Genomic DNA, 57,671 nt, shown 5'->3' with positions numbered 1-57,671 from the left:
GATCGTGCCGTCGTTCTTGTAGTAGTGAAAGAATCCGCCCGCAGGGTCCATGCAGTGCGGGTGATAGAAGGTCATCGTGCGCAACGCATGATCGAGCAGAAACGCGCGCGCGCGGAAATCGGGATGTGACGGCGAAGGTGCGGACATGGCTGAGTTCGATGTTGTCTTGACGAAGCGCGCTTCAGTTACCGTTCATATGAAGCGACGCTTCATGATCCCCGATGCGGATGGCATCGGGGTCGAAGCTACGAAAGTTTAAGCGGACTCGTGCCCGACCGTGAACCAGTCTTCGGCACGCTTGTACAGATCGATGAAACGCGCGAGCCGTGCGTCGAGCGAAGCGTTCGCCCGCGGCGTCGCGACGAGCGTCGCGGCGGGTGCGAGCGATGCGAGATCGTCGATGCGCCAATGGCCCGCCGCGATGCCGCCGAGGATCGCCGCGCCGCGCGTCGCCGCGTTCGGGCAATCGACTGCGTGCAGCTCGACGCGCAATGCGTCGGCAAGCAACTGCCGCCAGCGCGCATCGACGGAGCCGCCGCCCGCGAGCAGCATCGAATCGAGCGGTGCGCCGTTCGCCCCGGAGTGTCGCCGAACGGCGTCCAGCCCGGCACGCAAGGCGAATGCCACGCCTTCGAACGCGGCGTGCATCATGGTGCCGCGCGTGTCGTCGAGGCCGAGTCCGAGCCAGCCGCCGCGCGCGTCGGGGTTCATCCACGGGGAACGTTCGCCGCTCAGATACGGCAGAAAGCTCACGGATGCGCTGGCGTTCGCAGCGAACGCGTCGTCGTAGGCTTGCGGCCACGACGCATAGCCGAGCCAGCCGCGCACCGCTTCGAGCGCGACGCCGACGTTCTGCATCGCCGCCATGCGATACCACGTCCCGGTCGCCGCACGATACGTGTGCAGGCCATGCACGGGCGCGGGCGCGTCGGCGCACATCACGACGATCTGGCCGCCGGTGCCGGTGGTGAGAAGCGCGTCGCCGTCGGACGATAGCCCGCTGCCGAGCGCGGCGCACGGCGTATCGCCCGCGCCGACGGCCATCGGGATGCCCGCGCGCAAGCCGAGCGCGGCCGCCGCTTCGCCCGACAACACGCCGCCAATGTCATGCGATGCCGCCAGCGGCGCGAACCATGTGCGCGGCAAACCGAGCGCGTCGATGAGCGCATCGTCCCATTCGCCCGATGGCGCGGCGAGCGCGGTCGCGCAGGCATCGGACGCATCGGTGACGAAACTCGCAGGCGCGGCGCCGCCGAGCTTCACGCGCAGCCAGTCCTTCGGCTGCAACGCCCAGCGCGTGCCGCCCGCGATCTCCGGTTCGTGCGACACGAGCCAGCGCAGCAGCGGCCCCGCCATGCCGGGCGCGACCGGATTGGGCTGCGGTCCGCGCCATGCATCGAGCAGATCGCGGGCGCGCGTGTCGGGCCACAGCATCGCGGCGCGCAGCGCGTGGCCATCGGCGCCGGTCGGCACGACGCCGTGCATCTGCCCGGAAAAGCCGACTGCGCTCACCGCTTCGCGCTCGTCAGCGGGCAGGCGCGACGCGGCGCCGACGAGCGCGGAGTACCACGCATCGACCGTGGTCTCGGCCCAGCCGGGCTGCGCGCTGGTCACCGCATACGCCGCGCTCGACGATGCGGTTTCGCGCCCGTTTTCGTCGACGATGGCGAGTTTCAAGGAGCCCGTGCCGAGATCGATGCCTAAAAAACGCATGGGATGTCGAGTCCGAAAAGACGTCAGGGAAAACGCGCAAAACGCGGGTATACCCCGCGATTACGCGATGAACACGAAAAACGGACTATACGCGCGGCGTGATGAACATCATAACGAGCAGTCGAGGAAAGCGACCTTTCGTCACGCGACGGATTTCCTGCGATGTGCGCCAAAGCCCCTGTGGCAAGGGCTTGCGCCTCTTCGCGCCACCGGTGGCGCGCGAAACCCATATCGACGCGCGAACGCGATGTATAGCACCGGGCGGTCTTGTTCATGCGTTGCGATGCACTTAACTTGGAGGCCATTCAAATGAAGGCGATATAGGAGAGAGACATGGCTTCAAGTTCGGTGAACCCGTCCGTGCATCCGTGCGACGAACGGCTGCCCGCCGGTCAGCTTCTGACGCTCGGCATACAGCACGTTCTCGTGATGTACGCGGGCGCGGTCGCGGTGCCCCTGATTCTCGGCGCGGCGATGGGACTGCCGAAAGACCAGGTCGCGTTTCTCATTAGCGCGGATTTGTTCTCGTGCGGCGTCGCCACGCTGATTCAGACGCTCGGGCTGTGGATCTTCGGCATTCGCCTGCCCGTCATCATGGGCTGCACGTTCGCGGCCGTCGGCCCGATGGTCGCGATCGGCACCAATCCCTCGCTCGGCATTCTCGACGTATTCGGCGCGACCATCGCGGCGGGCGTGATCGGCATATTCCTCGCGCCGATGATCGGCAAGCTGTTGCGGTTCTTCCCGCCGGTCGTGGTCGGCACCGTGATCGCGGTGATCGGTCTCTCGCTGATGGGCGTCGGCATCAACTGGGCGGCGGGCGGCGTCGGCAATCCCGAATACGGCAATCCGGTGTTTCTGCTGCTGTCGCTCGTCGTGCTTTCGCTCATCCTGCTCATCAACAAGTTCGCGCGCGGTTTCATCGCGAATATTTCGGTGCTGCTCGGGATCGTTGCGGGCTTCGTCATCGCCGCGATGCTCGGCCGCGTGAACATGGATGGCGTCGCGCACGCACCGTGGGTCGGCATCGTGCTGCCGTTCCACTTCGGCATGCCGCACTTCGATGCGCTCTCCGTCGCGACGATGGTCATCGTCATGTTCGTCACGTTCATCGAATCGACGGGCATGTTCCTCGCGGTCGGCGATCTCGTCGAGCGTCCGGTCGATCAGAAGGCGCTCGTGCGCGGCCTGCGTGTCGATGGGCTCGGCACGCTGATCGGCGGCATCTTCAATTCGTTTCCGCACACTTCGTTTTCGCAGAACGTCGGGCTGATCGGCGTGACGGGCGTGAAGAGCCGCTTCGTCTGCGCGACGGGCGGCGTGATTCTCGTCGTGCTCGGTCTGTTCCCGAAGATGGCGCAGGTGGTGGCGTCAGTGCCGCCGTTCGTGCTCGGCGGCGCGGGCATCGTCATGTTCGGCATGGTCGCGGCCAACGGCATCAAGACGCTCTCGCGCGTAGACTTCTCGAAGAACCAGCACAATCTGTTCATCGTCGCGGTGAGCGTCGGGATGGGCATGGTGCCGGTCGTCGCGCCGAAGTTCTTCACGCAACTGCCGCACGCGCTGGAGCCGATTCTCCACAGCGGCATCTTGCTGGCATCGGTGTCGGCGGTCGTGTTGAACATCGTGTTCAACGGCGTGCGCAAGGAACGCGATGCGCGGCGTGATGCGCGTGAAGCCGCGCATGAGTTCGAAGGCGCGGTGCATGCGGGGGATGCGCGTTGAAGATGGCGTAACCCTGGAAGTGATTGCTGGATGTTTGCGTTGGGCGCCGCGGTGAGAGTCGCGGCGTTTTTTTTTTTTTTTGTTGTTCGCCGGATCCCGTGTTGGTGTTGGTTTATTAGCACTGCCCCTATGCGGGGCAGCAGTCACTTTCTTTGCTGCTGCAAAGAAAGTAACCAAAGAAAGCAGCTCCACACGCCCGCGGTCACACGCAGTTTGGCCATGCTTGCCAGCCCATCGTGGGCTGCCTAAGTGTCGCCCTCATAGGTCCAACCGCGCTTGGATCGCGCACGGTCTGACAAGCTAGTTGTTCAAACGCGCTGGTTCAGCACGAAACAGCGCCGGCACAGCGCTACGCGCTGCCGCTGGGTTTGCAAGGGACAACATCGGTCTGCACTTGCAGTGAGATGGAGGCGTTAGTAAAGAAAGTTCGGGCAGACCCGATTGACCGGTCGGCCGCGAAGCGGGCTGGAGCCGTTTGGTGCTGAACCGCTCCGCCATGCGACGCGAGGTGGCGGACCGTGCGCGATCCAAGCCCGGTTTAACCTTTGAGGGCGACACTTAGGCAGCCCACGATCACCTGGCAAGCGTGGCCAAACTGCGTGTGACCGCGGGCGTCTCGAGCTGCTTTCTTTGGTTACTTTCTTTGCAGCAGCAAAGAAAGTGACTGCCGCCCCGCACAGGGGCAGCGCTAATAAACCAGCAAGAACACAGGCCATTCATGAAAGCCCAAGGCGCAGCCTCACCTTACGAGGCCCTGCCCCCCGCATCCACCGCCCGCGGCGCATCGCCCGTCCGCTCGATCCACCCGCCTCCCAGCGCCTGATACAGCGCCACGAGATTCGCCAATCGCTGCGTTCTCGCCGCGATCAACGTCTGCTGCGCCGCGTACAGGTCCTGCTGCGCGGTCAACACGCCGAGATAACTATCCACGCCCTGCCGGTACCGCAACGTCGACAGATCCAGCCGACGCTGCTGCGCGGCCGTATCGCGCTCGAGCGCCCCGATCTGCTGATCATACGTGCCGCGCGCAGCGAGCCCATCCGCCACGTCGCGGAATGCCGACTGAATCGCCTTCTCGTATTGCGCGATCTCGATCTTCTTCCCGATGTTCGCGGCATCCAGATTCGCCACATTCTGCCCGCCGTCGAAGATCGGCAACGTGATGGTCGGCGCAAAACTCCATGCCGCCGAGCCCGCCTTGAACAGGCCGCCGAGCGTCGGGCTCAACGTGCCGAAACTGCCGGTGAGCGAAATGCTCGGGAAGAACGCCGCACGCGCCGCGCCGATATTCGCATTCGCCGCCAGCAGGTTCTGCTCGGCCTCCATGATGTCCGGCCGGCGCAGCAGCAGATCCGACGGCAAGCCCGCCGGAATATCCGTGAGCAGGTTCTGTCCGTCGAGCGGCATGCCGCCGGGCAGATCGTCCGGCATCGGCTCGCCGAGCAGCAGCACGAGCGCATTCACCGCCTGCGCTCGCGCGCGCTCCTGCGCCTGAAGATTCGCCGCCGCGCTTTCCATCACCGTGCGCGACTGGCTCAGATCGAGCTCGGATGTCACGCCGTTATCGAACTGGAGCTTCACGATGCCGTAGGAATCGCTCGCGCTCTTGAGCGTCTGGCGTGTCACGGCGAGCAGGTCATCGGCTTGCAGCACTTGCAGATACTGTGTCGCCACCTGCGACACCAGCGATATTTCCGCGGCTTTGCGCGCATATGCCGTCGCGAAATACTTCGCGAGCGCCTGATCCTTCAGGCTCTGCACGCGGCCGAACAGGTCGATTTCCCACGACGCGTTCAAGCCCACGTCATACGTGTTCGAAATGGTCTGGTTGAAGAACGACAGCTCCGCCGGCGTGCGCGACTTCGTCTGGGACGCCTGCGCGCCGAGCGTCGGGAACAGCCCGGCGCGCGTGATGCGGTATTGCGCCTGCGCAGCCTGCACGTTAAGCAGCGCAACGCGCAGATCGCGATTGTTCTTCAATGCGATATCGATGAGCCGTTGCAGCCTTGCATCGACGAAAAAGTCACGCCAGCCGATATCCGCCGCGGCCACCCCGTTCGCGCTGCGCGTACCGCCGCTCGCCGCGCGCGGCTGCGTCGCGTAGACGCCGTCCGCGGGAAAGCTCGCCGATGCGGACATCGCGGGGCGCTCGTACGTCGGTGCCAGCGTGCAGCCTGTCGCCAGCGCGGCGACGGCCATTGCAATCAGGGAAAGTCTACGCATGTCAGTGTCCTTCGTTGCCCGGTTGCGCGCGCCGCTGCGCTTCGTATCGCGCGAGCGCGGCATCCGTGTCTTCCTTGTCGCCGCCGAAACGCGAGCGCACGACGACGAAGAACATCGGCACCATGAAAATGGCGAGGAAAGTCGCGGTCACCATGCCGCCGATCACACCCGTGCCGATCGCGTGCTGGCTACCCGAACCGGCGCCGTTGCTGATCGCGAGCGGCATCGTGCCGAGAATGAACGCGAGCGAGGTCATCAGAATGGGGCGCAGGCGCAGGCGCGCGGCTTCGAGTGCCGCTTCGACCGGCCCCATCTTTTGCGAGAGCTGGAGATCGCGCGCGAACTCGACGATCAGAATCGCGTTCTTCGCCGACAGACCCACCGTGGTGAGCAGGCCCACCTGGAAGAACACGTCGTTCTCCAGTCCGCGCAACGACACGGCGAGCAGCGCGCCGATCACGCCGAGCGGCACGACCATGATCACGGAGAACGGAATCGACCAGCTCTCGTACAGCGCCGCGAGACACAGGAACACGACGAGAATCGAGATGCCGTAGAGCATCGGCGCCTGCGAACCCGACTGGATCTGCTGATACGACAGTCCCGTCCATTCGAAGCCGATGCCCGCGGGGAGCTTGGCGGCGAGCGCTTCCATCGCGGCCATCGCCTGTCCGGTGGATTTGCCCGGAGCCGCGACACCCTGTATTTCGATCGACGACTGGCCGGTGTAACGCTCGAGCTTGGGCGAGCCGTAGCTCCACTCGGTCGTCGCGAACGACGAGAACGGCACCATCGAGCCGGACGCATTGCGCACGTACCAGTTGTTGATGTTCTCCGGCGACATGCGGAACGGGGCATCGCTCTGCATGTAGACCTTCTTGATGCGGCTGTCGGTATCGAGGAAGTTGTTCACGTACCGCGATGCCCACGCGATCGAGAACGTCTGGTCGATCATCGACGGGTCGACGCCCTGCGCGAGCGCCTTCTGCCGGTCGATGCTCACCTTGAACTGCGGCGCGTCGTCGAGGCCGTTCGGCCGCACCTGGGCGAGTGCCGGATCTTTCGCGGCCATGCCGAGCAACATGCCGCGCGCCTGCATGAGCTTTTCGTGCCCGAGACCGGCGCGGTCCTGAAGCTCGAAGTCGAAGCCCGACGCCGTGCCCAGTTCGGGAATGGATGGCGGGTTCACCGGAAAGACGAGCGCGTTCTTGTAACCGGCGAACGCGCCGAACGTGCGGCCCACGAGCGCCTGAATTTTTTCGTTGGCGCCCGTGCGCTGATTGAAGTCCTTCAGCCGCACGAAGACGAGGCCGGAGTTCTGGCCGTGGCCCGCGAAGCTGAAGCCGTTCACTGTAAATACCGATTCGACGGTCGAGCTTTCCTTCTTCCGCAGATAACCGGCGACATCGTCGAGCGCGCGCTGTGTCATTTCCTGCGTGGCGCCGGCGGGCGTGGCCACCAGCACGAACATCGTCCCCTGGTCTTCATCCGGCAGGAACGCCTTCGGCAGGCGAGCGAACAGCATGCCGACCGCCACGACGACCACGAGATATATGATGAGCCAGCGCCCCGAGCGCCTGATGACATGCGCCACGGCGCCGTGATACTTCGCCTGGCTCTTCGCGAACGTGCGGTTGAACCAGCCGAGAAAGCCCGTCTTTTTCTCCTCGTGTCCTTGCGGGTGCGGCTTCAGCATGGTCGCGCACAGCGCCGGGGTGAGCACCATCGCGGTGAGGACCGAGAGGCCCATCGCGGAGACGATCGTCAGCGAGAACTGGCGATAGATCGCGCCGACCGAGCCGCCCGAGAACGCGACCGGCACGAACACGGCCGCCAGCACGAGCGCCACGCCGACGAGCGCGCCGGTAATCTGGCTCATCGCCTTCTTCGTGGCTTCCTTCGGCGGCAAGCCCTCTTCCGTCATCACGCGCTCGACGTTCTCCACGACCACGATCGCGTCGTCGACGAGCAAGCCGATCGCGAGCACGAGGCCGAACATCGACAGCGTGTTGATCGAGAAGCCCGCGGCCGCCATGATCCCGAACGTGCCGAGCAGCACCACCGGTACGGCGATAGTCGGAATCAGCGTTGCGCGCAGGTTCTGCAGGAACAGGTACATCACGAGGAACACCAGCACGATGGCCTCGATGAGTGTCTTCACGACGTCGGAGATGGACTGCTTCACGAACGGCGTGGTGTCGTACGGGTACTTCACGACGAGACCATGCGGGAAGAACTTCGAGAGCTGATCGATCTTCGCGCGCACGGCGTTGGCGGTGGCGAGCGCGTTCGCGCCGGTCGCGAGCTGAATGCCGAAGCCCGCCGCCGGACGGCCGTTGTACTGCGTCTCGAAGTTGTAGCTCTCGCCGCCCAGACCGACGCGCGCCACGTCGCGGATGCGCACCTGCGAGCCGTCCCGGTTCACTTTCAGGAGCACGTTGCCGAACTGCTCGGGCGTGCGCAGGAGTGTCGCTTCGGTGATGGTCGCCTGCATCGACTGGCCCGGCACGGCGGGCACGCCGCCCAGTTGCCCGCCCGCGACCTGCACGTTCTGCGACTGCAGCGCGTTCTGCACGTCCACCGGCATGAGGCCGTATTGCGCGAGCTTGTTCGGATCGAGCCAGATCCGCATGGCGTACTGCGAGCCGAATAGCGTCACGGTGCCGACGCCGTTCAGACGGCTGATCGGATCCTGCACGTGCGAGGCCACGTAGTTCGCGAGGTCGTCGCGGTTCATGCTTCCGTCTTCGGACACGAACGCCAGCACGAGCAGGAAGCTGCTGCTCGACTTGGTGACGCTGGTGCCCAGTTGCTGCACGATGGCCGGCAGATTGGGCGTGGCCAGTTGCAGCTTGTTCTGCACCTGCACCTGCGCGATGTCGGCGTTGGTGCCCGCCGCGAAGGTCAGCGTGACGGTGGCGGTGCCGCTGTCATCCGAGGCGGAGGACAGATAGAGCAGGTGGTCGAGGCCGCTCATCTGCTGCTCGATCACCTGCGTGACCGTGTTTTCGACGGTCTGCGCCGACGCGCCCGGATACGTCGCGGCGATCTGAATGGACGGCGGCGCGATGGTCGGATACTGCGCGACCGGCAGCGTCGCCACCGACGCGATGCCCGCCAGCATCAGGATGATCGCGATCACCCACGCGAAAATGGGGCGGTCGATGAAGAACTTGGCCATGAAGCGTGTCTCCCGTCCTCAACCGCCGGCGGCGCCGGACGCGGGCGCGGCGGCCGTCGCATCGGCGGACGCTTCGGGCAGGTGCGCGGGCACCGCCTTCACTTCCGTGCCCGGACGCGCCTTGTCGATGCCCTCGACGATCACGCGGTCGCCGGGATTCAAGCCGCTGTTTACCACCCAGTTCTGGCCGTGCGTGCCGGATGTCACGAGCGGACGCATCGCGACCTTGTTGTCCTTGTCGACGACCATCGCGAGCGCGGTGCCCTTCTGGTCATGCGTGACGCCCTGCACCGGCACGACGAGCGCGTTCGGATTCACGCCTTCCTCGACGCGCGCCCGCACGAACATGCCCGGCAGCAGCACGCGGTCCTTGTTCGGGAATACCGCGCGCACGGTGACCGAGCCGGTCGTGGGGTCCACGGTCACATCGCTGAATTGCAGCCTGCCCTGCTCGGAGTAGACGCGGCCGTCTTCCAGAATCAGCGTGACCTTCGCGGCGTTCGGGCCGTTCGTCGCAAGGCGACCTTCCTGGATCTGGCGGCGCAGCTTGAGGCCGTCGAGGCTCGATTGCGTGAGATCGACGTACATCGGATCGAGCTGCTGAACCGTCACCATCAGCGTCGCCTGCGCTGCCTGGACATAGGCGCCGGGCGTGACCTGAGAAATGCCTGTTTGTCCCGAGACCGGCGACGTGACCTCGGTATGGCCGAGGTTGATCTGCGCGGTGTCGATCGCGGCCTTCGCGGCGGCGACATCGGCTTCGGCCTGCCCGAGCGCGGCCACGGCGTTGTCGTAGTCCTGCTTGCTGACCGCGTTCGACGCGACGAGCACCTTGTAGCGCTCGGCCTGCGCGGACGTCGACACGAGGTTCGCCTGGGCCTTCGCATACGACGCCTTCGCATTGTTCAGTTGTGCGATGTACGGCGCCGGATCGATCTTGTAAAGCCGCTGCCCCGCCCTCACGACGCTGCCTTCGGTGAATTCGCGGCGCAGCACGATGCCGTCGACGCGCGCGCGCACCTGGGCGTCGAGGAAAGCGCTCGTGCGGCCCGTCAGTTCCGCGACGACCGGCACCGCGGCCGGCGCGAGCGTGACGACGCCGACTTCCGGCGTGTGCGGCGCCATCGCGGGAGGCTTCTCCCCGCAACCGGCCGCAAGCAGGGCGGCCGTCGTGATACCGATGAGGCGGTATGGAATCCGTTTGAGACGCATGGGACGCAGGCCTCTTTGTTGGCTGAAGATGAAAGGCGAGCGCGTCCTCGCGTTCATGGCGGGCCGCGCACGCGACGTGTTCTCGTGCGATGCGAAAGTCGCGGATCGCGGCGTCCGGTGTGCCCGGGCGCCGGAAAAGCCGATCGCTTCCCGAACAGACGATGTTTTCAGGATGACTAAATTGTCACGTCGCTCGTTTGCGCCCGATGGCAACCGATCTTGATGTATCTCAAACGGAACCGCGGCGTCGCGACTGTGACGAGCCGCCGATTATAGTTATCGATCGCGATCGATCAGACTCAATCAAACCGCCGTTCTGTCACAAATTGATAACAGCCAGAACAAATCTGCGGAATACGCGGAGAAATTGAGACATCGCTGAAAGCGCAATGAAAAAGCCCGGCGCTTGGCCGGGCTTCGCTTGCATCGCGTCGATCACGTCAGGCGGTTCAGCCCGCCGCGGGAGCCGAGGCCGGCTGCGGCGGCGTGCCCTGCGAGCCGTAATCGACAGGCGCGTCCGCCGGGCGCGGCGCTTCGCCGGAACGCTCGATCCATCCGCCGCCCATGAACTGATACAGATCGACGAGGTTGGTCAGGCGGTTCAGCCGCGCCGTGATCAGCAACTGCTGCGCCTCGTACAGCGCCGTCTGCGCGGTCAGCACCGCGAGATAGCTGTCCACGCCGTTGCGATAACGCAGGTCCGACAACTCCAGACGCCGGCTCTGCGAAGTCACGAAGCGCTCGAGCGACTTGATCTGCTCGTCGAAGGTGCCGCGCGCGGCGAGGCCGTCCGCGACTTCGCGAAACGCGGTCTGGATCGCCTTCTCGTAGTTGGCGATCTCGATGCGCTTCTGCACGTTCGCGAGATCGAGATTGGCCTTGTTCTGGCCGCCCTCGAAGATCGGCACCGTGATCTGCGGCGCGAACGACCACGCGGCCGAGCCCGGCTTGAAGAGTCCGCCGAGCGTCGGCGACAGCGTGCCGAAGCTGCCCGTCAGCGAAACGCGCGGGAAGAACGCCGCCCGCGCCGCGCCGATGTTCGCGTTGGCCGCGAGCAGCGACTGCTCCGCCGCCGCGATATCGGGACGGCGCGTCAGGAGATCCGACGGCAGGCCCGCCGGAATGTCGGACAGCAGGTTCTGCGTGTCGAGCGGCATGCCGGCCGGCAGATCCGCAGGCAGCGGTTCGCCCACGAGCAGCACCAGCGCGTTTTCCGCCTGCGCGCGCAAACGCGATTGGGTCTGCAGGTTCGCCTGCGCCTCTTCGACGACGCCTTCCGACTGACGCAAGTCCAGCTCGGTGCCGGTGCCGTTGTCGTACTGCAGCTTCGTGATGCGGAACGACTCCTGCGCCGTCTTCAGCGTGTTCTGCGTGACGGTGAGCTGATCGTCGTAGGCGAGCATCGTCAGATACTGGTCCGCCACCGACGACACGAGCGCGATTTCCGCCGCCTTGCGCGATTCGGCCGTCGACAGATATTGCGCGAGCGCCTGATCCTTCAGGCTGCGGATTCGCCCGAAGAAGTCGATTTCCCACGACGCGTTCAGGCCGACCGAATACGTGTTCGAGATCGTCTGGTTGAAGAACGACAGATTCTTCGGCGTGCGCTGCTTGCTCTGCGACGCGGCGCCTTCGAGCGCCGGGAAGAGCCCGGCGCGCGTGATCTGATACTGCGCGCGCGCCGCATCGACGTTGAGTACCGAGACGCGCAGGTCGCGATTGTTCTTTAGCGCGAGCTCGACGATTCTCTTCAGGCGTGGATCGGCGAAGAAATCGCGCCAGCCGATCTCGGGCGCGCTCTGCCCATTCGCGGTGCGGCCATTGCTCGCCGACGACGACGCGTCCGGCTGGTGCGCGTACACGCCGCCTTCCGGAAACGTCTGCGCGACGGGCGCCGCGGGCTGTTCGTATTTCGGCTGGAGCGTGCAGCCCGCGGCAAATACCGCCACGGCGGCCGCGATCAAGGAATGTTTAAGCATTTCAATGTCCTTCCTTATCGGAGCCGTTCTGCGAGCCGCCATGCGGACCTTCGACATCACCCGATGTACCCGGCGACGGCACGTCCTTGCTCTTGCTGAATTTCGAGATCACGACGAAGAACATCGGGATCATGAAAATGGCGAGGAACGTCGCGGTCAACATGCCGCCGATCACGCCGGTGCCGATTGCATGCTGGCTTGCCGAGCCCGCGCCGTTGCTGATCGCGAGCGGCATCACGCCGAGAATGAACGCGAGCGACGTCATCAGAATCGGGCGCAACCGCAGGCGCGCCGCTTCCATCGCCGCTGCCACCGTCGACATGCCCTGCATGCGCAACTCACGCGCGAATTCCACGATCAGAATCGCGTTCTTCGCCGAAAGGCCCACCGTCGTCAAGAGGCCGACCTGGAAGAACACGTCGTTTTCCAGGCCGCGCAGCGTCGCTGCGAGCAGCGCCCCGAGCACGCCGAGCGGCACGACCATGATGACCGAGAACGGAATCGACCAGCTTTCGTACAGCGCCGCGAGACACAGGAACACGACGAGGATCGAGATGCCGTACAGGATCGGCGCCTGCGAGCCCGACTGACGCTCCTGATACGACAGACCCGTCCATTCGTAGCCGATGCCCGCCGGCAGCTTCGCCGCGATCGCTTCCATCGCCGTCATCGCCTGGCCGGTCGACTTGCCCGGCGCGGCCGCGCCCTGGATTTCCATCGCCGAAATACCGTTGTAACGCTCGAGCTTCGGCGAACCATAGGTCCAGTTGCCGGTCGCGAACGCGCCGAACGGCACCATCGTTCCGGCGCCATTGCGCACGTACCACTTGTTGATGTCGTCCGGATTCATGCGGAACGGTCCGTCGCCCTGCACGTACACCTTCTTGATCCGGTTATCGACGTCGAGGAAGTTGTTCACGTACTGCGACGCCCATGCGATCGAGAACGTCTGGTCGATGTCCGACACCGCGACGCCGAGCGCATTGGCCTTCTCGCGGTCGATGTTCACCTTGAACTGCGGCGTGTCGTTCAGGCCGTTCGGGCGCACCTGCGCGAGCGTCGGGTCCTTCGCCGCCATGCCGAGCAGCATGTTGCGCGCTTCCATCAGTTTCGCGTGGCCGACGCCCGCGCGGTCCTGCAGCTCGAAGTCGAAGCCCGCCGCCGTGCCGAGTTCAGGAATCGATGGCGGATTGACCGGGAAGATCATCGCGTCCTTGTAGGGCGCGAAGTGCATGAACATCCGCCCGACGAGCGCCTGCACCTTCTGGTCGCTATGCTGGCGGTCCGCGTAGTCCTTCATCCGCACGAACACGAGACCGGAGTTCTGGCCGCGGCCCGCGAACGAGAAGCCGTTCACCGTGAACACCGATTCGACGATCGCCTTCTCGTCCTTCAGCAGATAGTCCTGCACGTCCTTCAGCACATGCGCCGTGTATTCCTGCGTGGAACCGGCCGGCGCCTGCACGAGCACGAACATCGTGCCCTGGTCTTCATCGGGCAGGAACGACTTCGGCAGACGAAGGAACAGCATGCCCACCGCGACGATCACGACGATATAGATGATCAGCCAGCGTCCCGAGCGACGGATCACGTGCTGCACGCCGCTGTGATACTTCTCCTGGCTCTTGTTGAAGGTGCGGTTGAACCAGCCGAAAAAGCCCGTCTTCTCGGGCTGATGCCCTTCCGGATGCGGCTTCAGGATCGTCGCGCACAGCGCCGGCGTGAGAATCAGCGCGACCATCACGGACAGCACCATCGCCGCGACGATCGTCAGCGAGAACTGCCGGTAGATGGCGCCGACCGAGCCGCCCGAGAACGCCACCGGCACGAACACCGCCGACAGCACGAGCGCCACGCCGATCAGTGCGCCGGTGATCTGGCCCATCGCCTTGCGGGTCGCGTCGCGTGGGGACAAGTGCTCCTCGGACATCACCCGTTCGACGTTTTCCACGACCACGATCGCATCGTCCACGAGCAGGCCGATCGCCAGCACGAGGCCGAACATCGACAGCACGTTGATCGAGAAGCCCACCGCCGACATGATCGCGAACGTACCGAGCAGAACGACCGGCACCGCGATCGTCGGGATGATCGTCGCCCGCAGGTTCTGCAGGAACAGATACATCACGAGGAACACGAGCACGATGCCTTCGATCAGCGTCTTGACCACTTCCTCGATCGACAGGCGCACGAACGGCGTCGTGTCGTACGGATACTTCACGACGAGGCCGTGCGGAAAGTACTTCGACAGGTCGTCGATCTTCTGCCGCACGAGCTTCGCCGTCTGCAGCGCGTTCGCGCCCGTCGCGAGCTGGATACCGAAGCCGGCCGTCGGCTGTCCGTTGTACTTCGTATCGAAGTTGTAGTTTTCGCCGCCGAGGTCGATCTTCGCCACATCCTTCAGGCGCACTTGCGAGCCGTCCTGATTCACCTTCAGCAGGATGTTGCCGAACTGCTCCGGCGTGCGCAGCAGCGTCGCTTCCGTGATGGTCGCCTGGAGCATCTGCCCCGCGACCGCCGGCGTGCCGCCGAGACCGCCCGCCGCCACCTGCACGTTCTGGTTGTTGATGGCGTTCTTCACGTCCACCGGCGTGAGCGAGTAGTTCGTGAGCTTGGTCGCATCGAGCCAGACGCGCATCGCGTACTGCGAGCCGAACAGCGTCGTGGTGCCGACACCGTTGATACGCGAGAGCGGGTCCGCCACGTTCGACGCCACGTAGTTCGCGAGGTCGTACTTGCTCATGCTGCCGTCTTCGGACACGAACGCGAGCACGAGCAGGAAGCTCGAGCTGGACTTAGTGACCTTGGTGCCGAGCTGCTGCACGACCTGCGGCAGAAGCGGCGTGGCGAGCTGCAGCTTGTTCTGCACCTGCACCTGCGCGATGTCGGGGTTCGTGCCCGCCGCGAACGTCAGCGTGACCGTGGCCGTGCCGGAGTCATCGGATGTGGACGACAGGTACAGCAAGTGGTCGAGACCGGTCATCTGCTGCTCGATCACCTGCGTCACCGTGTTTTCGACGGTGCTCGCCGATGCGCCCGGATACGTCGCGCTGATCTGGATCGCAGGCGGCGCGATCGTCGGATACTGCGCGACCGGCAGCGTGAAGATCGACGCCATCCCCGCGAGCATCAGGATGATCGCGATCACCCACGCGAAGATCGGTCGATCGATAAAAAACTTTGCCATGTAACAGGCTCCCTTTTATTACGCGCCCGAAGCGGCCGATGCGGCCTGCGCACCACTGGCGCCGCTTCCGTTCGCCGGGGCGGAGGCGGCGGCGCCTTGCGCGCCGGATGCGCCCGGTGCCTGCGCTGCCTGCGCGTCGGATGCCGGATAGGGGAATTTCGCGTCGACCGGCTTCACCTGCATGCCGGGCTTCGCTTTCTCCACGCCGTTCACGATCACGCGATCGCCCGCGTTCAGGCCGCTGTCGACCACCCAGTTGTTGCCGAAAGTGGCGCTCGTGACGAGCTGACGCAGCTCGACCTTGTCGTCCTTGTTGACGACGAGCGCGGTCGGCGTGCCCTTCTGGTCATGCGTGACGCCGATCTGCGGCACGACGAGTGCGTGGTCGTTCGTGCCTTCCTGGATGCGGGCACGCACGAACATGCCCGGCAGGAGCACGCGGTCCTTGTTCTGGAAGATCGCTCGCACGGTCACCGAACCGGTGCTCTGGTCGACGCTCACGTCGGAGAACTGCAGCTTGCCCTGTTCGGTGTAAGTGCGGCCGTCTTCGAGCACGAGTGTGACCTTCGCGGCGTGGATGCCTTCGGTCTGCAGGCGGCCTTCCTGAATCTGCCTGCGCAACTGGAGGCCCTCGACGCTCGATTGCGTCAGATCGACATAGATCGGATCGAGTTGCTGCACGGTCGTGAGCAGCGTCGCGGCGCTCGCCTGCACATACGCGCCCGGCGTGACCTGCGACAAGCCGGTGCGGCCGGTGATCGGCGAAACGACGTCGGTGTAGCCGAGGTTGATTTGCGCGGTATCGACCGATGCCTTGCCCGCGGCGACATCCGCCACGGCCTGGCCTTGCGCGGCGACGGCGTTGTCGTAGTCCTGCTTCGACACCGCGTTGGCCGCGACGAGAATCTTGTAGCGCGCCACGAGCGCGTTCTGCGACGCGACGTTCGCCTGCGCCTTCGCCAGCGTCGCCTTCGCGTTGTTCAGCGCGGCGATGTACGGCGCCGGATCGATCTTGTAGAGCCGCTGGCCGGCCTTGACCTCGGAGCCTTCCGTGAATTCACGGCGCAGCACGATGCCATCCACCCGGGCGCGCACTTGCGCGACGAGGTAGGCATTGGTGCGGCCCGGCAAATCGACGACGACCGGCACGCTCGTGGGCTGCACGGTGACGATGCCCACTTCGGGCGTTTGCGGCGGAGGCGCTGATTGTTTTTGCCCGCACGCTGCCAGAAACACGGCAGCCGTCGCGGCGGTGATTAAGCGGAGTGGAACCCGTTCGACGCGCATGGAGCGACCTCTGTCTAAGACTGAGAGTGAAATAGGTGCGCGGCGGCCTTCCCCGGGCAATGCCGCGCACGAGCGTCCCTGAGGACGCTGCCAATAATCAAAACCTGTCCGACGAATGAGCGGCGCCGCGGCCAGTGGCCGGCGTTTCATGCCCGTGCGCGACGCTGTGAAGCGCCGCCTGTGGCCCAAGGACGGCCGGAACGGGGCAATGGAAACGAAGCTTAATTCGAAATCTGATCGTCGGCTGAATTTGTGAATATTGGTAAACGGGTGGTATTGTATATACATTCGTGGATGAATGTAAAAAACTGTACGTGTTTATCCCCATTGGAGTTGAGAAAAAAATCGCTCAGGGGAATCGATTACGGTCGACCAATCTTCGACAAGGGCGCGCGGGCGCGCCCCTTCAACGGCAGAAAGCAGGAGCAGACGGCCCGAAAGGCCGCACGATATGGTCAGACGAACCAAGGAAGAAGCGCAGGCAACGCGCAACCGGGTGCTCGACGCGGCCGAGCGCGTCTTTTACGAAAAAGGCGTATCACGTACGACGCTGGCGGACATCGCGCAGGCGGCGGGCGTCACGCGCGGCGCGATCTACTGGCATTTCGCCAACAAGGGCGATCTCTTCAACGCGATGTTCGACCGCAGCCTGCTGCCGCTCGACGAACTCGTGGAAACCACGCTCGACGGCAAGGAAGAGGATCCGCTCGAACGCCTTCGGGAGCTTTTCGTCTGGTGCATGCGCAACATCACGACCGACGAGCAGCGCCGGCGCGTCTTCGACATCCTCTTCATGAAATGCGAGTTCGTCGAGGAAATGGGCCCGGTGCGCGAGCGGCATCAGAACAACATGCGCGACGGCATGGAGCGCATCGAGCGTGCGCTGCGCAACGCCGTCGAAAAGAAGCAGCTTCCCGCAACGCTCGATACGAACCGCGCAACTACGATGCTTCACTGCCTCTTCACCGGCATCCTGCACGATTCGCTGATGCTGCCGGATATCGTCCATCCGGAGCGCGACGCCGAAGCGCTCATCGACGCGTGCTTCGACGCCCTGCGCTGCAGCCCGGCCCTGCTCTTACCGGCCAGCGCCTGAATTCGCGGCGCGCGCCCGCTGGTTCGACGCGTAGATGTTGTCGCGCGCGGGCGCGTCGCCGCTCTCCAATGCCCTGATCCAGTCGTCCGTGCCGAGAACGGCGGCGAAACGCGATTGCGTCACCACCGTGAACACGCGGTGGATCTCCTCCGCAGTCGCACGGCCCGCGCTGTTTTCATAGGGCACGGCGCCCGTTGCATCCGCGAGAAATTCCACGGCAAGGCCGGCATGCACCGCGTGCTTGACGGTCGAATCGTCACAGTTGTGCGTCATGTAGCCCGCGATCACGATCGTGTCGATGTCGTGAGCCGTCAGCCAGTCGGCGAGACCGGTGCCGGCGAATGCGCTCGGCAGCGATTTCTCGATGTAATGCGCGCGCGGCCGCGACGCCACCGTTTCGTGCAGCTCGGCCATTGCTGAGCCGCGCGCGAAGATCGGCGCGCCCGGCGGCGCGAAATTCTGCACGACGACGACCGGCACGCCGTGCTTCCCGGCGGCGTCCATCGCGCGCGCGATATTCGCGAGCGACACGTTCACATCGGGATATTCGATCAACAGGTTGCCGTCGATGTACTCGTTCTGCACATCGATGACGATCAGGGCGCGGCGCGGCATGGTCAGCTCCTTCGTGGATGGTCGAAGCATTGTCGCCGCGCCCGCGCGGTATCCAGAAGTGGCCCGACCGCCAACTTTCATCGGAATCGGGCCAAAATGTCGAGATTCGACGTTTCGCCGGAGCCGCGCCATGACCCGCCATTCGATCGCCGTCGTCGCGTTCGACCGCATCAGCCCGTTTCATCTTGCGGTGCCTTGCATCGTGTTCGGCGAGGAGCGCAGCGGCATCGGCGTGCCGTCGTTCGACTTTCGTGTCTGCGCCGCCGAACCGGACGCGCTCGCAACCTCCGCCGGCTTCACGATCGCGGCCCGGCATTCGCTCGACGCCCTCGCCGGCGCCGATGTGATCATCGTGCCGTCGTGGCGCGATCCGGACGAGATGCCACCCGAAGCGCTCCTCGACGCGCTTCGCGCGGCGCATGCACGCGGCGCGCAAGTCGTCGGGCTGTGCCTCGGCTCGTATGTGCTCGCGGCGGCGGGCCTGCTCGACGGCCGCGCGGCCACGACGCACTGGGCGTGGGCCGACGATTTCGCGCGCCGCTATCCCAGGGTGCGGCTCGATCCGAATGTGCTCTATATCGACGACGAAAACATCACGACTTCAGCCGGCACCGCGGCCGGACTCGATTGCTGCCTGCACGTGCTGCGCAAGCTGGCCGGCTCGCACGCGGCGAATCAGGTCGCGCGGCGGCTCGTCGTGCCGCCGCATCGGCAGGGATCGCAGGCGCAGTTCATCGACGAGCCGGTTCCCGAGCGCCCGAACGGCGAAAAGCTCGCCGGTCTGCTCGACTGGCTGCGCGCCAATCTCCAAACCGAACATTCACTCGATGCGCTCGCCGCGCGCATGGCGATGAGCCGCCGCAACTTTACGCGGCGCTTTCGCGAAACGACGGGCGCGACGGTGAGCACGTGGCTCGTCGGGCAACGCGTCGCGCTCGCGCAGCGCTTGCTCGAAGGCACGGATCTTCCGATCGATCGCATCGCGGAACAGAGCGGCTTTCGCACCGGCGCGACGCTGCGCCAGCAATTCGCGCAGACGCTGAAGACGTCGCCGTCGGCTTATCGACGGGCGTTTCGCGGCGTGTAACCGTCATTTGAGCGCGATGTGCTGCGCGAGGTAGGCGAACAGCGCGACGCACACGAGCATCGCCGCCCACGCCCAGACGGGCAAGCCGAGCGGATGCGGATCGTGGGAGTGATCGCGCTCGTGATGCACGAAACCATGCCCGTTCAGCCGATGCCGCAGCACGCCGCTCGCGTGGGCATCGGCGGACGGCCCGCGCATCGCGCCCGAGCGACGCGAAAACGCCGCCGACATCGCGCTCGGCCGCAAGAAGACGTGCCGGCGCTCGGTGCGCTCGCCCGCCGCGCGCATCGACGGCAACGCGTGCTTCGCGCGCACCACTTCGCAGAACTCGGCGAAGAAATCATCGGCGCCTTCGCGCAGCGCGTTTTCGATCTGGCGGGCAGGCAAGCCGGCGAGCGGGCCCGATACCGTCGCCCAGACGGTGTATTCGATCCACGTGGCGGCGCCGTCGTCGTCCGGGTTCAACGCGACCGCGATCTGCCCGCGCAAGGAGCCGACGCCTTCGCCGCGCGCCTTGAAGCTCAGCGTGCGGGCGTACACGGCATCGTCGGATTCGGTGGTTTCGGTGGTCTCGCCTGGCGCGCGCGCCGCCTGACGCGTGCGCCCGGCGGCATGAGCGCGGATCTCGTAGCGCGCCCGCAGCGCGCCGAGCGGCACGATCAGCGTGAGGACATACTCGCCGCCGGGCGTGCGTGTGAACGATTCGCAATTGTCGAGGCTCGCGCGCAGCAGCGCGAGATCGCCCAAGGCTTCCCGGACATGCGCCGGGTCGAGCGGAACGCACAGGGCATCGGTGACTTCCATTCGAGCCTCCGCGAAAAGGATCGCATGCGTTCGTTATGGCCGAGCCGGCCTCGGCTGTCTGTTCGGATGCGCGCCTATGACGTTTCGTCGATACGATCGACGCGCGAACCGTAAAACGCGAGATAGCCCTTGATCTTGACGGCGGCGTCGAGCGGCGCTTCGTAGCTCCACGCGGCGTTCTCGACCGGGCCGTCCTCGGTCAGCAGGTGATAGTGCGTGGCCTCGCCCTTGCTCGGGCAATGCGTGGTGTGGATGGAGCGTTCCAGGCGCGCCATGTTTACGTCGGCGCGCGGGAAGTAGTGAACTTTCTCCACACCCGGCTCGATGAGCGTGAGGGACGCGTGCGTATCGGCGTAGGTCACGCCCTGATGGATCACGCGGCAGCGCCGTCCATTCAGCGTGATCTCGATGTGATGCGCCGTCTGGTGTCCGTCGTTCAGTTCCGTGCCCATCGTGCTGCCCCTCCCGCGTGAGAACCGACATCCCAAGAAAAAAGCCACGAGTCATCGAGACACCCGTGGCTTAATTATGAGACAAACTTCCGATACTGCGTGAGCGCTTTCGATGCCCGGGCGTATCCCCTTTCGACGCTCGCGCTTACTGAATGTTCCAGTGGAACGCCGCCTTGGCCTTGCCCGGTCCAGCAACGGTCACCGCCTGCTTTTTCTCCTGGTCCTTGTACTTCGCGTAGACCGTATAGCTGCCCGGCGGAAGTTTGACGAGCATGTACGGCCCCATCGACTCGGTGGAAAGCGTCTCGCCGCCCTTGCCATCGACGATGCGAACCTGCACGCCCGAGAGATAGTCGGCGGTCGGGCCCGTGAAGCGCAGCGACAACGGCCAGTGCGCCTGTTCGCGCAACAATGCGCGCGATTCGTCGAGTCCCACGCCGCCCGATGTATAGGAGACGTCGCCTTGCTGCTGGATCTGCGGCAGACCCCCGCCGTTGGTATTGCCGGCGCTCGACGTGTCGCTCGTCGTGCCGCCGGCGGCTCCGCCCGCTTGCTGCGCCCAGGCGCCGCCCGTCATGCCGGCGCTCATCGCCGCAACAAGAATTGCGGCCGCCAGCTTGCCCGTGGTCTTGCTCGTCATGTTTCTGCTCCTTTGTCCGGTGCCGCCGCGCCCGGGAGCCGGCGGCGTCACGCCCGATGCGTCGATGTCACGCGATGGGGCACCAGGCAACCGCAGAGCATGGTTCGTGCCCGCATCGCGCAAGCCGACGGCCGCGCGTCAGCCGAGATCGACCGGCACGAAGATCTGGGCATCGTCACGCTGGATCAGAAGCGCGATGCTGTCGCCCGCGTGCTGGACCATCGACTTCAATTGCTGCACCGACGTGACCGGCTGGCCGTTCACGGCGAGAATCACATCGCCCGGCTGAATGCCCGCGTTCGCCGCCGCGCCGTTCGACTGCTGCACGAGCAGGCCGCGCGAAAGCGAATCGTTCTGCCGCTCTTCCGGCGTGAGCGGGCGCACCGCGACGCCGAGGCGCGCGTCCTGCGCCGACGCGCTGTCGGCGCCGCCGGTGTTCGCGCTCGCGGTCTTCGCATCCTTCAGCGCGCCGATTGTCACGGAAAGATCCTTCGCGCTCTTGTCGCGCCACACCGTCACTTTCGCGGACGTACCCGGAGAGAGGCCCGCGACCTGCGACGGCAGCGAAGTGGAATCCGTCACCGGCACGCCGTTGAGCGCGGTGATCACGTCGCCCGGCTGCAGCCCTCCCTTCGCGGCCGGTCCTCCCGGCTCGACCGAACTCACGAGCGCGCCTTGCGGCGACTTCATGCCGAACGAATTCGCGAGCGTCTGGTTCATGCCCTGCACCGTCACGCCGAGACGGCCGCGATCCACGTGTCCCGTCTTGATGAGCGCGTCCTTGACCTTGATTGCCTCATTGATCGGGATAGCGAACGAAAGCCCCTGGAAGCCGCCCGTTTGCGAATAGATCATCGAGTTGATGCCGATCACCTCGCCTTGCAGGTTGAAAAGCGGGCCGCCCGAATTGCCCGGATTCACCGGCACGTCGGTCTGGATGAACGGCGTGTAGTTTTCGTTGGGCAACGCGCGTGACTTCGCGCTGATGATGCCCGAGGTCACGGTGTTGTCGAATCCGTATGGCGAGCCGATCGCGACGACCCACTGGCCGACCTTGCTGCCGTTAGGATCGCCGATTTTCACCACCGGCAGGTCCTTCGCGTCGATCTTCAGCACGGCGACATCCGACTGCTTGTCCGCGCCGATGACCTTCGCGCGATATTCGCGCTTGTCCGTGAGCTTCACGGTGACGACATTCGCGTTGTCGACCACGTGTGCGTTCGTCAGGATGTAACCGTCGCTGCTCACGATGAAGCCCGAACCAAGACCTTCGCTCGGACGATCCGCACCGGGACCGCCGTCGCCGCCGCCGAAGCCGGGCATGCCGCCGAAGCGCTTGAAGAACTGATAGAAGGGATCGTCGGGGTCCATCGGCAGTTGACTCTGGCCGCGGCGATTCGACGTCTGCTTGACGACGTGCTTCGCGCTGATGTTCACCACGGCCGGACCGTATGTCTCGACGAGGCCGGAGAAATCGGGAATGCCTGTTTTTGCCGCGGCTTCGGCGGGCATCAGCGCCGCTGCGGCGGGCGAGATGACCTGCGGCGCCGGGACGTTGTTGTGCCCAGCCACGTAGCCCGCCGACAAGGCAACGGCAACGGCCGCTGCGACGGCGCTGCGGGTGAGGATCTTCGCTTTCATCGTGTGCTCCTGACGAGGGGATGTGCGCTTGAGAAGCGCGCTATGTCGATGGAGCAAGATTACGGGGTGTCGCTTAAACCTTTCTTAAAAACGTAAAGGGGCGTCTGTTTCCGCGAACAGACGCCCCTGGTAGTGCGGCTTGCTTCTACTGCACTAGGTCGAACTCATTGCATTACTTTCTGACACATTCAACGCAGTGGACTGCTGCTCGTTGTTTCAAGAACGGTCAACCAACGACCGCGGCATCAGAACGTCACAGAGACCTTGAGCCCGCCCGCTTCCGATTCCCCGAGCGACACCGCCGCGCCATGCTGAACCGCGATGCGGCGCACGATCGCGAGCCCGAGACCGCTGCCCGCGACATCCGTGCGTGCGCGATTCGCGCCCTCGCCGACGCGATAGAACCGGTCGAACACTCTTTCGCGTTCTTCTTGCGGAATGCCCGGCCCGGTGTCGGAGATTTCGACGACCGGACGTCCGTCGCGCACCTTCAGGCAGACATCCACGCGGCCGCCTTTGGGCGTGTACTTCGTCGCGTTGTCGATGAGATTGTTGAACATCACGCGCAGCGAATCGGCATCGCCCTTCACAATCGCCGGCTCGCTCACTTCGATGCCGAGATCGACGCCGCGCTCCTGCGCGACCAGCACATAACCGCGCACGCAGCCTTCCAGCAGTTCGCGCAGATCGACTTGCGTCTCGACACCCTTGCCGTCCGGCTCCGATCGCGCGAGAGCCAGCAATTGTTCCGCAAGCCGCGTGGCGCGCGCGATGCCTTCATGCAGATCCCCGAGCGCCTCGCGGCGCGTTTCGTCGTCCTGCGCACGCGCGACGAGCTGCGCCTGGATCTGCACCGCCGCGAGCGGCGTGCGCAGTTCGTGCGCGGCGTCGGCGACGAAGGCCTTTTGCGTATCGAGCGCAGCCGACAGCCGCGAAAGCAGCGCATTCAGCGCGCGCACGACCGGCCGCACTTCCTGCGGCAGACGTTGATCGGAGAGCGGATCGAGCGCTTCGGGATGACGTGTGTCGAGCGCGCGCGTCACGCGCTGCAAGGGCGCGAGGCCGAGTCCCACGATCACCCAGATCGCAAGCCCGAGCAGCGGCAGCAGCAGCACGAGCGGCCACAGCGTGCGCCACGCGACGCCCGCCGCGACACGATTGCGGATCGACAGCGGCTGGGCGAGCTGCACGACGTTGTCGCCGACGATCGCGCTATACACGCGCCATTCGCCGCGCGGCGTCATTTCGGTGGAAAAGCCGAGCTCCGCGTGGGGCGCGAGCGGCACGCGCGGATGCGAGTAGTACATCAGCACGCCGTTGCGATTCCAGATCTGGATGACGACGCCCTCGTCGCTCTCGCTGCGCGAACTCAGCACCGACGAAAACGGCTCCGAAGGCAGCGCGGCCGCGATCTGCTGCAACTGGTAGTCGAAGAGTTCGTTGGCTTCCGCGAGCGCCTGCCGATAGATGAGCCATCCTGCAAACCCCACGCCGACGATCACGAGCGCGAGCAGCCAGATCAGCAATTGCCGGCGGATCGACCGCATCAGGCGTCCTTCGCGACCATGTAACCGAGGCCACGCACGTTGCGGATGAGATCGGCGCCGAGCTTCTTTCTCAGCGAATGGATATACACCTCGACGGTATTGCTGCCGATCTCCTCGCCCCAGCCATAGATCTTTTCCTCGAGCTGGCTTTTCGACAGCACCGCGCCGGGCCGCGCCATCAGCGCTTCGAGGAGCGCGAACTCGCGCGCCGACAGCGACACGGGCGCGCCCGCGAGCGTCACCTGATGACCGACCGGATCGAGCGTCAAATCACCGTGGCGCACGAGCGATTCGCCCCGCCCCGCGTGCCGGCGGATGAGCGCACGCATGCGCGCGCCGAGCTCGTCGAGATCGAAGGGCTTGACGAGGTAATCGTCCGCGCCGGCATCGAGTCCCTTCACGCGATCCGCAATCGCGTCGCGCGCCGTGACGATCAGCACCGGCAGGGCGTTGGCCCGCGCGCGCAAAGTTTTCAGCACATCGAGGCCGTCCCGTTTGGGTAGACCGAGGTCGAGCAGCATGAGGTCATAGGACTCGCCCGCGACGGCGGTGAGCGCAGCCTCGCCGTCCTGTACCCAGTCGACTGCGAAGCCGTCCGCGCGCAGCGCCTTGCGTACGCCTTCGGCAATCATCCGGTCATCTTCGACAAGCAGGATTCGCATGGCACATGTCTGTTCGTGGTTACATGGGCAGCCTCGTAGCCGCGACCCATTGTAGCCGCGCGGGCTTGCCACAGGCTTAAACGGGACTTAACCGCGCCAATCGTCCACGTTCGGAAGACAACGGCGTGCCGCGCCCGACGCCCATCGCCCGACGAAGATTTTCAGCCCGTACGATTTCCGCAAGCCAGCTTGTCTACAATAGCCGCTTCCCGCGCGGCGCACCCCTGCCCGGCCACGCGCCGCCGCCTGCCATCCAGTCCAAGAACAACGCTCGTCCATGCCGTCTGCATTTCGCTTCCTGCCCAGCCGTCTCTCTTCGTTCGCGCTCGCCGCAACCTTCGCCTGCGCAGCGCTCGGCCATATGCCCTACGCCGAGGCGCGCGGCGGCTCGAAGTCCGAATCGCAGGCGCAATCGCCGGAGCGCGCGGCGATCGGTGGAACCCGGTCGAAGCACGCGGCGAAAAACGAAGCGAAGCGCGCGAAGGCCGAGCGCGAGCGTGCCGAGAAGGCGAGCGTGCCCGCCGGACCGCTGCCCGCATCGGTGATGACGGCGCTCGCGCACGCGCACGTACCGCTTTCGTCGATGAGCGTCGTCGTGCAGCGCGTCGGCGCGCCGTTGCCTCTCGTCTCGGTCAACGCGAGCCAGCCGATGCTGCCCGCCTCGACGATGAAGCTCGTCACCACATACGCCGGCCTCTCGATGCTCGGCCCGGACTATCGCTGGAAGACGACCGCGTATGCCGACGGCGACGTCGATGCTCAGGGCGTCCTGCACGGCAATCTGTACATCCAGGGCACCGGCGATCCAAAGCTCGTGCCGGAGGAGCTGATCGATCTCGTCGAGCAGGTGCGCAAGAACGGCATCACGGGCATCGATGGCGCGCTCGTGCTCGACAAGCGCTACTTCGACGCTTCCACGCGCGATCTGCCCGCCTTCGACAACGATGACACCGCGCCCTACAACGTCGGCCCGGACCCGCTGCTGTACGCATTCAAGTCGCTGTCCTTCACGCTGACGCCGAGCCCCGACGGACAAGTCTCCATCGACGTGCTGCCGCAACTCGCGCAATTGCAGATCGACAACGAACTGCGCGTCACGCGCGGCGCCTGCACCGGCTCGCTCCAGGCGGCGTCGCCGAGCGTCGCGCAGACACAGGGCGGCTTCGTGCAGGCATCGTTCATCGGCGACTATCCGTTGCGTTGCGGCTCGCGCACGATCAACGTTGCGGCGCTCGATCACTCGACGTTCTTCGCGGGCGGCTTTCTCGCACTGTGGAAGCAGGCGGGCGGCACGTTCCAGGGCACGACGCGCGAAGGCCCGACGCCGTCGAACGCGCGGCTCGTCGGCACGCATCGCAGTCCGGTGCTGTCGGACGTCGTGCGCGACATCAACAAGTTCAGCAACAACGTGATGGCGCGCAACCTGTTCCTCACGATCGGCGCGGCGCAATCGAAGCCGCCGGCGACGACCGCGAAATCCTCCGCGGCGATCCAGGCGTTCCTGAAGCGCAGCGCCCTGCCGATGAGCGGCCTCACGCTCGACAACGGCTCGGGCCTTTCGCGCGACGAGCACATCTCGGCGAGCTCGCTCGCCGACCTGCTGATGGCGGCCAACGCGAGTCCGGTCGCGCAGGTGTTCGTCGAATCGCTGCCCGTCGCGGGCGTCGACGGCACGATGCGCAACCGCCTCACCAACGCGGGCGCGCTCGGCAACGCGCACATCAAGACCGGCACGCTGCGCGACGTACGGGCGATCGCGGGCTATGTCGGCGCGGCGAACGGCGAGAGCTATGTCGTCGTGAGCTTCATCAATGATCCGCGCGCCGAAGCCGCGCGCGCCGCGCACGATGCGCTGCTCGAATGGGTCTACGAAGGCGTGCGCAGGCCGGGCGCGGCGGATTGAACGGCTCGGCCATCGGCTGAATACGGCGCTCGCGGGCACGGAAAGCCGGCGGGACCGAAGATTTCTTCTACGAAGTGACGTCCGGTAACGTGCGCGCGGCGTGTACGCTGTCGGGCACGCCGCTGGCCCGGTGCAGGTGTGCACCGGAGCGGGCGGGCGGCATCGCTTAAACTCGCAGGTACGCGGCACGCGGACCGCAACAAGGTCAGGCGCCGCAATCGAACTAGAAAACACCGAAGAAGGGAGACGAGGTCCATGAACAAGCAACGCTCGACGCGCGCCGCACTGGTGCGCTTTGCCCAAGTCGCGACGGCCAGCGCGGCCTTCGCTCTGCTCGCCGCGTGCGGTGGCGGCGGCGATGACAACAATTCCACGCCGGCGGGCGGCGTGAAACTGCAGGTGGTGTCGTTCGGCGACAGTCTTTCCGACGTCGGCACCTATTCGCCGGTCGCGGCGGCGAACTTCGGCGGCGGCCGGTTCACGACGAATCCGGGTCAGGTCTGGGTGCAGAATGTCGCGCAGTATTACGGCGATACGCTCACGCCGGCGATGACGGGCGGCTTCGGCACGCCGCCTGCCACGCAAGCGGGTCTCGGCTACGCGCAAGGTGGCGCGCTCGTGACGAATCCGATCGGGATCAATCACGTGTCGACCGATCCCGCGAATTACACGGGCGCGCTCACGGTGCCGATCGTTCAGCAGGTGCAGAACTATCTCAGCGCACACGGCAGCTTCAATTCGAACCAGCTCGTGATTGTGAACGGCGGCGGCAACGACATCCTCTATAACTTCCAGCGGGCCGTGGCCGGCGCGATCACGCCGGCACAGGCGAGCGCAGCGATCGGCAAGGCGGCGATCGACCTCGCCGGTCTGATCGGCAAGGTCGTGCAGAGCGGCGCGACGCACGTACTGGTGTCGAACGTGCCGGACATCGGCGCCACGCCGCAGGGCATGATGAGCTCGGCGGCCAATCGCGCGTTGCTGACACAGGCATCGCTCGGCTTCAATCAGGCGCTTGCGGCAGCGCTCACGCAGTCGGGACTGATGCCGAAGGTGATTTATCTGGACATCGTGCCGGTGCTCGCCAATGTCACGGCGAATTATCAGCAGCTTGGATTCGCGGTTTCGAACACCGGGACGGCCTGTAACCTGCAGGCGATGGCGGCGGCGGCGCAGAAGTTCGGCGAGCCCAATCCGCAAGCGTTCGCCACCTCGCTGTTCTGCTCGCCGGAGACGCTGACCGTCGCGGGCGCGGACCAGACGTACATGTACGCAGACACCGTGCATCCGACGACGCATCTGGGCGCGCTCTATGCGCAGGCGGCGGAGCAGGCGATTGCGAAGTCGGGGTTGGGGAAGTAAGCGGGTTCTTTCGGTTGCGAATGGAAAACCGCCCGGCGAGAGATCGCCGGGCGGTTTTGTTTTGAGGCTTGGAAGAGGTGTGCGCGGGCGCGGAGGAAACATCACGCCACCGCCGAGGCGATCTTCTGAAAGGTGTATCTCCGCACACGCGGAGGAAACGAGCTCCAGTCGAAGCCGAAGCTGATGGACATGGGTCTATCTCCGCACACGCGGAGGAAACTTGCCAGAGCCGGTATCTCCGACAATCGCGATGGGTCTATCTCCGCACACGCGGAGGAAACCCGGGATACGAACGGGGAGACCGTGGATACGCGGGTCTATCTCCGCACACGCGGAGGAAACTGGCAGAACTCGGGTATGGGTTCGCCTACCGGGGGTCTATCTCCGCACACGCGGAGGAAACGCGCCCATCGCCATCATCGATCCGGCATATGGGGGTCTATCTCCGCACACGCGGAGGAAACTACAAAGCTCAGACCCAGTACCTCGATCCTCAGGGTCTATCTCCGCACACGCGGAGGAAACCCTGTCCGCTCGTCGATACAGTCGTCTGTGAAGGGTCTATCTCCGCACACGCGGAGGAAACTTCACGCCGTCGGTGCAGCCGCAGTTCATTCCCGGTCTATCTCCGCACACGCGGAGGAAACTTCGGTCCGATGACCCCTCAGCGCTGGGAACAGGGTCTATCTCCGCACACGCGGAGGAAACGGCCAATCCTATCTTGATCCCGTCTACGACCAGGGTCTATCTCCGCACACGCGGAGGAAACTTTTTTGGAGGTCCATTGCAGTTGACTGACCACGGTCTATCTCCGCACACGCGGAGGAAACGCGAGGATTGCGCACAGCTCTTCCTGGATCATGGGTCTATCTCCGCACACGCGGAGGAAACTTGTGCTCTACGCTTGCGACTCGCCGCGCAATGGGTCTATCTCCGCACACGCGGAGGAAACGACGGCTTGCCGCTCACGCTGTCATGGTCGGACGGTCTATCTCCGCACACGCGGAGGAAACTAGATCCATCGCCGAGCCATCGCTCATCGCGAGGGTCTATCTCCGCACACGCGGAGGAAACTTTGTTTCCATCACGCGATGGTAGTACCCGAACGGTCTATCTCCGCACACGCGGAGGAAACCTCAGACTCGCGCATAGCGCCTACGGCGGCCCGGGTCTATCTCCGCACACGCGGAGGAAACCGCGGGTCCGAATCGATGACGAGGATGGGATCGGGTCTATCTCCGCACACGCGGAGGAAACCGTCATCGGCAGTTGACCAGGTGGTTTTTGCAGGGCCCATCTCCGCACACGCGGAGGAAACCAATGCCGGGTCCGCACAAGCCCGATGATCTCGGGCCCATCTCCGCACACGCGGAGGAAACCCTAGATGATAACCGCTTGATCCAAAACCGAAATCCCCGCAACCCATCTTCACAAATGAGGCCCCCGCGCGCCCTCACTCCTCCCGCTCGAACGCCGCCGCCGCCCTCCCAAGCCGGTCATTCACCGCAATCCACTCGACCGTATCCGGCAGTTTCTCGATGAGAATCCGCTCGACATCCGCCCGATCCAGCGCACGCAACAAACCATACAAATCGCGCGCGTAACTCTGCGGATTTTCCGGCGCGGCCGCGAAATGCACATGCGCCGCATGCGCCCATTCCCCCGCGCTTGACGCCCTCGCGACCAGCGCGATCTTCCTTCCGCTCACCCGATCGTGAGCCGCGAGCAACGGCTCGATCGACGCGAACGGCAACAACGCAAGCGGCGTGCGCGGCGCGTAATGCGCCTTCAACGTCCCGGAAGCGCGCGGCGCCGTGGCATCCGACCCATCCGGCAACCTCGGCGCAGTACCGATCACATCCGCGATCTGCTGCGGACTCACATGTCCCGGCCGCAGCAGCGCCGGAAACCCGCGCGACAAATCCAGAATCGTCGATTCGATGCCGACGTCCGCCGCGCCGCCATCGAGCACGTGCACCGCGCTGCCGAACTCGTCGCGCACGTGCTGCGCGGTCGTCGGACTGACATGACCAAACCGGTTGGCCGATGGCCCCGCGACGCCGCCCTGCTTCCCCGTGCCGATCCGCCTCGCGTGGAACGCCGACAACAGTTGCTGCGCCACCGGATGCGACGGACATCGCACGCCCACCGAATCCTGGCCGCCGCTGACCGCCGCCGGAATATGGGCCGCGCGCTTGAGGATCAACGTCAAAGGCCCCGGCCAGAACGCATCGATGAGCTTCTGCGCATCTGCGGGCAACTCGCGCACCCAGTAGCCCGGATCGGCTTCGGGGGCGAGATGCACGATCACCGGATGATTCGCCGGACGGCCCTTCGCCGCATAAATACGCGCGATGGCGTCCGGATTCTCGGCGTCGCCGCCGAGCCCGTAGACCGTCTCGGTCGGAAACGCGACGAGTTCGCCCGCATCGAGCAAAGCCGCGGCTTCAGCGATCTGCGCGGCGCTCGGAAAGTGAATGGTCATTGCCTGCTGCTTCGGTAAGTCTCAATCGAGCGGGATATGCAGCATCCGCGCGCAGTCACGCGCCGCCGTGCGCGCTTCCTCGAGCGTCGCCGCCGTGAAATTGATGTGGCCCATCTTGCGGCCCCGGCGCGCCTCTTCCTTGCCGTAGAGATGCAGCCGCGCGGCCGGCATCGCCGCAACCTCCGTCCATGCGGGCGCTCGCGCCTTGTCGCCATCGAACCAGATATCGCCGAGCAGGTTCAGCATCGCGGCGGGCGAATGCTGGCGCGTATCGCCGAGCGGCATGCCGGTCATCGCGCGGACCTGTTGCTCGAACTGGCTCGTCGCGCAGGCATCGACCGTGTAGTGGCCGGAATTGTGCGGACGCGGCGCCATTTCGTTGGCGATCAGCGTGCCATCTTCCAGCACGAAGAATTCGACGCACAGCACGCCGACATAACCGAGCTTCGCGGCAATGGTCAGCGCGGCGTCCTGCGCCTGCGCGACAAGCGATGCCGAAGCATCGGGCGCAGGCACGACCGTCTTCGCGAGAATGCCGTTCACATGCACGTTCTGCGCGAGCGGAAACACGGCCGACTTGCCGTCGCCGCCGCGCGCGATCAGCACGGACACTTCGTACTTGAGCGGCATGCGCTTCTCGAGCACGCACGGCACGCCCGACAGCGACGCATACGCGTTGCGCACGTCCGCGACATTGCGCACGCTGACCTGCCCCTTGCCGTCGTAGCCGAGACGCGCGGTCTTGAGAATGCCCGGCAGCACCGCCGCGATCTTCTCGTCGGGCAACGCGGCGAGCGCCTGCGGCGATTCGATCACGACATGCGGCGCGACCGGCACGCCCGATGCCGCAATGAAGCGCTTCTCCGCGACGCGGTCCTGCGCGATCGCCACGCAGCTCGCAGCCGGGCTGACGAACGTGCACGACGCGAGAAATTCGAGGCTCGCGGAAGGCACGTTCTCGAATTCCGTCGATACCGCCGCGCACAGGCGGCCGAGTTCGGTAAGCGCCGCGCGGTCGTCATAGGCGGCGCGGATGTGGCGATCCGCGACAGCGCCTGCGGGGCTCGTCTCGTCCGGATCGAGGACGGCGACGCGATAGCCCATCGATTGCGCGGCGAAGCAGAACATGCGGCCGAGCTGGCCACCGCCGACCATGCCGAGCCATGCGCCCGGCAGGATGGGAGAGATCGGAGAATTGTGTGGGTTCATCGTGGGGCTTGGGTGGCTGGCTGTGGGCATCAGCGATTGCGCGACGCGCGGTCCGCGCGCGGGGTCATCAAAGCGGCGGCAGCGCCATGTCCCGCGCCGCCTGATTCTGCTTCACACGGAAAGCGGCGAGCGCGTCGGCGTATGCGGCATCGGTGACGCTCAGCATCGATACGGCGAACAGCGCCGCGTTCGCCGCGCCCGCCTCGCCGATGGCGAAGGTCGCGACCGGCACGCCCTTGGGCATCTGCACGATCGAATGCAGCGAATCGACGCCCTTCAGATATTTGCTCGCCACCGGCACGCCGAGCACCGGCACGGTGGTCTTCGCGGCCAGCATGCCCGGCAGATGCGCCGCGCCGCCCGCGCCCGCGATGATCGCGCGCACGCCGCGCTCACGCGCGCTTTCCGCGTAGGCGAACATCTCGTCCGGCATGCGATGCGCCGAGACCACTTTCGCCTCGTACGGCACGCCGAATTCCTGAAGCATCGCGACGGCGTGCTTCATTACGTCCCAGTCGGAGCTGGAACCCATCAACACGCCGACGAGCGGCGCTTCGTGTGTGTGCCCTTTTGCCAGATCCGGGGCCTTCACTTCGCTCATTCCAATTTCCCAGAGATATGCCCGCGCCGCTCTTTTCGTGAGCGGCGCGCGTGCCGAACCTTAAGACAGCGTCTTGCCAGTGAGACGCTGCAACGCTTCCTGATACTTCTCCGACGTCTTGGCGATCACCTCGTCCGGCAGCGCCGGCGCGGGCGGCTCTTTTTTCCACGGCTGCGTTTCGAGCCAGTCGCGCACGAACTGCTTGTCGAAGGACGGCGGATTCGTGCCGACCTGATAGCCATCGGCGGGCCAGAAGCGCGACGAATCGGCGGTCAGGACTTCGTCCATCAGATACAGCTCACCCTTGTTGTCGAGGCCGAACTCGAACTTCGTATCCGCGATGATGATGCCGCGCGTGGCCGCGTATTCGGCCGCTTCCTTGTACAACTGGATGGAGATGCGCTTGATCGTCGCCGACAGTTCGGTGCCGATGCGGCGCTCCATCTCATCGTAGGTGATGTTTTCGTCGTGATGACCCATTTCGGCTTTCGCCGCCGGCGTGAAAATCGGCTCGGGCAGCTTCTGCGCATTCTGCAGGCCCGGCGGCAACTCGACGCCGCACACCGCGCCCGTCGCCTGATAGTCCTTCCAGCCGCTGCCCGCGAGATAGCCGCGCACGACCGCTTCGACGAGGATCGGCTCGAGGCGCTTCACGACGACCGCGCGGCCCTTCACCTGCTCGACCTCGTCGGGCGCGACGACAGTCGAAGGATCGATGCCCGTGTTGTGATTCGGCACGATATGACCGAGCTTCTCGAACCAGAAATCGGCCATCGTGTTCAGCACGCGGCCCTTGTTCGGAATCGGCTCGCCCATGACGACATCGAATGCGGAAAGGCGGTCGGTCGTTACGATCAGGAGCTTGTCCTGACCGACTGCGTAGTTGTCGCGGACCTTGCCGCGGCCGAGCAGCGGCAGCGATCTGATCGTGGATTCGTATAGCGTGGACATCGTCATGTACCGGAAAGGGTGCTGAAATGGTTAACGCCGCGCTTCGGCATCCAGCGCGGCGAGAGAAAAAAAGCGAACGGGCTCCGAACCCGGAACCCGTTGATTTTACTTTACAAATAACGCCTGGCTCAGATCAGGCTTATTTCGCGCTCACTTGACGATCTGCGCGAGGGCGCCCGACTTGTACTTCTCGGCGATCTTGTCGAGCGAAACCGGCTTGATCTTGCCCGCCATGCCTTCGCAGCCGAACTGCATGTAGCGCTGGCGGCAGATTTCCTTCGCCGCTTCGCGCGCGGGCTTCAAATAGTCGCGCGGATCGAACTTCGACGGATTTTCGAACAGATAGCGGCGAATCGCGCCGGTGATCGCGAGGCGCAAATCGGTATCGATGTTCACCTTGCGCACGCCGTGCTTGATGCCTTCCTGAATCTCTTCGACCGGCACGCCGTAGGTTTCCTTCATGTCGCCGCCGAATTCGCGGATCTCGGCCAGCAATTCCTGCGGCACGGACGACGAACCGTGCATCACCAGGTGCGTGTTCGGAATGCGCTGGTGGATCTCCCGGATGCGGTCGATGGCGAGAATGTCGCCCGTCGGCTTCTTCGAAAACTTGTACGCGCCGTGCGACGTGCCGATCGCAATCGCCAGGGCATCGCACTGCGTCTGCTTCACGAAGTCGGCGGCCTGCTCGACGTCGGTCAGAAGCTGCTCGCGCGTCATCGTGCCTTCGGCGCCGTGGCCGTCTTCCTTGTCGCCCTTCATGGTTTCGAGCGAACCGAGCACGCCCAGCTCGGCTTCGACGGTGACGCCGATCGAATGCGAAAACTCCACGACCTGCTTCGACACCGCGACGTTGTATTCGTACGAAGCGACCGTCTTGCCGTCGGCTTCGAGCGAACCGTCCATCATCACGCTCGTGAAGCCGGAGCGGATTGCGGCCATGCACACGGCCGGCGACTGGCCGTGATCCTGATGCATCACGACCGGAATATGCGGATACGACTCGACGGCCGCTTCGATCAGATGGCGCAGGAACGCTTCGCCCGCGTACTTACGCGCGCCGGCGGACGCCTGCATGATGACGGGCGCGTTCACTTCGTTCGCGGCCGACATGATCGCCTGCACTTGTTCCAGATTGTTGACGTTGAATGCCGGGAGGCCGTAACCGTGTTCGGCTGCGTGATCCAGCAGTTGACGCATTGATACGAGAGGCATTGTGGTGAGACTCCATGATGTGAAACGAATTCTGCAGCGCGCTCGATTCCGCTCTCGGGCGGTTTTCGGCTTGATCGTCGCCTCGACTGACGCATTGCTCCGCGTCGTCTTGCGCGCTTGATTGGGCGCCCGCCGCTGCTGGACGGCGGGCGCTCCGGACCTGCGGCAATCGCGCGGCGTTTGACCGCGCAGATTTCTCAAAAATGCTTAGAAGTGGTCGCCCACACGCACGATCTTGAGCGTGTTGGTGCCGCCCGCCTGACCCATCGGCTCGCCGACGGTCAGCACGACCATGTCGCCGCGCGCCGCATACCCCTTCGACACGACCACTTCGAGCGCCTGATTCAGCGCGGTGTCGCGATCCATGTTGGTGTCGACGTGCAGGGGCGTCACGTTGCGGTACAGCGACATCGTGCGCTCGCTCGACACGCGCGGCGTCAGCGCGAAGATCGGCACGTGCGTCCAGTGACGCGACATCCACAGCGCCGTCGAGCCGGATTCGGTCAACGCGACCACGGCCTTCGCGCCGAGATGAAAGGCGGTGAAGAGCGCGCCCATCGCGATCGACTGGTCGATGCGCGTGAACGTGCGGTCGAGGAAATCGCGGTCGAGCTGCGACTCTTCCGACTTCTCCGCCTCGACACACACGGCCGCCATCGTCTCGATGGTCGTCACCGGATACTTGCCGGCTGCCGTTTCGGCGGAGAGCATCACGGCGTCGGTGCCGTCGAGCACGGCGTTCGCGACGTCCGACACTTCCGCGCGCGTCGGCACGGGCGCGTGGATCATCGATTCCATCATTTGCGTGGCGGTGATCACGAGCTTGTTCGACTCGCGCGCCATGCGGATCATGCGCTTTTGCAGCGCCGGCACCGCCGCGTTGCCCACTTCCACAGCGAGATCGCCGCGCGCGACCATGATGCCGTCCGATGCGTCGAGAATGCCCTGCAATGCCGGAATCGCTTCGGCGCGCTCGATCTTCGCGATCATCTTCGGCTTGATGCCGTACGGCGCGCCCGCGATGTTCGCGAGTTGACGCGCCATTTCCATGTCCGTCGCATTTTTCGGGAACGACACCGCGACGAAGTCCGCGCCGAGCGACATCGCCGTCTTGATGTCCTCCATGTCCTTCTCGGTCAGCGCGGGCGCGGTGAGACCGCCGCCCTGGCGGTTGATGCCCTTGTTGTTCGAGAGCTCGCCGCCGACCTTGACCGTCGTGTGAATTTCCTCGCCGATCACGCGCGTCACGTCGAGCACGATGAGACCGTCGTTGAGCAGCAGCACGTCGCCTGCGCGCAGGTCGCGCGGCAGATCCTTGTAGTCGAGGCCGACGCGCTCGTTATTGCCGAGCGTGCAGTTGGCGTCGAGGATGAACGGGTTGCCCGCGACGAGCATCGTCTTGTTGTTCTCGAACTTGCCGACGCGGATCTTCGGGCCTTGCAGGTCCGCCATGATCGCGACTTCGCGGCCCACCTGACGCGCCGCCTCGCGGACGATTTCAGCGCGCTGGCGATGGTCGTCGGCGGTGCCGTGCGAAAAGTTGAAACGTACGACGTCGAGACCCGCCTGCAGCATTTGCAGCAGGATGTCCGGGCTCGTGGAAGCCGGGCCGATGGTGGCAACAATCTTTGTAGCGCGATGCATGGAATTCCTCGTCTCAGTAGGATCGCCCGTAACTACGCTGCGAGCACGTTGCGCTTGCAGTGAGGTGTTGCTCACCGGTTGCGCGCGCGCGCCGGTTCGTGCCGGCGTCGCTTTGTCGATTTCCTTCAGGGCATGGGCGGGCATGCCGCCAATGATGACCGGAGGCGGGGGCGGCACTGCGGCCGCGGCTTCGCCTTCGGATGCTGCCTGATCTGTTTGCGCCGCTTGCGCGATCGCCAGCGCTGCTTCAGGGGCGGCATCGGGCGCGCCGCTGTCGATCACGTCCTGCGTCACATCGTCTTGCGCGCCGCCGGCTGCTTGCGCGCCCTTCTTACCTGCTTTCGCCGGATTGCCTCGGGCCGCCAACGCCTCAGGCCCGCGACTCGAGCACTTCCACCGCAGGCAGCTTCTTGCCTTCCAGGAACTCCAGGAACGCGCCGCCGCCGGTCGAGATGTAGCTCACTTTGTCGTGGATGTTGTACTTCGCGATGGCCGCGAGCGTGTCGCCGCCGCCCGCGATCGAGAACGCCGACGAATTGGCGATCGCCTGCGCGAGCGTCTTCGTGCCGTTGCCGAACTGGTCGAACTCGAACACGCCGACCGGGCCGTTCCAGACGATCGTGCCGGCGGTTTCGAGCTGCGCCGCGAGCGCCTTCGCCGTATCCGGGCCGATGTCGAGGATCAGGTCGTCGTCGGCGACATCCGCGACGGGCTTGATCTGCGCCTTCGCGGTCGGGGCGAATTCCTTGGCCGTCACGACGTCGCTCGGAATCGGCACCGATGCGCCGCGCGTGCGCGCCTGCTCGATGATTTCCTTCGCTTCGTCGACGAGATCGGCCTCCGCGAGCGACTTGCCGATCTTGAGGCCCGACGCCAGCATGAACGTGTTCGCGATGCCGCCACCGACGATCAGTTGATCGACCTTCTCGGCGAGCGACTTCAGAATGGTGAGCTTGGTCGACACCTTCGAGCCCGCGACGATCGCGACGAGCGGTCGCTTCGGGTTGCCGAGCGCCTTGCCGAGCGCGTCGAGCTCGGCGGCGAGCAGCGGGCCCGCGCATGCGACCGGCGCGTACTTCGCGATGCCGTGCGTCGTGGCTTCGGCGCGGTGCGCGGTGCCGAACGCGTCATTCACGTAGACGTCGCAGAGCTTCGCCATTTTCTGCGCGAGGCCGTCGTCGTTCTTCTTCTCGCCCTTGTTGCAGCGGCAGTTTTCGAGCAGCACGACGTTGCCCGGCTGCACCTGGACGCCGTCGACCCAATCGGCGACGAGCGGCACGTCGCGGCCGAGCAGCTCCGACAGACGCTTCGCGACCGGGGCCAGCGAGTCTTCCGGCTTGAACTGGCCTTCGGTCGGGCGGCCCAGATGGGACGTGACCATCACGGCCGCGCCCGCGTCGAGGGCGGCCTTGATTGCCGGGACAGAGGCGCGCACGCGCGTGTCTTCGGTGATGTTGCCGTCATCGTCTTGCGGCACGTTGAGATCCGCGCGGATGAACACACGCTTGCCGGAGACTTTGCCTTCGGCGATCAGATCGGTGAAACGCAGTACTTTCGTCATGGGAGTCAACGTAGGTAAAGAAGCGGTTCGGGCGGGGACGGCCGTCGGGGCGGCCGGTTCGTGGAGTCGCCGCGCGCGGGCCGCCGGGCAGGACGGCTCGCGCGCGGATCAGGCTGGAGGCGAAGGCCGCGCGGTGAAGCCGAACGCGCGTGCAAGAAGCGGGAGAAAGGGATCGGACAGATGAATCCGGAGAGGCGCGCGAGCGGCGCTCGGGCGCGTGCACGCAGCCGGGAGCGGCGGGTTGGACAGCGGGTTGGACCATCCTGGCGCGGTGACTGCCGGAGACACTTTCGACCTCGCTCACTCGGGAAAGACCATCATTTTAACCGATCGCCCTGTCCGCTTTTAGCGGGCAATCGTTGATGACGCGTATTTGGCGCCGACGCATGCGACCCGGGCGTGGCGCGTTCACGCCGCGAGCCGCAGCAGCGTGAACACGAGCATGCCGACGGCGATCGTACCCATCATGCCGCGCCGCCACAGGTAGTACGCGAGTCCGGCCGCCGACGCCCATAGCGCATGATTCGACAGCGCGAGCGAAATGCCCGCCGACGTCTCCAGCAGGTCGGGCACGACGACGCCCGCCAGCGCCGCGGCCGGCGCGTAGCGCAGCACGCGCTGCACGCGCGGCGGCAGCACCATGCGTTCGCCGCCGGCCAGAAACAGTGCCCGCGTCACCGCGGTGACGAGGCCCATGCCGAGAATCGCGAGCCAGACATGCAGGGCGCTCATCGGAGTGGCCTCGTGGCGGCGGGTTTGTCGGCTTTCTTTTCGTCGGTGGCCTGCTTCGGGCCGGTGCGCTCCGCTATCACGTCCGCGAGCGTGCCCGCGAACAGCGCCGCGAATACCGCGAGCGGCAAGCCGAAGCGATACGGCAGATCGAACGCCAGCAGCGCGACCACGCTGGCGACGGCGACGGCCGCGAGCGTCGAGCGCGTGGCGATCGCAGAAACGATGAGCGGAATCAGCGCGAGCGTGCCCGCGAGCTCGAGGCCCCAGTTATCCGGAATCAGGCTCGCGAGCAGAATGCCGATCACCGACGAACTCTGCCAGGACAGCCAGCTCGACACCGCCAGTCCCCAGAGGAACGCCTCCTTGCCGGGCTGCCAGCCGACCGGAAAATTTCGCTTCGAGAACATCAGATAGATGATGTCGCCGTTGAAATAGCCGAGCAGCAAACGCCGCTTGAGCGGCAAGTAGGAGAAATGCGGCGCGAGGCCCGCGCTGAAGATGACGAAGCGCAGGTTGACCATCGCGGCGGTCAGGAGAATCGTCCAGAGCGGCAGCTTGGCGGCGAAGAGCGGCAGCACCGCGAGCTGCGACGAGCCCGCGTACACCGCGAACGACATGCCGAGCGCCTGCGGCACGGTGAGTACGGACTTCGTCATCGCGACGCCGGTCACGAGGCCCCAGGAGAACGTCGCCAGGACGGCGGGAGAGAAGGTGCGCACGCCCTCGAAAAACGCGCGGCGATTCGTGTCGGACAGCCGGTCGAGCATGAGCAAATGCGAGGCGAACAAGACAACCCGTGATGCCATTGCGCGGCCTCGATCGAATGCGCGATGGATCGGGAAAAACCGGGAAAATCGGGAATGGTGAGCTTCGCCGTTTCAGCCCGCGGTTTTTCAGCGGACGGCGAAAGGCAAATTATAGCGGCGTGAAAGGCGTGCCAAGGTCGGTTTCGTCGTGAAAAGACGCTAAAATGACGGTCTTTCGCCGCCTTTGCGCCCTCTACACGCGACTTCCCCTACGGAATCCGAGCAAGAAAGCGCGCCGGGCGCCGCCGCCCCTTCAGAACGCGGGCGGCCTGCCGAAACCCACTTGAACCGAGACAGCTAGGAGAACCGTATGTCAATGGCCGACCGCGACGGCAAGATCTGGATGGATGGCAAGCTGATCGACTGGCGTGATGCCAAGATCCACGTTCTGACCCACACGTTGCACTACGGCATGGGCGTTTTCGAAGGCGTGCGCGCGTACAAGACCGCGCAGGGCACGGCGATCTTCCGCCTGAAGGAACACACGAAGCGCCTGCTGAACTCCGCGAAGATTTTCCAGATGGAGGTCCCGTTCGACGCTGCCACGCTCGAAGCCGCGCAACTGGAAGTCGTCAAGGCGAACAATCTGGAAAGCTGCTACATCCGCCCGATCATCTGGGTCGGCTCGGAAAAGCTCGGCGTGTCGGCCAAGGGCAACACGATTCACGTGGCCATCGCCGCCTGGCCGTGGGGCGCGTATCTCGGTGAAGACGGACTCGCGAAGGGTATTCGCGTGAAGACGTCGTCGTTCACGCGCCATCACGTGAACGTGTCGATGGTCCGCGCGAAGGCATCCGGCTGGTACGTGAACTCGATTCTCGCGAATCAGGAAGCCGTCGCCGACGGCTACGACGAAGCCCTGCTGCTCGACGTGGACGGTTACGTGTCCGAAGGCTCCGGCGAGAACTTCTTCCTCGTGAACAACGGCAAGATCTACACGCCCGATCTCGCCTCGTGCCTCGACGGCATCACGCGCGATACCGTCATCACGCTCGCGCGCGATTTCGGCATCCCGGTGATCGAAAAGCGCATCACCCGCGACGAGGTGTACACCTGCGACGAAGCGTTCTTCACCGGCACCGCCGCCGAAGTCACGCCGATCCGCGAGCTCGACAACCGCACGATCGGCTCCGGCAAGCGCGGTCCGATCACGGAGAAGCTGCAAAGCGCGTTCTTCGACGTCGTCGGCGGCAAGAACGAGAAATACGCGAGCTGGCTCGCGAAGGTTTAACCGACCTCATGCGACGCGGCGAGCCTGACACTCGCCGCTAGCAGGACATCTGACAAGAGATAGCAATGAGCGACCTGAAGGAAATGCCGCTGGTGGAATTGTCGGCGAAAGATCTGCCCGCCTTCTGCCCGAACCCGAAGATGCAGCGCTGGAGCACGCATCCGCGCGTGTTCATCGACGTGACGCACGGCGAAGCGCGCTGCCCGTACTGCGGCACGCGCTACAAGCTGAAAGACGGCGAAGTGCTCAAGGGCGGTCACTGAAAACGCGCCGGGCGTCCGGCATCGGCCGGGCGCCGCCGCCCTGTTTCCGCGCCGTAGCAAAAGGCGCACATCAGACCCACGACAATCGACGGCTCGCCCCAAGGCGGCGGGCCGCGTTCATTTTGAGATCGGATAACGACAGATGCGCCGTGCGCTGGTTATAGCACCGAACTGGATCGGTGACGCATTGATGGCGCAGCCGCTCTTTACGCTCTTGCGCAAACTGCATCCGCGCATCGCGATCGATGCCGTCGCGCCGGGCTGGGTCGCGCCCGTGCTCGAGCGCATGCCCGAGATCCGCGACGTCTACGCGACGGATCTCGCCCACGGCAAGCTGCAACTGCTGCGCCGCTGGCAGCTCGCGAGCGATTTGCGCGATGTCGGCTACGACGCCGCCTACGTGCTGCCCAACTCCGTCAAATCCGCGCTGATTCCGTGGATGGCTGGCATCAATTTGCGTATCGGCTACACGGGCGAGAGCCGCTACGGGCTCTTGAACGTGCGTCACGCGAATCCGCCGAAGACCGAGCGTCCGCCGATGACCGCGCATTACGCCGCGCTCGCTTACGCGCCGGGCGCGAAGCTGCCGTTCGTCGACAAATTCGCCCAGCCCGATGCCGCCGGAGAGCCCGAGGCGCAGACGCTTCCCGTGCCGCGTCTCGAATTCGATCCGAACGAAGCCGCGCGCGTCTCGACGCGCTTCAATCTCGACACGCGGGCGCCGCTCGTCGTGTTCTGCCCGGGCGCGGAGTACGGGCCCGCCAAGCGCTGGCCGCCGGAGCATTTCGCGTCGCTCGCGCAATTCATCGCGCAGTCGTTCCCGTATGCGCGCATCATCGCGCTCGGCTCGAAGAAGGATGCGCCGATCGCGCAGGCCATCGCGGAGCGTGCGCCGATGGTGCGCAACCTGTGCGGCCAGACGTCGCTCGGCGAAGCGTGCGCGCTCATTTCACGGGCGAGCGCGGTCGTCACCAACGATTCCGGCCTCATGCACGTCGCGGCCGCGTCGCGCCGGCCGCTCGTCGCGGTCTACGGCTCGACCGATCCGCGCCACACGCCGCCCTTGTCCGATCTCGCAAAGGTACAATGGCTGCATCTTGAATGCAGTCCGTGCTTTGCCCGCGAGTGTCCGCTCGGCCATCTGAACTGCTTGCGCGAACTCTCGGCCGAACAGGTCTTCGGCGATTTGCGCGGGATGCTGCTCGCGCATCGTTGATGTTGCGCTCACGCGTCGAAAACGCGTGTCCAACTCGACGGTTTCCAGCCGTGTGTGCGGGTGCGGACACGCGAATGTCTCCGAACGGGGGCATGCTTTGACCAATGACCGATGCAGCGCGCCGTTCCGTCGCCTGCCGCCATCAGCGGCTTCGCGCGGCGCCGAGCACCGAATGCCAGAGACCCACGAGCCATGCCACGTTTCGCCCGCCTCTTCGAAGCCGCAGCCGATACTCTCAACGCTTACTATCAGGCGGTCGCGGACAACAGCATCGACAGTGTCATGTCGTTGTGGATCGACGAGGAGTTCGCCACCTGCGTCTGCGCGGACGGCACGCATCTGCACGGGCTGGAAAGCATCCGCGCCGGTCTCGGCAAGCAATTCGAAACGCAGGCGGTGACCATCGAGCCGCTCGATATCCGCGTGTACGACAGCTTAGGCACGGTGGTCTATGCGATCGCCGAGGCGCACCAGCAGGCCGCGCCCGCGAGCGTACCGCGCATGATCTACACGACCTACGTGATGGTTCACGAGCGCGGCGAGTGGCGCATCGCGCACATTCACGCGAGCGAGATGCCGCCGGACACGGCGGGCCAGTTCGCGGCCAGGCTGCGTCACGGCCAGGGGCCGCTGCACTGAAGGTAGATTTGAAGCGCTGAAGAAGACGTCTGTCGGGGAGGGGCCATGAAGCGCGATCCGTTGATGAAACACGATTCGTCATTCGTGGACAAAGCGCCTGCCGTCGCGCTGAAGGCAACCGCGCGCGTTCCGGGGCTGCCGGGCTCGGAATGGCTGTACAACGCGCCGCGCTGGCTGCCGACGAGCCACGCACAGACCATCGTCCCTGCCCTGTTCGGTCGAAAACCCGATGTGGGCTATCGGCGCGAGCGCTGGAACACGCCCGATGGCGATTTCATCGATCTCGACTTCCTCGCGCACGAAACCGGCGACGAACCCGCCGCAAATGCCCCGCTCTTCGTGCTCTTTCACGGCCTCGAAGGCAATTCAGATTCGCACTACGCCCGCACGATGATGGCCGCCGCCCGCGCGCGCGGCTGGCGTGGTGTCGTGCCGCATTTTCGCAGTTGCAGCGGCCCGCTCAACCTGCTGCCGCGCTTCTACCATCTCGCGGATAGCGCAGAAGTCGACTGGATCCTGCGTCGGCTCGCGCAGACGCATCCCGGGCCGGTCGTCGCGGCGGGCGTCTCGCTCGGCGGCAATGTGCTTTTGCACTGGCTATGCCAAAGCGGCAAGGATGCGTCGATCGTCAGCGCAGCCGCGGCCATCTCCGCGCCGCTCGACGTCCACGCCGGCGGCCTCGCGATCTCGCAGGGCTTCGGCATGGTCTATACGCGCAGCTTCCTGAAATCGCTCAAGAAGAAGGCGCTCGCGAAGCTCGGCCAGTATCCTGGTCTTTACGATCGCAACGCCGTGCTCGCGGCGCGCACGCTGTACGAGTTCGACAACGTCGTCACGGCGCCGCTGCACGGCTTTCGCGACACCGATCACTATTGGTCGACGGCGACCACCCGCGCGCATCTGAAGCACATCGAAGTGCCCGCGCTGCTGCTGAACGCGCGCAACGATCCGTTCCTGCCCGAGTTCGCGCTGCCGTCGCTTGCTGAAGTGTCCGAGCGAGTCACGCTCGACCAGCCGAACCACGGCGGGCACGTCGGCTTCATGACGGGGCCGTTTCCCGGCCGGATCGACTGGCTGTCGCTGCGTGTGTTCGGCTATCTGGAGAACTTCGTTTCGTGAACGATCATGGATGAAATCGTCAAACAGGCGCTCGCCAAATGGCCCAACGTTCCGCACTGCACGGGCTGGCTGCTGCTCGACCGACGCGGCCAGTGGCGCATGCGCGACGACGCCGCCCAGGCTGCCGGCGAACTCGGGACGCCGATCCGGCATGAAGCGCTGCTGGGCTTCATCAACCGCAACTACGAAAGCGATGCAGACGGCCAGTGGTTCTTCCAGAACGGTCCGCAGCGCGTCTATGTGGAACTGGCCTACACGCCGTGGATCGTGCGCCTGCACGCGGCGGACGGCGTATTACGCCTGACGGATCAGGCCGGCGCGGCATTCGAGCCGGCGCAGGCGTACATCGACGACGAAGGCGGCATCCTCTTTTCCGACGACGCATCGCCGGCGCGCGTGGCCGCCATGCACGACCACGATCTCGAACTGTTCGCGAATCACGCGTCGCTCGACGATGCGGGCAAGGGCGGCATTTTCCATTGGCGCGATGGCGTCGATCTGCCCGTGCAGCCGATCGCACGCGCCGACGTCGCGACGCGTTTCGGCTTCGTCGCGAGTCCGGCAAACCGCGCCGCCGCGAAGAAAGACTGACCTAGCCGTTCTTCTCCAGCTCGCGCTCTTCCTTGTAGCGCATTTCAAAATCGCGCAGGCGCGCGGAAATCGTTGAAAGATCGTAGAAGCTCGCGGTCTTCACATCGCGCGCTTCCTTCAGTTGCCGGATCGCGGATAGCCACGCGCCGTCCAGCGCGAACTTCTCCGCCATCGCCTGATGTTGTTGCAGCGGATCGTTCAGACCCGCGCTCGCCTGCGCGAGATAGAACCACCAGTCGGGCCGCGTCGGCTCGGCGCGCGTTTCGCGGCGTGCGAGCGTCTGCGCTTCGGCGAAGCGGCGTGCGGAAAGCAGCGCCTGCAGATGCACGTCGCTGGCCGCGTGGGACGCCGGCCAGCGTTTCTGCGCGATGTCCGCGAGGCGGATCGCGTCGTCGTTGCGGCCCGCGCGGCGGGCGATGTCAGCGGCGAGCACGTCGAGGCTCGGCGTGCTGCGTAATGCTTGCGGCGCGGGCTGCGGTTTTGGCGCCGGTGCCGTTCGGCCTTCGACGTGAACCGGCGCCAGCGCAATGTCGCTGCTCGCGCGAGGCGCCGTCGCCGGCGTCGAATCGGGCTGCGGTGCGTGGCCGAGATTCAGCGCCGCGCGTGCGTGATCGAGCGGCGTTGCGGTCATCGAAGGATCGGCGTTGCGCAGCGACTGCGCGCCGCCCTTTCGCGAAGGCACGGGCGGCGCGGTCGCGGCCACGTCCTGCGGCGCATGCGCGCGATCCTCCTGCTGAACCTGCGCCGATGCCGCCGCGCTCGCCTCCTCGCCCTCGAACAGCTTGCGTGCTTTGGCGAGTGCGTCGTTGGCCGCATCGAAATTGCCCATCAACGATTGCGCCAGTGCAATTCCATACCAGTTCGATGCCGGATTGAGCGCCGTCTGATCCTCGATTTCCGATTTGAGCCGGCTCGCGACCTCGCGATAATCGCTCGCGTAATTCACCTGCAGCACGCGCGCGCGGGCACGCACGAACGCATATTCCGCCGATTGGCGTGGCTGCCGGTACGGCACGCGCCGCGCGCGGCCTTCCATGTCGGCGATGCGATCGGTCGTGAGCGGATGCGTGCGCACGTAGGGCGGCACGCCGTTATCGGCCATCGACGCGCGGTCGAGGCGCTCGAAGAACGCCACCATCGCGTATGGATCGTATCCGGCGGCGGCGAGCATCTGGAACCCGACGCGATCGGCCTCGTGCTCGGCCGCGCGCGAGAAGCGCAGTTGATTGTCGACGGCGAACGCCTGTCCGCCCATCGCGATGCCCATGCCCAGATCTCCGCTGTGCGCGAGCAGCCCCGCGAGCATGCCGGCGACCATCGCCGCGAGCGCCGCGTAGGTGCTCTTTTCCTGCGTGCCGAGCATGCGCGCGATGTGGCGCTGAAGCACATGCCCCATTTCGTGGCCGATCACCGACGCCAGTTCCGACTCGGTCTGCGTCGCGGCGACCAAGCCCGTATTCACGCCGATGAAGCCGCCCGGCATCGAGAATGCGTTGATCTGCGGATCGCGCACGGCGAAAAGATCGAAATCCGGCCGATAGCCGCCGAGATACTGTGTCGCTGCGGCCGCGGAGAGCTTCGAGGAGATCGAATCGAGGTAATCCCGCAGCAGCCAGTCGTCGAGATAGTCGGGATCGGCGCGCACTTCACGCATCATCCGCTCGCCGACCTTGCGCTCGGCCTGTGGGGTGAGCGAGCCGCCAGAGCCATCGCCGAGATCCGGAAGCTGCACCGACGAGAGCGGTGCGCGCAGGCCGGACATCGTGCCCGGACGATTCGCGAAACGGCTTTCCGCGCCGCCGTATACGCCGAACACGCCATCCGCGACATTGGCTGGCACGTCGCTGACAGTGTTTTCCTGCGATGAACGCAGTTGCGAGGCCGCGAGCGTGCCGGTCGAACTCGCGGAAGGCGCACTCGATTGCGCCAGCGCCGCGGGCGGCATGGCGAGGGCAACACACAGCAGGGAGATGAGCACGCGGCTCGGACGTGTCGGATGCATGGCGCGAAACGGTCGAAGCGCCGATGGTCGGCTCGAAAACTGAAACGAGCTTATCGTATCAAGTGTTGCGCGGGGGGCGTCCCGCGTCGGCCCTGCGTCGCGCCGGAGCGCGACCTTTCGCGAAAAACCGCGCGAAATCACGCTGGTATGATAGGCGCCCATTCGAAGGAGACGCTATGTCCGGACTCACCCATTTCGATGCCGCCGGCGAGGCGCACATGGTCGATGTCGGCGCAAAGAACGAAACGCGGCGGGTCGCCGTGGCGCGCGGCTCGATCGCGATGCTCGACGGCACGCTCGCGCTGATCCGCGAAGGCCGCGCGAAAAAAGGCGACGTGCTCGGCGTCGCGCGCATCGCCGCGATTCAGGGGGCGAAGCGCACGGCCGATCTGATCCCGCTGTGTCATCCGTTGGCGCTGACGCGCGTCGCGGTGGATTTCACGATCGACGAGGCGCTGCCCGGCGTGCATTGCGAAGTGCGTGTGGAGACGGTCGGACGCACGGGTGTGGAGATGGAAGCGCTGACCGCCGTGCAGGTCGGGCTCCTGACCATTTATGACATGTGCAAGGCGGTGGATCGGGGGATGACCATCACGAACGTGCGCGTGATGGAGAAGCACGGAGGAAAATCCGGCGATTGGGTGGCGGACGATCACACATCGCCGACACCCTGATCCGCCTCACTCCTCGTCGTCGTCCGCCGAAGACTCCTGACTCTGCGCCGGCACCCCATACAGCTTCACCAGATCCGCCCTGAAGGAAGCCAGCGGCTTGCCCGCCTCGTCGACCAGATCGTAGACGGCCGCAAGCTGCTTCGGCCAGTCGTGTAACTGCGTGGCGAAGATTTTCAGGCGCGCCATCGTGTCGAGCGCTTCGGCGCGCTGTCCGGCAAGCGCCTGCAGCACCGCGTATCGGCGCAACACCGTCTCGCCCGGCAACAGCGCGATCGCCTTCCGATGCGCGGCGAGCTTCTCCTCGACGTTCTGCGCGTTGATCGGCAACAGCGTCGCCGCACCGTATTCGCCCCACGCCGTGAACAGGAACGACGGATCGTCCCGATATTGCTCCGCCGGCCGCGATCCGTAATAGAGCACTTCGGCGCGGTTGTAGTCACGCATCGTCGGATAGAGCGCTGCGAGCCCGCCGAGCACGAGCACGACGTACACGCCATACGACAGCGGACGCGCGACGAGGCGCAGCGGCCGCGTCTCCAGCAGCCCGATGACGAGCATCGCCGGCATGAGAAAGAACATGTACTGCTGCGGATACTCGACGAGCGCGTGCATCATCAGCACGCCGAGCAGCGACAGGGCGAAAATGCGCGCCGGCGTCTGCGGCGCGCGCAGCACGCGAATCAGCCAGAACACGATGCCCGCGACGAGAATCGCCATCCCGAGCGCGCCCGTTTTTGCGAGCAGGTCGATGAAGATGTCGTGCGCATTATTCGCAACCTCGACACCGCCGAGATCGCGGACGAGATCGAACTGATAGCGCGGAAACTCGCCCCAGCCGACGCCCAGCAACGGATGCGTCTTGAACATCGTCCAGCCGTATTTCCAGAGCGCGAGGCGCGGCGCGATCTGACTGGCTTCCTGCATGCGCTCCGCCGCCGATTGCGCAAGACCGAAGTCGTAGCGCACGTTCGCCCAGCGCACCGCCGCGTTCACGGCGAAGAAGACGATTGCAAGCAGAATCGGGACGATCCACGCACGCACATCACGCCGGCCCGGGCCGTCGAAACCCTCCGACGCAACCGGACGCCCGATAACGAACGCCATCCAGAATCCGGCGACGACGATCACCGCCGTTTGCAGCCACGGACCGCGCGACACCGTGAGCGCGAGCCCGAGTGAGTAAGCCGCCGACAGAATCAGCCACAACACGATCGGCAGCCGCCGCGCCTGCACGAAATACAACGCCGCCGCCAGCGCGAACGCGATCACGGTCGCGAGGTGATTCGCCTGCGCCATATTGCCGAAGGGGCGCCTTTCGACCATCACGTTGTACGCGACCACGAATGGCGTGAACTTCACTTCGAGATGCAGCAACTGCACGATCTGGCAGAAGACTGCGAACAGTCCGCCGACCATCAGCGCCGCCGCGCCGATTCTCAGCGTCTTCTCGGCAAGCCCTGCCCGCACGAGTCCGAAGCCCGTATGCACCGCGACGAACGATGCAAGCAGATACGCGCCGCCGAGCCAGTTCATCGATGGCTGAGCGACCGGCAACAACAGCGTCTGCGCGACGAGCAGCACGCCGAACGCGAGCGGCATCAGCGCGACGACCGGCGACGCGAACGGCACCTTGGGCTCCGATACGCGCACGAGCAGCGCAACCGTCGCGCCGAGCGCCAGATAGAGCGCGAGCGCGCTGTATTCGGCGTAGAAAGTCGGAATCGGATACGTATGGTTGACGACCGCGAAAGGAATCGTCAACGCAAGACACAGGACAGCAAAACAAAGAAAGCGTGCGTAGTGGGAAGGCATGAGGGCAAGGAACGTCGGGTAGGGTAGCCCCCCCTCCTTGCGAAAGAGGAGCCCCCTAGGAACCGTACGTGCGAGTTTCCCCGCATACGGCTCGAGCCTACAGATTTCTTATACAAAGCCCCGTCATTGCAACGACGGGGCCGGCTTAGTTACGACAAGTTTACCAACGTGCACCTGCCGGTGGCAGTCCGGATGGAGCAAAACCCGGTTGGAGAGAGCGTCTGATCCGCCATGCATCCGGTATTCAAGATGATGATCGTGCCAGCCAGTCTCTTCCGTCAGGGCACTACCACAGTGCGCACACATCCCGCTCTGTGACATATACAGCGAAGCCCATTGCTTGCGATAGCGCATTGATTCCCACATGCGCATCTGTCGCAACTGCTCCCCGTATTGCTCCCACTGCGGATCAAAGGGATTGAAGTCACCCTTGACCTTCTTGTGTCGCCTGATTTCCATACCGCTGAGTTGGTACAGCTCAAGCAACCCCGTACTCCCATCGTCCCGAACTATCGGGACAGCGAACACCCAATTTCGACTACCGGTCGAGTGAAAGTACTTCTGCTTCACCCAATCGGTGTTCTTGTTCGGATGCCGCCGTTTCGACCACCGCCAGAGTCGGAAAAACACCAGCGACTCCATGCGGCTGTAGGCCTGCTTGGCAACCACCGAGCTGTGATACTGCGCCCAGCCCCGTAACATCGGGTTCAGCAGGCGGATCAGTTCCGCCTGTTTCACCGTCTTGTGACCGCTGATCGTATCCGCCACCTTTCGGTAGAACGTCTGCACATTCTTCCGGCTCGGCTTGATGAGCAGTGTCCCCGAGTACTTCCGGAAATTCCACCCAAGGAAATCGAAGCCTTCGTCAATGTGTGTGATACGCGTTTTCGCCTCGGACAGTCGCAAGCCTCGTACAGCAAGGAATGCTTCCACCCAAGGCCTGACCTCGTTTTCCAGAATCTCTTTCGAGTCGCCGGTGATCACGAAGTCATCCGCATATCGAACCACATTCACTTTCAGCTTCTTTGCCTTTGCGATCCCGAATTTCGCACCGAGGTGCGCAATCAGTTCACGCTCCAGCCCGTTCAGCGTCACGTTTGCCAGCGTCGGGGAGATGATGCCTCCCTGCGGCGTACCGGCCTCAGTCGCCTGTAGCTGCCCCTTGTAAATCAGGCCAGCCTTCAACCACTTCCGAAGGACTTCCCTATCCATCGGGACATGTCGTTCCAGCCAGTCGTGGTTGATGTGGTCAAAGCACCCCTTGATATCCGCTTCGAGCACCCATTGCGATGAACTGCGCCGGGCCATGACAACGAAAATCTGGGACATGGCGTCGGCCGTCGAGCGGTTTAACCTGAACCCATACGAGTTCGGATCGCTCGTCGACTCCGACGCCGGCTCCAAAGCCAGCAAATACAGGGCTTGCATCGCCCTGTCCCGCATGGTTGGGATGCCCAAAGGGCGCTCCTTTCCATTGGCTTTGGGGATAAAGACTCTCCGTAAAGGCAGAGGCCTGTATCCACGCCGCTTTAACCTGCCGACGGCACGCCATCGGCTTTCAGGCGAATCCCACAGTTCGCGATCGACTCCAGCCGTTCGCGCACCCTGGTTCTGCGTAACACGTCGTACCGCGTACAACTTTGCGGACAACGTGCGGGTAAGCATCCGTTGCAAGGCTTTCACCCTGCGCCAGTCGCCTTCCCGCGTCGCCTTCGCAATTCGGATCTGCATCCCTCTCACGTTCCGTTCAACCCGACGCCAATCGACGGCGTACCAGTTATCCGGCGCGTGGGAAAGCGCAGATCCGGTCTTTCGACTGGATACTTTCATGCTGCTCTCCTACCTTGGATTAGATCCCCGGCAGGAGGCGCATCTTCCCCAGCGGGAAGACACACCCCGCTGGGGAACAACAAACACCTCAATATGGGCGCATGCACCCATATCTCGATCAAACACCTCAGTACGAGCGCATGCGCCCGTACCTCACCAAGTTACAGAGGGTAGTCAGCCGTCTTACGACGGTAGACCAGACGGAAGTCTGCCCGCTTTCGCGTGGGGCGATGTCTAAGCCCCTATCCGAACCATTACAGCCCAGCATTCGCTTTTTCCGTCCTCCCATACCTGCACAATCAACAGCGTCCCTTACGGTTCGCCTGCCAGCAGTACAGCACTGGCAACCATACAGGCTTACCACGTTCCCGGCATGTCACACGACTGACGTAGGTTCTGCCTCTTCCCCGGTGGCTTGATGACGACGTAATCCGACGGTTGAGCGGATTAACCAGCCACGTACCTTTTGGTTAGAGCCCGATGTTCAAGCAGCTTTGGCTCCTCAGTGCTTACGAGGTTTATCAGCAGTTCACGTACGTTAACCTTATCAGCCAGCCTAGCTCCTCAACCCCCTTGCTGCTGGGAGTCTCCAGATCGTTCCTCGCGGAACCGGTCTGCCCGAAACGTCCAGGGGCTACGTTGTCAGAAGAGCTTCACACCCCACCGTTGCCAGTGACGCATGTCTTCCTAGGCTACTGCTGGTCGTACAGCAGGTTCACTTCCTCGCCCAGACTGCAGGTGAGGCAAAACAATGACACACCGAGCTTTCGCTCGTATCGGCTAGCGACTCCGTCGCCTAGTGGCGCAGGAAATGCACACATCATTCCGCCCTGTCGGCGGAGAGGAAGCCGCTGACTGGGCGGGACCTGACGGTAATCAGGTCAATGCAATGCGGTATCCGGCAAACTACTCCGGGTCCCGCTTTCACTAAAAGAAACCGTGCTCACAAACAGCACGTCTACTGCCTAAATTGCGGCCCACAAGGGGGCCGCCTGTGGAGGGCATGGTGATCCGGCCGAGGCCGATTCAATAACCCTCTAGTCGATGCCCCGTAACGTGGGGCATACGGACACGAGCGTGCGTGTCGCACCAACCGGCGCACTATACAAAACTTTGCCCCCGCTGTCCGTCGAACGGCCGGAATTGCAACGAAATCGCTGCTTATCGTGCAAAAACGACGTCGCAAAGACGCGGCGGCGCCGTAAATCCTGCCGCCGCGCTTACCTCTCGTGCCGAACTTTCGCACCGCTTACGCGCGGCACTCCGGCGGGGCGAGGTTCGCCCGGAGCGTCGGCGCTTGCGTCGGCAACGGACCGGCGCCCGGCGCGGGCAGCGACGAGTCCGTCTTTGCGGCCGCGAAGCATTCCCATGTCACCGAGCCTGCCTGCACCACGCCGCGGCTCAACGCGACGCGCGCGGTCGGGGTATCGGCGTTATCGGGCGTCGAGGGTACGAGCACGAGCGTGTTCGAACCCGCGGGCGCGACGCGCGTCGTGTAGGCGATCGTAATCTGCCCGGTGTCGCTGTCGACGTGAATGGACTCGACGTTGCGCGTGCCCGGCGGCGACGAAAACCCGCCCGCGAGGTCCGCGCCGCTCGCCGCGTTCTCAGCGACCGCGAGCCGCGCGGCCGCGGCGAGCGTGATGCCCTCGCCCACGCGGCTTCGCGCCAGATAATCCTGGTAAGCGGGTATCGCATACGCCGCGACCACGCCGACGATCGCGAGCACGATCATCAGTTCGATCAACGTGAAGCCGCGCGTCAGCACTTCTTGCGCGCGCCTCCCGAACCACCCTGCGCGCCGTTCGCACGGCGCGCCCAAACTACAAGCCATCGTCGTCATTGCTGCTCCAAGAAAACAAGAAAGCGCCCTGCCGCGCGATGCGGTCAGGACGCTTCGATCGTATTGAGGGAGCGCAACGGGCGACAGTCGGCCGAACGGCCTAGGCAATTTCGCGGACGTGTGCTCAGCCAGCCGCGCGATTGCCCTCGGCGAGCGCGCGGCGCTTGAGCAGCCAGCCCAGCGCAAGGACGAACAACGCGCCGGCGGCGCGTGCCGTATAGCCGGCGAGTTCGGTGTTGAGCGCGGGCCATCGGTCGATGAACGGATCGTCGATGATGAGCCCGCCCGCGATCCATCCGAGCAGGCCCGCTCCGAGCAGCACGACGACCGGGAAGCGGTCGAGCAGCTTCAACACCAGCGTGCTGCCCCACACGATGAGCGGAATGCTCACGATCAGCCCGAAGATCACCAATGCGAGCCGATGACGCGGATCGGCGGCTTCGGCCGCGCCGGCGATCGCGATCACGTTGTCGAGGCTCATCACGGCATCCGCGATGATGATCGTCTTCACCGCCGCCCACAGACGGTCCGATGCGGTGATCTGATGCTCGTCGTGATCCGGCTGCATCAACTTCACGCCGATCCACAAAAGCAGCATGCCGCCCACGAACTTGAGGAACGGAACGTCGAGCAACATCACGGCGAACGCAATCAGCACGACGCGCAGGATGATCGCGCCGAGCGTACCGAGCACGATGCCGCGCGTGCGCTGCTGATCGGGGAGGTTGCGGCAAGCGAGCGCGATCACGACGGCGTTATCGCCGCCGAGCAGAATGTCGATCACGATGATCTGAACGACCGCGCCCCAATGAAGCGTTGAGAAGAATTCGAGCATGTAGCAAAGAGAAAGCAGGCGCCGAAATGAAAAAGCGAGGAAGCAACGCTCCCTCGCTTTTGATCGGCTTTATACGAAAGGAATCAGTAAGAGTACCAAACCCTCGCGTAATTTGCCCGCTCGATTTCAGAGAACCGACTTCAGCAGACGCGCCATCTCCGACGGATTCTTCGTGACCTTGATGCCGCACGCGTCCATGATTTCCAGCTTGGCGTCCGCCGTGTCCGCCCCGCCCGAGATCAGCGCGCCAGCGTGGCCCATGCGCTTGCCCGGGGGCGCCGTCACGCCCGCGATGAAGCCGACGACCGGCTTCTTCATGTTGTCTTTGATCCAGTAAGCGGCATTCGCTTCGTCCGGACCGCCGATCTCGCCGATCATGATGACGGCGTCCGTCTCCGGATCGTCGTTGAACATCTTCATCACGTCGATGTGCTTGAGACCGTTGATCGGATCGCCGCCGATACCGACCGCCGACGACTGGCCGAGGCCGAGCGCCGTCAACTGACCGACTGCTTCATACGTCAGCGTGCCCGAACGCGACACCACGCCGATGCGGCCCTTCTTGTGGATGTGACCCGGCATGATGCCGATCTTCAGCTCGTCCGGCGTGATCGTGCCGGGGCAGTTCGGTCCGAGCAGCAGCGTCTTGCGGTTTTCGCGGCGCATGCGGTCCTTGATCTCGAGCATGTCGCGAACCGGAATGCCTTCCGTGATGCAGATCGCGAGATCGAGATCGGCCTCGACGGCTTCCCAGATCGCAGCGGCTGCGCCTGCGGGCGGCACGTAGATCACCGAAACGGTCGCGCCCGTTTCAGCCTTCGCTTCCTTGACGGACGCATAGATAGGAATGCCTTCGAAGTCCTCTCCGGCCTTCTTCGGGTTCACGCCCGCGACGTACGCTTCGCGGCCGTTCGCGTATTCGCGGCACGCCCGCGTGTGGAACTGGCCGGTCTTGCCGGTGATGCCCTGCGTGATGACCTTCGTGTCTTTGTTGATCAGAATCGACATGTAGTGACCTCTGTTCGTTTGGCGTCGCTCAGGCTCGCGCCCGGCGCCGCCATTCGTATCTGGTGGAACGCTCTCTTAGGCTCGGTAAGCGAAAACGCGCTTACTTGCCTTCGGCTGCCGCGACGACCTTCTGCGCGGCTTCTTCCATGCTGTCCGCCGAGATGATCGGCAAGCCCGAATCAGCCAGCATCTTCTTGCCGAGGTCTTCGTTCGTGCCCTTCATGCGCACGACGAGCGGCACTTGCAGATGCACTGCCTTCGACGCCGCGATCACGCCTTCCGCGATCACGTCGCAGCGCATGATGCCGCCGAAGATGTTCACGAGAATCGCCTTCAGGTTCGGATTCTTCAGCATCAGCTTGAACGCTTCGGTCACCTTCTCCGTCGTCGCGCCGCCGCCGACGTCGAGGAAGTTGGCCGGCTCGCCGCCGAACAGCTTGATGGTGTCCATCGTCGCCATCGCCAGACCCGCGCCGTTCACGAGGCAGCCGATGTTGCCGTCGAGCGAGATGTACGCAAGGTCGAACTTCGACGCTTCGACTTCAGCCGGATCTTCTTCGTCCAGATCGCGGTACGCGACGATTTCCGGGTGACGGAAGAGCGCATTCGAATCGAAGTTGAACTTGGCGTCGAGCGCGATGACCTTGCCTTCGCCGGTCACGATCAGCGGGTTGATTTCCGCGAGCGATGCATCGGTTTCGTAGAACGCCTTGTACAGGCCTTGCAGGATCGCGCGCGCTTGCGGGATCGATGCGTCGGGGATGCCGATCTTGCGTGCGAGGTCATCCGCGTCTGCGTCCTGCAGACCCGTCGACGGCTCGACGGCGAACTTGTGCAGCAGCTCGGGCGTCTTTTCCGCGACTTCTTCGATGTCCATGCCGCCTTCGCTCGACGCCATCACGACGACCTTCTGCGAAACGCGGTCGAGCACGAGGCCGACGTACAGTTCCTTCTTGATGTCCGCGCCTTCTTCGATCAGGAGGCGATTCACCTTCTGGCCTTCGGGGCCGGTCTGGTGGGTGACGAGCTGCATGCCGAGGATCTGGTTCGCGTACTCGCGGACCTGCTCGATCGACTTCGCGACCTTCACGCCGCCGCCCTTACCGCGGCCGCCGGCGTGAATCTGCGCCTTGACGACCCAAACCGGGCCGCCCAGCTCTTCCGCGGCCTTGACCGCATCATCCACCGAGAACACGGGTTTGCCGCGCGGGACCGCGACGCCGAATTTCCGCAGGATTTCCTTACCCTGGTACTCGTGAATCTTCATGCGTGATTCCTTCAGTCTGAGAGTTGGAGTGAACTTCTATGTGTTTGAACCGCTGATCTTCTTCGATTCTTGTTTGAATTCCGTGCGTACGCGCAAGCGCCGCCTGCGCGCTACGAGGCGGACTTTGTCTCCGGCCTGTCCTGTACCGTTGTGCCGGTATCCGTTTGCCCGGCGGGTGCGTGACCGAACCAGCGCGGGTAATACTCCTTGACTGCGGGACCGTCGAAGCGCAATGCGTGGCATCGGCCGAGCTGAAACGGCGGCTCGTCCCGCGCTGCGGTCGTGGAGGAATGAACTGCGTCGGATTGATTGAACGGATTGCCGTTCTCGATCTTCCAGACGTCGCCGGCGAATGCCTGAATGGCTGCGGTCGGCAAAACGCCGCACAATTCGGTGAGATGCGTGCAGCCGGCCGCGCCGCGCAGCAGCTTGTTGGCTTCGCGGCGAAAACTTTGGAGCAGATTGAGCCCGATGAGCTTGCGATAAACCGGATTGGACTCGGCGCACAGACCGCCATAGGGCGACCAGTCCGACGATGCTTCGACGTCGACGATGGTGAGCTTGCGGTCGATGGTGATGCGCAGCCAGAGTTCATGGATCGGCAGGCCGTGTGGCCGGACGCCCGTCGCGAGGCGAAAGTCGCGCGGCTTCTCATCGGTTAGACAGGCTTCGATATCCCACAGGCCATCGTCACGCTCGAACGCTTCCAGCCGAATCGCGCGACGATGGCGCAATTGTCGGGGAGCGGGAGGCGAGAGAGGCATGCTGAAAGTGAGCCGGTACGGGGAAAACCGTGGAATTTTAGCATATTGGGTATTTGGAGCCGGGCATACGCGTGACGAATGAAACGCGCGTGCGGTTCGCAGGAGATGGACGGCGCTCAGTCGTCGACGATCTCTTCGCTCCAGTCTTCCTCGCCGCCTTTCAGGATCTTGCCGATCGTGTCGCTCGAAAAACCCCGCGCGGCCAGGAAACGGGCCTGCTTGGCGCGCTCGGCAGGCGTCTCGGGCGGCATGCCGTATTTCTTCTCCCAAACGGCCCGGGCGCGCGCGGTCTCGGATTGCGCGAGCTTGTCGGCGGTTTCGCTGATGAGCGCATCGCCGACGGCGTGACGCTTCAACTCCTCGATGATCCTGCTGCCGCCCATGCGCGACGCCCGCCGATGCACGACGCTTTCGACAAAGCGCTCATTCGACAGCCAGCCGTCGCGCTCGAGGCCGTCGAGAAGGGATTCGAGCGAATCGGCCTCGTCGACGTACGGGCGCAGTTTGCGCGACAACTCCGCGCGGCTGTATTCGCGCCGCGAGAGAAACGCGAGCGCGCGCCCCTTCAGGGAGCGTTGCGGGCGTTTGGAATTGCCGACTTCGGTAGCCGAAGTCTTTCGAGTGCGCTGACTGGAGCGGCTGTAGACCGGCTCGGCCGATTCGGCGTGCGGTCCTTCGCAAGGCACGCACTGTTCGAAGGGCTCGAAAGGATCGGCGTCTTCGAACGGATCCGTGAAGGGAATGGGCTCGGGTTCGGACGGTTTGCTTGCAGGCTCGGCGGGCTGCGGCGCGCGATCAGTGGGACGCGCCTTCGGCTGCTCGGTTGCCTGTTTCAGCAGAGCGCGCGCTTGCGCCAGACGCGCCGCGCGATCACTCTGGTCCGCGCCACTTTCACCGTCTTTAGCGCGGTCAAAAACGCGACGCGGGGGGGCGGGGGGGGTGGGGGGGGGGGGGGGGGTTTTTTTTTTTTTTTTTTACCGGGACATATTACTTTGAACCCCACCCCCCCAGCCTCGTTAGTATGGTTAGGCGGGGTTGGTTACCGTATATTGTTGGT

The 57,671-nt window shown here is 64.6% G+C and carries 45 protein-coding genes and 1 CRISPR repeat array (1 of these 46 running past the window's edge); of the genes, 12 read left to right on the top strand and 33 right to left on the bottom strand.

All coding sequences use genetic code 11. The features are described from left to right. Both NCS58_RS03480 and NCS58_RS03475 read right to left on the bottom strand, forming a co-directional pair. Positions 1-147: the start of an AGE family epimerase/isomerase gene (locus NCS58_RS03480; RefSeq protein WP_250537855.1), read on the bottom strand. It extends 1,068 nt beyond the left edge of the window; 147 of the gene's 1,215 nt are visible here — the first part of the coding sequence; the start codon lies at positions 145-147; its stop codon lies off the left edge, out of view. Positions 148-255: 108 nt separating this feature from the next. Next, positions 256-1,713 carry a xylulokinase gene (locus tag NCS58_RS03475; protein ID WP_250476343.1) on the bottom strand — a complete coding sequence of 486 codons (1,458 nt, stop codon included), beginning with the start codon at positions 1,711-1,713 and terminating at the stop codon, positions 256-258. A gap of 333 nt (positions 1,714-2,046) precedes the next feature. On the opposite strand from NCS58_RS03475, the gene NCS58_RS03470 reads away from it, so the two are divergent. Next, positions 2,047-3,438, top strand: a complete 1,392-nt coding sequence (locus tag NCS58_RS03470; protein ID WP_061117683.1) for a nucleobase:cation symporter-2 family protein — start codon at positions 2,047-2,049, stop codon at positions 3,436-3,438. A 744-nt stretch (positions 3,439-4,182) separates the two neighbouring features. Here the strand turns inward: NCS58_RS03470 and NCS58_RS03465 are convergent. The 6 genes from NCS58_RS03465 to NCS58_RS03440 form a co-directional block, all read right to left on the bottom strand. After that, the gene (locus tag NCS58_RS03465) at positions 4,183-5,661 is read right to left on the bottom strand and encodes an efflux transporter outer membrane subunit (RefSeq protein ID WP_250537854.1); all 1,479 of its coding nucleotides are present in this window, start codon (positions 5,659-5,661) and stop codon (positions 4,183-4,185) included. Between the two features lies 1 nt (position 5,662). After that, complete coding sequence (locus tag NCS58_RS03460) at positions 5,663-8,842, bottom strand: efflux RND transporter permease subunit (RefSeq protein WP_250537852.1); 3,180 nt, start codon at positions 8,840-8,842, stop codon at positions 5,663-5,665. 18 nt (positions 8,843-8,860) lie between these two features. Then, positions 8,861-10,054 (bottom strand): efflux RND transporter periplasmic adaptor subunit, encoded by a 1,194-nt coding sequence (locus tag NCS58_RS03455; protein WP_250537850.1) that lies wholly within the window; start codon positions 10,052-10,054, stop codon positions 8,861-8,863. Between the two features lie 449 nt (positions 10,055-10,503). Continuing rightward, positions 10,504-12,033: an efflux transporter outer membrane subunit gene (locus tag NCS58_RS03450; RefSeq protein ID WP_061117685.1), complete on the bottom strand. Its 1,530-nt coding sequence runs from the start codon at positions 12,031-12,033 to the stop codon at positions 10,504-10,506. A 1-nt stretch (position 12,034) separates the two neighbouring features. Next, positions 12,035-15,220 (bottom strand): efflux RND transporter permease subunit, encoded by a 3,186-nt coding sequence (locus tag NCS58_RS03445; RefSeq protein WP_061117686.1) that lies wholly within the window; start codon positions 15,218-15,220, stop codon positions 12,035-12,037. Positions 15,221-15,238: 18 nt separating this feature from the next. Beyond that, positions 15,239-16,507: an efflux RND transporter periplasmic adaptor subunit gene (locus tag NCS58_RS03440; RefSeq protein WP_250537848.1), complete on the bottom strand. Its 1,269-nt coding sequence runs from the start codon at positions 16,505-16,507 to the stop codon at positions 15,239-15,241. A gap of 451 nt (positions 16,508-16,958) precedes the next feature. Between NCS58_RS03440 and NCS58_RS03435 the strand changes: the two genes are divergently transcribed. Further along, positions 16,959-17,603, top strand: coding sequence for a TetR family transcriptional regulator (locus NCS58_RS03435; RefSeq protein ID WP_061117688.1), 645 nt, complete (start codon positions 16,959-16,961; stop codon positions 17,601-17,603). On the opposite strand, the gene NCS58_RS03430 is transcribed toward NCS58_RS03435, so the two are convergent. Then, complete coding sequence (locus tag NCS58_RS03430; RefSeq protein WP_250537982.1) at positions 17,586-18,224, bottom strand: cysteine hydrolase family protein; 639 nt, start codon at positions 18,222-18,224, stop codon at positions 17,586-17,588. The two genes, NCS58_RS03435 and NCS58_RS03430, sit on opposite strands and share 18 nt — an antisense overlap. Before the next feature lie 124 nt (positions 18,225-18,348). On the opposite strand from NCS58_RS03430, the gene NCS58_RS03425 reads away from it, so the two are divergent. Continuing rightward, positions 18,349-19,305, top strand: coding sequence for a helix-turn-helix domain-containing protein (locus tag NCS58_RS03425; RefSeq protein ID WP_250476341.1), 957 nt, complete (start codon positions 18,349-18,351; stop codon positions 19,303-19,305). 3 nt (positions 19,306-19,308) lie between these two features. On the opposite strand, the gene NCS58_RS03420 is transcribed toward NCS58_RS03425, so the two are convergent. From NCS58_RS03420 to NCS58_RS03395, 6 genes are all read right to left on the bottom strand, one after another. Beyond that, positions 19,309-20,109 (bottom strand): CoxG family protein, encoded by an 801-nt coding sequence (locus tag NCS58_RS03420; RefSeq protein ID WP_250537847.1) that lies wholly within the window; start codon positions 20,107-20,109, stop codon positions 19,309-19,311. A gap of 74 nt (positions 20,110-20,183) precedes the next feature. After that, complete coding sequence (locus tag NCS58_RS03415) at positions 20,184-20,561, bottom strand: DUF427 domain-containing protein (protein ID WP_061117691.1); 378 nt, start codon at positions 20,559-20,561, stop codon at positions 20,184-20,186. A gap of 145 nt (positions 20,562-20,706) precedes the next feature. Then, positions 20,707-21,201: a carboxypeptidase regulatory-like domain-containing protein gene (locus NCS58_RS03410; RefSeq protein WP_250489869.1), complete on the bottom strand. Its 495-nt coding sequence runs from the start codon at positions 21,199-21,201 to the stop codon at positions 20,707-20,709. Between the two features lie 138 nt (positions 21,202-21,339). After that, positions 21,340-22,842, bottom strand: a complete 1,503-nt coding sequence (locus NCS58_RS03405; protein WP_061117692.1) for a DegQ family serine endoprotease — start codon at positions 22,840-22,842, stop codon at positions 21,340-21,342. A gap of 245 nt (positions 22,843-23,087) precedes the next feature. After that, positions 23,088-24,389: an ATP-binding protein gene (locus tag NCS58_RS03400; RefSeq protein WP_250537846.1), complete on the bottom strand. Its 1,302-nt coding sequence runs from the start codon at positions 24,387-24,389 to the stop codon at positions 23,088-23,090. After that, the gene (locus NCS58_RS03395; RefSeq protein ID WP_061117694.1) at positions 24,389-25,051 is read right to left on the bottom strand and encodes a response regulator; all 663 of its coding nucleotides are present in this window, start codon (positions 25,049-25,051) and stop codon (positions 24,389-24,391) included. The genes NCS58_RS03400 and NCS58_RS03395 overlap by 1 nt, the downstream gene beginning before the upstream one ends. 277 nt (positions 25,052-25,328) lie before the next feature. On the opposite strand from NCS58_RS03395, the gene dacB reads away from it, so the two are divergent. Continuing rightward, positions 25,329-26,954 (top strand): D-alanyl-D-alanine carboxypeptidase/D-alanyl-D-alanine-endopeptidase, encoded by a 1,626-nt coding sequence (gene dacB, locus NCS58_RS03390; protein ID WP_061117695.1) that lies wholly within the window; start codon positions 25,329-25,331, stop codon positions 26,952-26,954. A 255-nt stretch (positions 26,955-27,209) separates the two neighbouring features. After that, a complete protein-coding gene (locus NCS58_RS03385; RefSeq protein WP_061117696.1) occupies positions 27,210-28,316 on the top strand; it encodes an SGNH/GDSL hydrolase family protein in 1,107 nt (368 codons plus the stop codon). A 131-nt stretch (positions 28,317-28,447) separates the two neighbouring features. Beyond that, positions 28,448-29,695: a CRISPR direct-repeat array (repeat unit 28 nt; unit sequence GGTCTATCTCCGCACACGCGGAGGAAAC). 74 nt (positions 29,696-29,769) lie between these two features. On the opposite strand, the gene NCS58_RS03380 is transcribed toward NCS58_RS03385, so the two are convergent. From NCS58_RS03380 to NCS58_RS03340, 9 genes are all read right to left on the bottom strand, one after another. Next, positions 29,770-30,801 carry an L-threonylcarbamoyladenylate synthase gene (locus NCS58_RS03380; RefSeq protein WP_250537845.1) on the bottom strand — a complete coding sequence of 344 codons (1,032 nt, stop codon included), beginning with the start codon at positions 30,799-30,801 and terminating at the stop codon, positions 29,770-29,772. Positions 30,802-30,822: 21 nt separating this feature from the next. After that, entirely contained in the window at positions 30,823-32,010 is a 1,188-nt protein-coding gene (locus tag NCS58_RS03375; protein ID WP_061117698.1) for a 5-(carboxyamino)imidazole ribonucleotide synthase, read from the bottom strand. Between the two features lie 67 nt (positions 32,011-32,077). Continuing rightward, positions 32,078-32,611: a 5-(carboxyamino)imidazole ribonucleotide mutase gene (gene purE / locus NCS58_RS03370; RefSeq protein ID WP_061117699.1), complete on the bottom strand. Its 534-nt coding sequence runs from the start codon at positions 32,609-32,611 to the stop codon at positions 32,078-32,080. A gap of 60 nt (positions 32,612-32,671) precedes the next feature. Further along, positions 32,672-33,562: a phosphoribosylaminoimidazolesuccinocarboxamide synthase gene (locus NCS58_RS03365; RefSeq protein ID WP_061117873.1), complete on the bottom strand. Its 891-nt coding sequence runs from the start codon at positions 33,560-33,562 to the stop codon at positions 32,672-32,674. Positions 33,563-33,712: 150 nt separating this feature from the next. Further along, complete coding sequence (gene fba, locus NCS58_RS03360; protein WP_035497826.1) at positions 33,713-34,777, bottom strand: class II fructose-bisphosphate aldolase; 1,065 nt, start codon at positions 34,775-34,777, stop codon at positions 33,713-33,715. Positions 34,778-34,984: 207 nt separating this feature from the next. Beyond that, the gene (pyk, locus tag NCS58_RS03355; protein WP_409219253.1) at positions 34,985-36,787 is read right to left on the bottom strand and encodes a pyruvate kinase; all 1,803 of its coding nucleotides are present in this window, start codon (positions 36,785-36,787) and stop codon (positions 34,985-34,987) included. 4 nt (positions 36,788-36,791) lie between these two features. Then, complete coding sequence (locus NCS58_RS03350) at positions 36,792-37,982, bottom strand: phosphoglycerate kinase (RefSeq protein WP_061117700.1); 1,191 nt, start codon at positions 37,980-37,982, stop codon at positions 36,792-36,794. 408 nt (positions 37,983-38,390) lie between these two features. Beyond that, entirely contained in the window at positions 38,391-38,714 is a 324-nt protein-coding gene (locus NCS58_RS03345) for an AzlD domain-containing protein (RefSeq protein ID WP_250476338.1), read from the bottom strand. Further along, positions 38,711-39,481, bottom strand: coding sequence for an AzlC family ABC transporter permease (locus tag NCS58_RS03340; RefSeq protein WP_250537981.1), 771 nt, complete (start codon positions 39,479-39,481; stop codon positions 38,711-38,713). The genes NCS58_RS03345 and NCS58_RS03340 overlap by 4 nt, the downstream gene beginning before the upstream one ends. 349 nt (positions 39,482-39,830) lie before the next feature. Here NCS58_RS03340 and NCS58_RS03335 point away from each other — a divergent pair, with 349 nt between their 5' ends. The 6 genes from NCS58_RS03335 to NCS58_RS03310 all read left to right on the top strand — a co-directional run bounded on the left by NCS58_RS03335 (position 39,831) and on the right by NCS58_RS03310 (position 44,579). Next, entirely contained in the window at positions 39,831-40,751 is a 921-nt protein-coding gene (locus NCS58_RS03335; protein ID WP_086960938.1) for a branched-chain amino acid transaminase, read from the top strand. 65 nt (positions 40,752-40,816) lie between these two features. Further along, entirely contained in the window at positions 40,817-41,014 is a 198-nt protein-coding gene (locus NCS58_RS03330; protein WP_008351333.1) for a zinc-finger domain-containing protein, read from the top strand. A 142-nt stretch (positions 41,015-41,156) separates the two neighbouring features. Continuing rightward, positions 41,157-42,230, top strand: coding sequence for a lipopolysaccharide heptosyltransferase II (gene waaF / locus NCS58_RS03325; protein WP_061117703.1), 1,074 nt, complete (start codon positions 41,157-41,159; stop codon positions 42,228-42,230). Positions 42,231-42,422: 192 nt separating this feature from the next. Next, the gene (locus tag NCS58_RS03320) at positions 42,423-42,869 is read left to right on the top strand and encodes a nuclear transport factor 2 family protein (RefSeq protein ID WP_061117704.1); all 447 of its coding nucleotides are present in this window, start codon (positions 42,423-42,425) and stop codon (positions 42,867-42,869) included. A gap of 45 nt (positions 42,870-42,914) precedes the next feature. Then, the gene (locus tag NCS58_RS03315; protein ID WP_061117705.1) at positions 42,915-43,988 is read left to right on the top strand and encodes a YheT family hydrolase; all 1,074 of its coding nucleotides are present in this window, start codon (positions 42,915-42,917) and stop codon (positions 43,986-43,988) included. A gap of 6 nt (positions 43,989-43,994) precedes the next feature. After that, positions 43,995-44,579, top strand: coding sequence for a DUF2946 family protein (locus tag NCS58_RS03310; protein WP_061117706.1), 585 nt, complete (start codon positions 43,995-43,997; stop codon positions 44,577-44,579). Position 44,580: 1 nt separating this feature from the next. Here the strand turns inward: NCS58_RS03310 and NCS58_RS03305 are convergent, their stop codons facing one another. Continuing rightward, complete coding sequence (locus tag NCS58_RS03305) at positions 44,581-46,581, bottom strand: M48 family metalloprotease (protein ID WP_250537844.1); 2,001 nt, start codon at positions 46,579-46,581, stop codon at positions 44,581-44,583. 176 nt (positions 46,582-46,757) lie between these two features. On the opposite strand from NCS58_RS03305, the gene moaC reads away from it, so the two are divergent. Continuing rightward, positions 46,758-47,255: a cyclic pyranopterin monophosphate synthase MoaC gene (gene moaC, locus NCS58_RS03300; protein ID WP_061117708.1), complete on the top strand. Its 498-nt coding sequence runs from the start codon at positions 46,758-46,760 to the stop codon at positions 47,253-47,255. A 6-nt stretch (positions 47,256-47,261) separates the two neighbouring features. Here the strand turns inward: moaC and NCS58_RS03295 are convergent, their stop codons facing one another. From NCS58_RS03295 to recX, 8 genes are all read right to left on the bottom strand, one after another. Further along, positions 47,262-49,067: a PglL family O-oligosaccharyltransferase gene (locus tag NCS58_RS03295; protein WP_250537843.1), complete on the bottom strand. Its 1,806-nt coding sequence runs from the start codon at positions 49,065-49,067 to the stop codon at positions 47,262-47,264. Between the two features lie 123 nt (positions 49,068-49,190). Next, the gene (gene ltrA / locus NCS58_RS03290) at positions 49,191-50,897 is read right to left on the bottom strand and encodes a group II intron reverse transcriptase/maturase (protein ID WP_250489867.1); all 1,707 of its coding nucleotides are present in this window, start codon (positions 50,895-50,897) and stop codon (positions 49,191-49,193) included. 1,249 nt (positions 50,898-52,146) lie between these two features. Then, a complete protein-coding gene (locus tag NCS58_RS03285; protein ID WP_284502120.1) occupies positions 52,147-52,740 on the bottom strand; it encodes a pilin in 594 nt (197 codons plus the stop codon). Between the two features lie 124 nt (positions 52,741-52,864). Further along, the gene (locus tag NCS58_RS03280; protein ID WP_061117710.1) at positions 52,865-53,575 is read right to left on the bottom strand and encodes a TerC family protein; all 711 of its coding nucleotides are present in this window, start codon (positions 53,573-53,575) and stop codon (positions 52,865-52,867) included. Positions 53,576-53,701: 126 nt separating this feature from the next. Further along, a complete protein-coding gene (gene sucD / locus NCS58_RS03275; protein WP_008351350.1) occupies positions 53,702-54,583 on the bottom strand; it encodes a succinate--CoA ligase subunit alpha in 882 nt (293 codons plus the stop codon). A gap of 100 nt (positions 54,584-54,683) precedes the next feature. Continuing rightward, a complete protein-coding gene (sucC, locus tag NCS58_RS03270; RefSeq protein WP_311394659.1) occupies positions 54,684-55,865 on the bottom strand; it encodes an ADP-forming succinate--CoA ligase subunit beta in 1,182 nt (393 codons plus the stop codon). Between the two features lie 95 nt (positions 55,866-55,960). Beyond that, on the bottom strand, positions 55,961-56,650 hold the full coding sequence (locus NCS58_RS03265) for a DUF2889 domain-containing protein (protein ID WP_409241522.1): 690 nt from the start codon (positions 56,648-56,650) through the stop codon (positions 55,961-55,963). An 80-nt stretch (positions 56,651-56,730) separates the two neighbouring features. After that, complete coding sequence (gene recX, locus NCS58_RS03260) at positions 56,731-57,471, bottom strand: recombination regulator RecX (RefSeq protein WP_250537979.1); 741 nt, start codon at positions 57,469-57,471, stop codon at positions 56,731-56,733. Between the last annotated feature and the right edge of the window lie 200 nt (positions 57,472-57,671).

It is taken from the genome of Caballeronia sp. INML3B (genome assembly GCF_023631305.1).
In the GTDB taxonomy this organism is placed as follows: domain Bacteria; phylum Pseudomonadota; class Gammaproteobacteria; order Burkholderiales; family Burkholderiaceae; genus Caballeronia; species Caballeronia turbans.
Note: the sequence above shows the minus strand (reverse complement) of the source record. Positions and strands in the feature narration are given on the sequence as shown.

Excerpts from the sequence above, each read along its gene's own strand:
- NCS58_RS03295 (WP_250537843.1), bottom strand. The coding sequence starts at position 49,067 with ATGCCTTCCCACTACGCACGCTTTCTTTGTTTTGCTGTCCTGTGTCTT.
- NCS58_RS03335 (WP_086960938.1), top strand. The coding sequence starts at position 39,831 with ATGTCAATGGCCGACCGCGACGGCAAGATCTGGATGGATGGCAAGCTG.
- waaF (WP_061117703.1), top strand. The coding sequence starts at position 41,157 with ATGCGCCGTGCGCTGGTTATAGCACCGAACTGGATCGGTGACGCATTG.
- NCS58_RS03350 (WP_061117700.1), bottom strand. The coding sequence starts at position 37,982 with ATGACGAAAGTACTGCGTTTCACCGATCTGATCGCCGAAGGCAAAGTC.
- NCS58_RS03405 (WP_061117692.1), bottom strand. The coding sequence starts at position 22,842 with ATGAAAGCGAAGATCCTCACCCGCAGCGCCGTCGCAGCGGCCGTTGCC.
- NCS58_RS03330 (WP_008351333.1), top strand. The coding sequence starts at position 40,817 with ATGAGCGACCTGAAGGAAATGCCGCTGGTGGAATTGTCGGCGAAAGAT.
- NCS58_RS03425 (WP_250476341.1), top strand. The coding sequence starts at position 18,349 with ATGACCCGCCATTCGATCGCCGTCGTCGCGTTCGACCGCATCAGCCCG.
- NCS58_RS03455 (WP_250537850.1), bottom strand. The coding sequence starts at position 10,054 with ATGCGTCTCAAACGGATTCCATACCGCCTCATCGGTATCACGACGGCC.
- NCS58_RS03315 (WP_061117705.1), top strand. The coding sequence starts at position 42,915 with ATGAAGCGCGATCCGTTGATGAAACACGATTCGTCATTCGTGGACAAA.
- NCS58_RS03450 (WP_061117685.1), bottom strand. The coding sequence starts at position 12,033 with ATGCTTAAACATTCCTTGATCGCGGCCGCCGTGGCGGTATTTGCCGCG.
- sucD (WP_008351350.1), bottom strand. The coding sequence starts at position 54,583 with ATGTCGATTCTGATCAACAAAGACACGAAGGTCATCACGCAGGGCATC.
- NCS58_RS03345 (WP_250476338.1), bottom strand. The coding sequence starts at position 38,714 with ATGAGCGCCCTGCATGTCTGGCTCGCGATTCTCGGCATGGGCCTCGTC.
- NCS58_RS03470 (WP_061117683.1), top strand. The coding sequence starts at position 2,047 with ATGGCTTCAAGTTCGGTGAACCCGTCCGTGCATCCGTGCGACGAACGG.
- fba (WP_035497826.1), bottom strand. The coding sequence starts at position 34,777 with ATGCCTCTCGTATCAATGCGTCAACTGCTGGATCACGCAGCCGAACAC.
- NCS58_RS03285 (WP_284502120.1), bottom strand. The coding sequence starts at position 52,740 with ATGACGACGATGGCTTGTAGTTTGGGCGCGCCGTGCGAACGGCGCGCA.
- NCS58_RS03375 (WP_061117698.1), bottom strand. The coding sequence starts at position 32,010 with ATGAACCCACACAATTCTCCGATCTCTCCCATCCTGCCGGGCGCATGG.
- NCS58_RS03380 (WP_250537845.1), bottom strand. The coding sequence starts at position 30,801 with ATGACCATTCACTTTCCGAGCGCCGCGCAGATCGCTGAAGCCGCGGCT.
- NCS58_RS03400 (WP_250537846.1), bottom strand. The coding sequence starts at position 24,389 with ATGCGGTCGATCCGCCGGCAATTGCTGATCTGGCTGCTCGCGCTCGTG.
- NCS58_RS03365 (WP_061117873.1), bottom strand. The coding sequence starts at position 33,562 with ATGTCCACGCTATACGAATCCACGATCAGATCGCTGCCGCTGCTCGGC.
- NCS58_RS03420 (WP_250537847.1), bottom strand. The coding sequence starts at position 20,109 with ATGGAAGTCACCGATGCCCTGTGCGTTCCGCTCGACCCGGCGCATGTC.
- ltrA (WP_250489867.1), bottom strand. The coding sequence starts at position 50,897 with ATGAAAGTATCCAGTCGAAAGACCGGATCTGCGCTTTCCCACGCGCCG.
- NCS58_RS03465 (WP_250537854.1), bottom strand. The coding sequence starts at position 5,661 with ATGCGTAGACTTTCCCTGATTGCAATGGCCGTCGCCGCGCTGGCGACA.
- NCS58_RS03440 (WP_250537848.1), bottom strand. The coding sequence starts at position 16,507 with ATGCGCGTCGAACGGGTTCCACTCCGCTTAATCACCGCCGCGACGGCT.
- NCS58_RS03445 (WP_061117686.1), bottom strand. The coding sequence starts at position 15,220 with ATGGCAAAGTTTTTTATCGATCGACCGATCTTCGCGTGGGTGATCGCG.
- purE (WP_061117699.1), bottom strand. The coding sequence starts at position 32,611 with ATGAGCGAAGTGAAGGCCCCGGATCTGGCAAAAGGGCACACACACGAA.
- dacB (WP_061117695.1), top strand. The coding sequence starts at position 25,329 with ATGCCGTCTGCATTTCGCTTCCTGCCCAGCCGTCTCTCTTCGTTCGCG.
- NCS58_RS03305 (WP_250537844.1), bottom strand. The coding sequence starts at position 46,581 with ATGCATCCGACACGTCCGAGCCGCGTGCTCATCTCCCTGCTGTGTGTT.
- NCS58_RS03320 (WP_061117704.1), top strand. The coding sequence starts at position 42,423 with ATGCCACGTTTCGCCCGCCTCTTCGAAGCCGCAGCCGATACTCTCAAC.
- NCS58_RS03280 (WP_061117710.1), bottom strand. The coding sequence starts at position 53,575 with ATGCTCGAATTCTTCTCAACGCTTCATTGGGGCGCGGTCGTTCAGATC.
- NCS58_RS03475 (WP_250476343.1), bottom strand. The coding sequence starts at position 1,713 with ATGCGTTTTTTAGGCATCGATCTCGGCACGGGCTCCTTGAAACTCGCC.
- NCS58_RS03435 (WP_061117688.1), top strand. The coding sequence starts at position 16,959 with ATGGTCAGACGAACCAAGGAAGAAGCGCAGGCAACGCGCAACCGGGTG.
- NCS58_RS03415 (WP_061117691.1), bottom strand. The coding sequence starts at position 20,561 with ATGGGCACGGAACTGAACGACGGACACCAGACGGCGCATCACATCGAG.
- moaC (WP_061117708.1), top strand. The coding sequence starts at position 46,758 with ATGTCCGGACTCACCCATTTCGATGCCGCCGGCGAGGCGCACATGGTC.
- NCS58_RS03385 (WP_061117696.1), top strand. The coding sequence starts at position 27,210 with ATGAACAAGCAACGCTCGACGCGCGCCGCACTGGTGCGCTTTGCCCAA.
- NCS58_RS03395 (WP_061117694.1), bottom strand. The coding sequence starts at position 25,051 with ATGCGAATCCTGCTTGTCGAAGATGACCGGATGATTGCCGAAGGCGTA.
- NCS58_RS03460 (WP_250537852.1), bottom strand. The coding sequence starts at position 8,842 with ATGGCCAAGTTCTTCATCGACCGCCCCATTTTCGCGTGGGTGATCGCG.
- NCS58_RS03340 (WP_250537981.1), bottom strand. The coding sequence starts at position 39,481 with ATGCTCGACCGGCTGTCCGACACGAATCGCCGCGCGTTTTTCGAGGGC.
- NCS58_RS03310 (WP_061117706.1), top strand. The coding sequence starts at position 43,995 with ATGGATGAAATCGTCAAACAGGCGCTCGCCAAATGGCCCAACGTTCCG.
- NCS58_RS03410 (WP_250489869.1), bottom strand. The coding sequence starts at position 21,201 with ATGACGAGCAAGACCACGGGCAAGCTGGCGGCCGCAATTCTTGTTGCG.